Genomic DNA, 55,311 nt, shown 5'->3' with positions numbered 1-55,311 from the left:
ATTGCCTGCACATGCACGCCGCCGACGCCCGCAAGGCGGGCGAGAGGGAGGTGCGCCTGCACCTGCTGGCGGCGTGGCGGGAATCCTCGCTGTTCAGCCCGCGCGAACGCGCCGCCCTGACCTGGGCCGAAAGCCTGACCCGCATCGAACAGACCCAAGCGTCCGATGCGGACTACGCCGTGCTCAAGGCCCAGTTCACTGAAACCGAACAGGTGAACCTGACCTTCGCCATCGGAGCGATCAACGTCTGGAACCGGCTCGCCGTCGGCTTCCGCTCGGCCCATCCGGCAGGCCCGTCGCGTGTCGCGGCCTGATCCCGTCACCGAGACCTTCGAGACGCATCGGCCGCGACTGACGCGCCTGGCCTATCGAATGCTCGGCTCCCTGGCCGAGGCCGAGGACGTGGCGCAGGACGCCTGGCTGCGGTGGAGCCGCATCGACCCGGCCGAAATCCGCGAACCCGGCGCCTGGCTGACGCGCACCGCGACCCGCCTAGCGCTGGACCGGCTGAAGTCCGCCCGGATGCAGCGCGAGACCTATGTCGGCGCCTGGCTGCCCGAGCCCCTGATCACCGAGCCTGCGTCAGGCGTCGAGGGCTTCGCCGATGACCTGACCCTGTCGCTGATGACGGCGATGGAGCGTCTGTCGCCGCTGGAGCGCGCGGCCTTTCTGCTGCACGACGTCTTCGATGTCGGCTTTGACGAGGTGGCGACGACCCTTGAGCGCGACCCTGTTTCCGTCCGGCAGCTGGCCAGCCGCGCACGTCGCCATATCCAGGCCGCCCGCCCCCGCTACGCCGTCGAACCCGAGGAGGGCGAGCGTCTCGCCCGCGCCTTCTTCGAGGCGGCGAAAACCGGCGACACCGCCGCTCTCGGCGCCCTTCTGGCGGACGAGGCGACGCTGAGATCGGACGGCGGCGGCAAGGTCATCGCCTTCCACAACGCCATCCACGGCGCGCCGAAACTGCTGCGCCTCTATGCCGGGCTACATCGCAAATACGGTCACGAGGGCTCTGAAATGGTCCGGCCGCTGTGGATCGACGGCCTGCCGGGCTATGTCAGCCTGGAACGCGGTCGGATTTTGCAAACCACGGCGCTGAACATCGCTCAGGGGCGGATCGTCGAAGTCTTCATCACCCGCAACCCGGACAAGCTGGCGCGCATCGCCGCCCTGTTGGACGCGTCGCCGCTCGCCTCGACCTAGCGGCAGGCGTCGACCCACGCGGCGCCCGTCAGTTCGACCATCCGGTCGGGGCTGATGCGGACGGCCGCGTGGATGTCTCCCGCCGCCGGGATCACCACGTCCCAGGCCTTCAGCGAGACATCGCAATAGACCGGCAAGGACGTCGCCAGGCCGAAGGGGCAGACGCCGCCGACCGGATGGCCGGTCACGCCTTCGACCTCGGCGAGGTCCAGCATTTTCACCTTGCCGCCGAAGGCCGCCTTGGCCTTGGCGTTGTCCAGCCGCGCATCGCCCGCCGTGACCAGAAGGACGGTGCGGTCGCCCGCTTGCAGCGACAGGGTCTTGGCGATCTGGCCGGGTTCGACGCCGTGGGCCGCGGCGGCTTCGGCCACGGTGGCCGTGCTGACGTCTAGTTCGATGACCGCGATGTCCGGCGCCCGCTCCGCGAAGAAGGCCCGGACGCTGGCTAGGCTCACGCCTCGCCCGCCGCTTCCAGCCGCGCGATGCGGCGGTCCATGTCGGCGACCTGATCCTTCAGCCGCTGCGCCTCGGACGCCATGTCGACCGGAGCGCCGTCGTCATAGGTCAGCTTCGCCCCCTTCTCGATCAGGTCGAGGCGGTAGAGGGCGGTGACGCGGGTCGCCTTGAACCGCTCCAGCTCGCTCTGGTTCGAGATGACGCGCGCCATGTCAGCGCGGCCGCCACGACGATGACCTCGACGAGGTAGTCGGACGTCGCCAGCTTGGCCTCGCAGGTGGCGCGGGCGGGCGGGTTCGCCGGATCGACCCAGGCGTCCCAAACGCCGTTCATCGCCTCGAAATCGGCGATGTCGGCCAGCCAGACCTGGGCCGACAGGATCTTCGACTTGTCGCTGCCGCACTCGGCCAAGATCGCCTCGACCTCGGCCAGGGCGGTGCGCGTCTGGGCGGCGACGTCCTCGCCCGGCTCGCCGACCTGTCCGGCCAGGTAGATGGTCTGGCCGTGGATCACGGCCTGGCTCATGCGGCTGTCGGGCTGGATGCGGGTGATCATGACGGCTCCTTGCGCTGAGGCTCGGACTTAACGCGGCGGGACGAAGGCTCCAAGGACAAACGCCGGGCGCCTCTGCGTCTTCCTAAACGCAAAAAGCCGTGTCACAGGAAGCGCCATGGAAACGATCCGCATCGAGAACCGCATCGGCGTGCGCGCCACGGCCGAACGCCTCTGGGAGGTGCTGACGGACTTCGGCGGCTGGAACCGCTGGAATCCGCATGAGATCGAGGTCGAGGGCGCCCTGGGCTTCGGCGCGCCGATCAGCCTGACCGAGCGCCTGCCCGACCTGGGCGAGCGTCAGGTGCAGGCGCAGCTGGGCGAATGGGAGCCCAACGCCCAGCTGGTCTGGATCGAGCGTCGCGGCTTCCTGTTCCGCACCTTGCGCTATTACGAGATCGAGGAGTTGGAGCGCGGGGCCTGCATCGTGTCGCACGGCACGGTCTTCACGGGCCTGCGCGCCGAGCTGTTCCACGACAAGCATCGCGCCCGCATCCGCCCCGCCTATCAGGCCATCAGCGAGGCCCTGAAGCGGACCGCCGAAGAGGCTGAGGCGTCTCAGCCCCTCAGCCGCCCTTCATCATGTCCTGGATGTTGATGATGGCCGGGCCCAGGATGACGACGAAAAGCACCGGCAGGAAGAACAGGATCATCGGCACGGTCAGCTTGGCCGGAAGGGCTGCGGCCTTCTTCTCGGCGGCGGACAGGCGCAGGTCGCGGTTCTCCTTGGCCATGACGCGCAAGGCGGAGCCCAACGGCGTGCCGTAGGTCTCGGCCTGGGTCATGGCCGTAGCCACGGCCTTGATGCCCGGATGCTGCGTCCGCTTGGCCATCCCTTCATAGGCCATGCGCCGGTCCGGCAGATAGCTCAGCTCGGCCGACAGCAGCGACAGCTCCTCGGCCAGTTCGATCGACTGGCCGCCGACCTCCTGGCTGACCTTCTGGATCGCCGCCTCGATCGACATGCCGGACTCCACGCAGATCAGCAGCAGGTCGAGCGAATCCGGGAAGGCCGCCATGATCGAGGCCCGCCGCTTGTCGATCATGTTCTTCAGATAGATGTTCGGCGCATAGAAGCCGACGCCCGCCGCCATCACCACCATGGCGACCTGGGTCATCATCGGCAGGTCCGGCTTGACCACGACAAACAGATAGAAGGCCGTCAGCGCCATCAGGATGAAGGGCGTGGCGAAGCGGAAGAAGTAGAAGGTGTTCAGCGGCCCGGGCCCCCGGAAACCCGCCTGGATCATGTTGTCGGCGACCTTGGGGTCTTCCAGCAGCTTCATCAGGTTCAGGCGCGCGACCACGCGGCTGCGGAAACTGTCGTCGGTCCGGCGCAGGCTGGAGCCTTCGCTCCCCGCCCCGGCGCGCATGGCCTGGCGCGATCTGCGACGCAGTTCCTCGCGGCGTTCGGCCACGGCTTTCATCCGCTTGTCCAGCCGCGCCCCGCCGCCGACGAAGGAGGACAGCAGGGTCAGGACGCTGGCGAAACACCGCCACGCCGACCCCGATGCTCAACAGGTTCTGCGGGTCGGTAATGAAGCGCATGAAGCCGTTCACGTCGTCGCCTCCGCCTCAGAACTTGAAGGAGATCATGCGCTTCATCACGAAGACGCCGGTCGCCATCCACAGGGCCGCACCCATCAGCATGACCTGGCCGCGGATGTCGGTGAACATCAGCATCATGTAGCTGGGGTTGGACAGCATCACGAGGATCATCACCGCCGGCGGCAGGGAGGCGATGATGCCCGCCGAGGCGATGGCCTCGGACGACAGGGCCTTGATCTTCTCGACCATCATCCGTCGGGCGCGCAGCACCGTAGTCAGATTGCCCAACGCCTCGGCCAGGTTGCCGCCCGACTTCTGCTGAATGGCGATGACGATGGCGAAGAATTTCAACTCCGGCGTCGGCATGCGCTCATACATCTTGTCCAAGGCCTGAGCGAGCGTCAGCCCCACCCCCATGCCCTCGACCAGGATGCGGAACTCGCCGGCCAGCGGCTCGGGGCTCTCGCGGGCGATGATCTTGAAACAGTCATGGACCGGCAAGCCGGTCTTGATGCCGCGCACCAGGATGTCGATCGCATCGGCGAAGGCGAGAGAGAATTTCTTCATCCGCGCCTTGGCCTTCATGCCGATGATCCAGCGCGGAAGACCCAGACCCGCCGCCACGCCGACGCCCAGGACGATGATGATGTTCGCCCCCAGGACGAAGGCCAGCAGCGCCCCGACCAGGCCTGCGGCCACGCTGATGATGACGAAAGTCCGCACCGACAGGCTCAGTCCAGCCTGTTTCAGCTTGGCCCCCATGGTCATGCGCGCCTTGCGCTCGCGTCGATCGACCTCCTGAAGCTGCAGCAGGATCTGCTTGCGGCGCGCCTCGGGCGTATTGGCCGCAGCCGCGCGCTTGGCGCTGGCCGCCGCCTCGGCCCGCACCCCGCCCATGGTCTTGGCCCGCTTGACCGCCTGGCTCGAGGAATCGTCGCCGCCGACCAGCACCCAGCCGACGCCGCCGATGGTGATGAAGGCCAGGACCGCCGCCAGGATGGGAAGCAGCATCGTCCCTACTCCGCCGCGTCCAGGGCTTCGGCCAGTTCCCGCTCCAGCCCATAATAGCGGGCGCGATCCCAGAAGCGCGGGCGCGCGATGCCGGTCGAGCGGTGACGGCCGGTGATCTTGCCGTTCGCGTCCTCGCCAGTGATGTCGTAGACGAACAGATCCTGGGTGACGATGACGTCGCCCTCCAGTCCCACCACCTCGGTGATGTGGGTGATGCGGCGAGAGCCGTCGCGCAGGCGCGCGGCCTGGACGATGACGTCGATCGAGCCGACGATCATCTCGCGGATCGTCTTGGACGGCAGGCCGTAACCGCCCATGGTGATCATCGATTCCATCCGGCTGATGGCTTCGCGCGGGGAGTTGGCGTGCAGCGTCCCCATCGAGCCGTCGTGGCCGGTGTTCATGGCCTGCAGCAGGTCGAAGGCCTCGGGTCCGCGGACCTCGCCGACGATGATGCGTTCGGGGCGCATGCGCAGACAGTTCTTCACCAGGTCGCGCATGGTGATCTGGCCCTGGCCCTCCAGGTTCGGCGGCCGGGTCTCCAGACGCACGACGTGCGGCTGCTGCAGCTGCAGTTCGGCGGCGTCCTCGCAGGTGATGACGCGCTCGGTCGGGTCGATGAAGGCCGTCAGGGTGTTGAGCAGGGTCGTCTTGCCCGAGCCCGTACCGCCCGAGATGACCAGATTGCATCGCGATGCGCCGATGACGCCCAGGACGCGCGCGCCCTCGGGACTGATGGAGGCGTACTCCACCAGATTGCGCATTGTCAGCTTGTCCTTCTTGAACTTGCGGATCGTCAGCGTCGGGCCGTCGATGGCCAGGGGCGGGGCGATGACGTTGACCCGGCTGCCGTCGGGCAGGCGGGCGTCGCAGATGGGGCTGGCCTCGTCGACGCGGCGGCCGACCTGGGACACGATCCGCTGACAGATGTTCATCAGCTGGCCGTTGTCGCGGAAGCGGACATTGGTCAGCTGAACCTTGCCGCCGACCTCGATGAAGACCCGACCGGCGCCGTTGACCATGATGTCGGCGATGTCGTCGCGCGCCAGCAGCGGCTCCAGCGGCCCATAGCCCAGCACGTCGTTCAGGATGTCCTGAACCAGGTGCTCCTGCTCGGCCACCGACATGGAGACGTTCTTGATCGCCACCAGTTCGGCGACGATGTCGCGGATCTCCTCGGACGCCGCCTTCTGATCCAGCTGCGCCAGCTGGGCCAGGTCGATGGTGTTCATCAGGGCGTTGAAGATGGTGGTCTTCGTCGCGTGATAATAGTCGCTCTGCTCGCGCACGATCTCGGCGACGGCCTGGGCCTTTTTCAGCTGCTCCAGGCCCGGCGTGGCGCGAGGCCCCGCACTCGGAGAGGCGCTCGACGCAGGCTCGGGCTTGCGGCCGAGCAATCCGTCCAGGGCGTCCAGCCGATCGCTGCGCGGCGCGGCGGCGACGGGCGGCGGCGCCAGAGGATCAAGGTCTTCGACCGAGAAGCCGTCCACCGGCTCGGGCGCGCGACGCGCCGGCGCCTCCGGCGCGGGGGCCGGAGCGGGCCGGGGCGCGGCGGGGGCCAGACCCGGCTGTGCTGTCCGCTTGCCGAACATGGCCTCAGGACTTCTTGCTGAACAGGGAGCCGAGCAGCGAGCCGCCGCCCTTGGCGGCCGGCTTGGCGCGGCCCGGCGCGCGCGTCGTCGCGGCCGGCAGCTCTCGGCGCGAGACGATCTGGGCCAGGATCTCGAAGGCCTCGGCCGCCTTGGTCTTGGCGGCGGCGTCGACGATCATCTGGCCGTTGTTGGCGGCCGCGCCGAACACCTTGGCGTCGAAGGGAATGCTGAGGCTGGGATGGACGCCCAGGGCCGCGCCGAAATCCTTGGCCGGAATCTCGGGCCGCCCCGGTATGCCCACCTGGTTCAGCACCAGGCGCGGCGGGGCGTCGTTGGGGCGCCCCTGCTTGATCAGGTCGATCATGTTCTTGGCGTTGCGCAGCGAGGCCAGGTCCGGCGTCGCCACCACCACCACTTCATCGGCCGCGATCAGCGCCCGGCGCATCCAGCCCGACCACAGGTGCGGCAGGTCCAGCACCACGAAGGGCGCGGTCGCCCGGATGCGGGTGGTGACTTCCTCAAAGGCCTCGGCGCCGATGTCCCAGTCGGTCTCCAGCGTCGCGGGCGCGGCGAACAGGCTCAGCTTGTCGGTGCAGCGGACCATCATCCGGTCCAGCAGGGTGGGGTCCAGGCGATCCGGCTGGTTCAGTGCGTCGGCCACCCCGTTCAGGGGATCCTGGTTGAAGTCCAGCCCCGCCGTACCGAACGGCAGATCATAGTCGACGATGACGGTGTTGACGCCGATCCGCTCGCTCATCGCATAGGCGGTGTTGTGCGCCACGGCCGAGGCCCCCGCCCCGCCGCGCGCGCCGACGAAGGCGATGGTCCGGCCGACGAAGGGTTGAGCCGGGTCGGCGAACAGGCCGCCGATGGCGGCGATCAGTTGCAGCGGCTGCACCGGCGCCACCAGATATTCGCTCACGCCCCGCCGCATCAGCTCGCGGAACAGCAGGATGTCGTTGGTCGCGCCGATGATGACGACCTTGGTGCCCGCGTCGCAGACCTGGGCCAGTTGGTCGATCTCGGCCAGCAGATCTTGCGGCGCCTTCAGGCTCTCGACGATGATCAGGGGCGGCGTCGGCTCGGCCTGATAGGCCTCGATCGCCGCCTGGACGCCGCCGAGGCGGATCTGGGTCGTGGCGCGCGCCATGCGGCGGTCCTGGCCCGCGCGCTCGGCGGCGGCGGCCGTGTCCTGGCGCTCGGCGAAAATGTGCACTCCGATGCGCGGGATCGACACCTCGACCGAGGCCGCCCCGCCCATCGTCAGCGCCGTCGACGTCTCGACCGCGGGCATGGCGGCCACCACGGGCGGCGCGACGGCGGCGGAAGGCGTCGACGTATTCATCGCCGCCTCGGTTTCGGTCCGCATCCGCCCGACCGGATCGAAGGCGTCCGCCGCCTGTCCCATAGCCGAAGGCGCGGGCATCCCGGCGCCGGTCGGATGCAGATCCATGAACTCGTCGTCGAGATCGAAGCCGTCCAGGGCGTCGAAATCCTGAGAAGGAAAGGGCTTGGGCGCCGTCGTCATTGCACAGCCTGTGAAATCTTGGTCTGCGACAACAGGGTCTCGCGCTGGGCGGAGGTCTGTTCGCCCTTACGATAGGCGTCGAACACCACCGAGCGACGACCGGAATCGGCCGGGATCATGGCGCGCGGGGCGACGATGTCGCGCGGATCGGCGATCTGGGCGGCCAGGTTGGCGGTGACGGCGCAGCCGAAGTTGGAAGCCGACTGATTGTCGCCAGTGCGGCCCAGATTGCCCCACTGGGTTCCGCACTGAGGCACCACCGCGCGCATCGTTTCGAAGCCGACCAGCACCGGCGCCCTGGGGTCCGGTGCGGCGTAGCCGACCAGTTGAATGCGCTCGCCGGGCACGCCCGCCGCCTCGAACGCCGCCTTGACGTTCCAGGCCGCCTGGGCCGCCACGGGATCGCCGCCCGCCGGGGCCTCGATCACCAGGACCGGCGCGCCTTCCATGGCGAAGCGCCCGACCAGGGCGTCCAGCGCCGCGCGCTGATTGGCCGACAGGCCCGTCTCGTGCACGGCCAGGGCGATGCGGTCCAGGCCTGGCTCAACCTGCAGGCTGAAGCGCGAGGTGGGGGTCAGCGGCGGCTCCCCGCCCAGGCCGGCCGGGCCGCCGACGCAGGCCGACAACGCCAGGCTCAGGCTCAGAACGGCGGCGGAGATGGAGGCGGTGCGGATCATGGCGCTCACTCGATCACATAGCCGACAGGGCCGCGCCATCCGGCGCCCGGCTGGGCCGCCGGAGCGGGCGAGCCGTAGACCTGGTTCAACTGGCCGAAGAAGATGGTCTGGGCGTCCTGGGCGATGCGCAGGCCGTCAGCGGGCGTCTGCATCCGGTCCGGCGAGGTCGGGTTGACGATGTAGGGTTCGACGATGACCACCAGTTCGGTCTCGCCCATCACATAGTCGCGCGAGCGGAACAGCTGGCCCAGCACCGGCAGATTGGTCATGCCCGGCAGGGCGTCGATCGCCTGACGCGTCGATTCCTGCAGCAAGCCGGCGATCATCATCGACCCGCCCGAGGGCAGTTCAATGGTGTTCTCGCTGCGCCGCACCGTCAGACCCGGCAGGGTGATCGAGGACGGCGTGCCCGCGCCGATGGTCAGGCCGCCGTTGGGCGTCAGCTCCGACACCTCGACCTTGACCTGCAGGCTGATGCGCCCTTCCGACAGGACCACCGGTCGGAACGACAGGCCCACGCCGTAGGGCTTGTACTCGACTGTAATCTGGCCTTCGCGGTCGCGCCCGGCGGGCACGGGGAACTCGCCCCCGGCCAGGAAGCTGGCCGCCTCGCCGTTGACCGACGTCAGATTGGGCTCGGCCAGCGTCCGCACCAGGCCGACGCGCTCAAAGGCCTTGAGCATGGCCTCGCCCTTGTTCAGCCCATCCGAGCCGGGGCCGGTGCCGGGCTTGGCGGTGTCCCAGTTGGAGGGGTCGCCGGGGCTGCCGTCGACCGTGACCGGACACATGGCGCCCTCGGGCCAGCCGGGGCCGACACAGGGCACCTGCATCTGGAAATTCTTGGTGGTGTCGCGCGCGATCCCGCCGGCCAGACCGCCCAGGAACGAGCCGTTCACGCCCCAGGTGGCGCTGTTGCCCAACAGCCATTGAGTGTCGCCGACGCGGCCGATCACCGCCTGGGTGTCGAATCCGAGCTGCTTGATGGCGTTGCGCTGCACCTCGACCACGCGCACCTTCAGCGTCACCTGATCCGATCCGGCGACGGCGATCATGTTCATGACCTTTTCTGGCGCGCTGACAAAGGCGCGGGCCACCTGGGCGGCGCGTTCGGCCTCCAGCGGGCTGGCCGCCACGCCGGTCAGGATGATGCTGTCGTTGACCGCCTCGGCGCGCACGTTCGAGCCCGGCGCCACACGCGCCAGGGTGTCCTGAAGCGCGCTGACGCCCGCGTCCACGCGCACCCGCAGCGCCAGGATGGTGCGCCCGCCCGCATCCAGGAAGACGGCGTCCGTCTCGCCGCCCGCCAGGCCGATCATGGTGATCCGGCGCGGCGAATGCAGCATGGCTTCGGCCACGGCCGGATTGGAGATGATGACGTCGCGCGCATCCGCCGGCAGGTCGACGGCGAAGGAGGTTCCGCGCGGCAGATTGACCATCTGCGGGGCCGAGCCTGCGGTGATGGCGGCGCGCGTCTGGGCGCGGGCGCCGTCCGACGCCGCAGAGCCGCCCAGCGCGATCAGGGCGGCGCAGGCGGCGAAAGCGAAACGATTCATGCCTGATAGTCCCGTCTTCATGGCACCGCCACCGTCTCGGCCTGGCCTTCGCGATAGACGCGCACGACCGAGCCTCCGCCGCTCGTCGCGCGGCCGCGCACAGCCCCCGGCACATGGCCCGACGGTCCGGCCGTATCGGCATAGGAGCGCAGCACCAGCGACAGTTCGCCCTCGGACTTGGCCAGGGCCAGAACCTCGGCGTCGCGACCGGTCAGCTCCAGAGTCGCGGTGGCGCCGACGACCGCCTGTTCGTCCTCAGCGGCGCGGGTGCTCTGGTCGATGGCCAGAACCTTGACGTTGCGCATCACCGTGGCGGCTGAATATTTGGTCCCGCCGTCGTCGCCCGAGCCCTTGACCTCTCGCGTCAGCAGGACGTCCACACGGTCCCCAGGCAGGATGAAGCCGCCCGCCGCCGTCTCGACCGTCACGCGGATCGCCATGGCCCGCATGCCCGGCTCCAGATAGGCGGCCATATAGCCGCTGTCCCCGGCGCGCACGATCTTACGCGCCACCAGAGGCTCTCCGGCCAGAATGGGTTCGCGCACCACGGCGCCGATGTAGTCCGATTTGGCGCCCGGCGTGTTCAACTCGGCGACGGCCTTCATGGCCTTGTCTACCGTTGTGCTTTTGGCGTCGCCCGCGCCCTCGACAGCCGCGTTCTCGGCGGCGGCGCCCTCGGCCTTGGACGGCGGCGGCGGACCGTCGGTGATGAAAAGGGGATTGAGTTCGTCGGCCGGCCAGTCTTTCCAGCTCAGATCCGCATCGACCAGACGACGGCCCGGCTCCAGGTCGCGCGCCGCGACCAGCACCTTGGCCATGGGCCGCGTCTCGACGGCGGCGGTGGCGGTCGCCGTCGGCTGTCCCGACGAGCCCATGGCGCGCACGACCAGCGCCAGACCGATGGCCGCGAGGGCTGCAATACAGATGACGGCGATCTTGGCGGGTTTCATCCAGTGTCTCCGGCAGACGCGATCGCGCGAACCCGGATGATCCGCCCCCTGCCTGTCAGGGATAATGGCTCGTCATGGTTAACGCGCCCCTAAGCTGGACCGCCCTTGGCGAACGACGTCATCAGCCGGCGATGTAAGCCGTCATCAGCGGGCTGGACGGATAGGCCAACAGGGCGCCGATGGCGATGGCGACCCCATAGGGAATGTCGCCCTTGGGCTGCATCAAGCGCATGACCCAGCCTGGGCCGGTCTGGGCGAAAAAGGGCAGATGGCTGCGCGCCGTCATCAGCAGCAGACAGAAGCCGCCGCCGACCAACGCTGTATAAAGAACAAACGGCACGCCGCCCGAGACGCCCATCCACAGCATGGAGGCGGCCAACAGCTTGGCGTCGCCGCCGCCGATCCAGTTCGCCGCGAACATGCCCATGCCGACGACGAGCATAGCGATCGCCAGACCGACCGAAGCGCCCACGACGCCTAGCGGCAACCCCAGGGCGAACGCCGCTGGGAAAAAGGCGACGATCAACACCGCCGAGATCCAGTTCGGGATCTTCATGGTGGTCAGATCATGGAGGGCCGCAATGACCGCCAGAACGGGCAAGATCACCACAACAGCAGAGAATATGACGCTCATGCCCAAACGATACACCCGAGAACTTAAGACGTAGTTTCTTGATCGGCAGCAAACTTCAGCCAAAAGTAAAAACGGCCGGAGCGATCCGCTCCGGCCGTCTTCATCGTTCTTAAGCGTATCAGCCGCCCGTCGGCGGGCTCGCCATGTCGTCCTTCACCTTCTCAAAGGTGCCTTTGAGCTGAGTGCCCAGGGCGGCGACGGCGCCGATGATGACAACCGCGATCAGAGCAGCGATCAGGCCGTATTCGATGGCCGTGGCGCCGGATTCGTCTTTGGCGAAGCGCGTGATGAAGTTACGCATATTGTGTCTTCCTTCTTTCAGTAACGAGCAGATGACCCACTATCAGGGTCGTCGGTTTTGCCCGCTTGACCCCCGTTTGCATGGAGACAATGCGCCGCCGCCCCTTAAGAGCGAGTAAAATCTCGACGCTGCTGTGAAATATTGATGGTTACTTTCTCGTTTACTAGATTTCACGACTGAGCTCGGCCCAAACGGAGAATTTCAGGGTTTCTTGACCTTTGCCCGTCAGGTTCGCGTACGGCGCTCGCGCGCGCCCGTTCTGATCCTCACGGAGGCCCCGCCATGCGCCCAGCTTCTCTTCTCGCCGGCCTGGCCGCGACGCTCGCGCTCGCCATGCCCGCCTTCGCGCAAGAGCGCCCGCTCGACGTCAAGCTGGACCAGGCGACGCAAGTACGGCTTCGCGCTCCGGCCGGGTCGGTGATCGTGGCCAATCCGCGCATCGCCGACGTCACCGTCACCGACGCCCGCACCCTGTTCATCACCGGCAAGAGCTACGGCCTGACCGAGATCATCGCCGTCGACGCCCTGGGCCGCCCCCTGTTCCAACGCCAGGTGGCCGTCAGCCCCGGCGAAACCGGCTCGGTGCGCGTCTGGCGCGGCGGCGAAGCGGTGGAAGTCGCCTGCGGAGCCCGCTGCGCGCCCGTCGCCGCCCGCCCGTCCACGGCCCCCTGATCCCATGCGCCGAGGGCTGGGCCTGATGCATCGTCGGCGTCGTCGCGAGGGCTCCACCGCCGTGGAGTTCGCCCTCGTGGCCTTCCCTTTCTTCATCCTGCTGTTCGGCATATTGGAGATCGGCCTGATGCTGCTGGTCGACGCCCTGGTCGAAACGGCCGTCTCCGACGCCGGGCGCCAGATCCGCACCGGTCTTGCTCAGGAACAGCAATTGGAGATTGGGGACATCAAAGAGCGCCTGTGCGCCAAGATGAGCGTCTTCGCCGCCGACTGCCCCAGCCGCGCCTTCATCGACATCCGCGTGGTCGACGGCTTCTCGACCCCGCCGGACGCCGACCCTTTGAAAACGGGCGTCTTCGACCCCAGCGTCCTGACCTATATGCCGGGCGATCCCGGCGACCGGGTGCTGGTGCGCGTCTGGTATGAACAGCCCATCGCCACACCCTTTATCGCCCAGGCCGTGTCGCGCACCACCGATCATCGTGTGATGCTGACCACCACCCTGGCCTTCCGCAATGAGCCCTACCAATGAGGCGCGCCGCGAACATCCGGCCGCTGCGCCGCCTGTTGCGGGACCGGCGCGGGGTCTCGGCGGTCGAGTTCGCCCTGATCGCGCCCGTGATGATCACCATCTACTTCGGCCTGATCGAATTCTCCCAGGGCTATATGGCTGAGCGCCGCGCCAGCCACGTCGCCTCCATGGTCGCGGATCTGGTGGCCCAGTCCGGCGGCACCAATATCGAGGATCTGAACGGCGTCTTCGCGATCGGCGACATGATCATGCGGCCCTTCTCCGCCGAGACCCTGTCGATCCGCGTCTCAAGCGTCACCGTGGATGCGCGCGGCGTCGCCACGGTCGAATGGAGCCGCGCCAAGAGCGCCAAGGACGCCAAGGGCGCCGACATCCTGCCGGCCCGCGGCCGGGGATCCCCTGTCGCCGACCTCCCGCCGGACCTGATCACCGACGGCCAGACCGTGATCCTGGGCGAGACGAACTACGGCTATGCGTCCGCCTTCGGCCAGATGATTCCGGGCGGCATCGCTTTTCAGCGGAACTACTATCTGCGGCCGCGGACGACGGATCGGATCGCCTGCACCGACTGCTAGTCTACGCCGACCAGGGCCTCCTTCAAGGCGCGGAACTTGGCCTCGGTCTCCAGCCGTTCAGCGCGCGGATCGCTGTCAGCGACGATCCCCGCCCCGGCCAAGGCGCGCCAGCGCCAGCCGTCCGCACCACGTTCGAACGCGGCCGTGCGGATCAGGACCGAGGCCGTCAGCCGCGCCTCCTCGCCCAGCCCCCAGCCGAACAGGGAGCCGCACCACGGCCCGCGCGGCGGCTCATGGCCCGCGATCACCTTCATGGCCTGATGCTTGGGCGCGCCGGTGATGGAGCCGGGCGGGAAGGCGGCCTCCATGACCTCGGCCGGGCCGACGCCCTGCGCCGCCTGGGCGCTCACCGTCGAGACCAGATGATGCACCGTCGGATGGCTCTCCAGCGCGAACAGGCGCTCGGCCTTGACCGAACCGGGCCGCGCCACCCGCGCCACGTCGTTGCGCATCAGATCGACGATCATCAGGTTCTCGGCCCGGTCCTTGGCGCTGTCGACCAACTCCGCCGCCAGGGCCGCGTCGCGCGCGGAGTCAGGGTCTCGCGCGCGGGTGCCCTTGATCGGACGGGTCTCGATACGGCCGCTCTCGTCGTCAAAGGTCAGGAACAGTTCCGGCGAGTTGGACACCAGCACCCGCTCGCCCAGCCGCCAGAAGGCGCCGTAGGCCGCGCCGCGCCCCGCCGACAGCCGCAAGAAGACCTCGAAAGGATCACGCCCCGGCTGCAGCCGCCCGATCCAGGCGCGCGCGATATTGGCCTGGAACAGCTCTCCGGCGCCGATGCGGGCGACCACGTCGGCCACCGCCGCCTCATAGGCTGCGCCCGAGCCCTCTTCGATCACGCTGTCACAGGGCGGCGCGGGCGTGTCCGTCGAGGCCGCCGTCTCTAGCCAGGTCGCCGCGCGCTGCGCCTCAAGGCGCGCCGCATCGACGTCCGCCCCGCGCCCGATCGCCCGCACCTGTCGGTCTTGGTGGTCGAAGGCCAGCAGGGCCGGATAGCGCGCCAGCATCAGGTCCGGCCAGCCGCCCCCCCGCTCGCCGGTTGCAGGTCGCGCCCCGGCGTCATAGCTCATCAGCCCGACGACCCCGCCGTCTGAATAGGCGGGCTCGCGCAGGCGCTGGAACAGCGCCCCATCGTCCGCACGACCGACGAACGTCTGATCCGGCTCGCAGGCCACGAAGGACCAGCGTCCGCCGTGCGCCCGCGCGTCGCCCGCCCCGGCCAGCAGGGCGAGGGCGCCCGCGCGTCGATTCACCCCCGCCGCGACCGCCAGGGGATCGCGCCACGGGCGCGTCTCGACATGGCGAACAGATAAGCCGCTCACGGCGCCAACCGCGCCCGGATGCGGGCGGCCAGCGACGCATCCACGCCCAGAACCCGCTCCAGATAGGCGTCGACCGAGCCGCTGTGCGCGCGCATGGCGCCGAAGGCCTCCTCCAGATAGGCCGCCTCGACCCCCAGAAAGGCGACCACCGCCCCGTGCGACGCCGTGCGGCCGGTAATGGCGGTCAGCTTGCGCGCGACCTCATCGGCCCGACCGTCCAGATCCACAGCCTGATTGGTCGCCAGATAGTCCGCCATCAGATCGTCGTGGGCCACGCCCAGCAGTCTGTGGGTCAGGGCCGCCAGAAGGCCGGTTCGGTCCTTGCCCGCCGCGCAGTGGATCAGCACCGGCCCCTCGACCTCGGCCAGCAGGCGGAAGTAGCGCCCGAACAGGTCGACATGGGCCGCCTCGAACGGCAGGCGGCGATAGGTTTCGGTCATGAAGGCGCGGCCTGACGTCTCGGTCAGGTCGGCGGTCTTCAGAAAGGTCAGGTGCGGCGCCTCGCCGCCGTCGTCATGGTCGCTTTCGATCAGCCTCCCGGCCCAGCCGACCGGACGGCGCGAAGGCTGGGCCCGGCGCTCGCTGGGCCGACGCAGATCGACCACGGCCGACAGTCCCAGCGCCTCCAGCCGCGCCACGTCCGCCGCCGTCGCCCGCGCCTGATGCGCCGCGCGATAGAGCCGCCCGCGCGCCAGCAGACGGTCATCCACGGCGTAGCCGCCATAGTCGCGGAAGTTGTCGATGGCCTCGAACGGCGAAAGGCGGTCGCTCATGACCGCCTTTCTTAGACTGTTCGACGGGAGGCGCCAGTCCGGGCTAACGCCCCGCCACCAGGGCCGACATGGCGTCCAGATAGGCGAGGAAGGCGTCACGCCCTGTCTCCGTCATACTGGCCCGCGTCAGGGGCTTGCGGCCCTGGAAACTCTTGGACACGGCGACGAAGCCCGCCTCCTCCAGCTTGCGCAAATGCACCGACAGATTGCCGTCCGTCGTCTGCAAGCGGGCCTTCAGCTCGCCGAAGTCGGCGCTCTCCACCCCGGACAGATAGGCCATGATCCCCAGGCGCACCCGGCCGTGGATCACCTCGTCGATGCGGCCGATGTCGAAGTCCGAGGTCTCGTCCTCGACGTTCATCTCAGCCCGCCTTCTTCGTTGCGCCGCGCACCAGGATCAATCCGGGCGCGAGGGCGACGGCGATCAGCAGGACCAGATAGACCGGATAGATGAGCAGGGGATCGCCCAGTCCGGCAAGCACCACGGCGCCGGCGTAGGAGATCAGGCCCACGACGTTGAGCCAGGCCTTGCGGCTGATGGCGGCCACTACCATCCAGGCCGAACCGTAGGCGCCCATGACCACCGTCGGCATCAGGGCCATCACGCCCCAGTCGCCGGTGCGCCAGCCGAAGACCATCAGGGCCGTCCAGGTGACGAAGATGCCGTAGCCGATGGCCGACCAGGCCGCGCCGACAGACCGGTTCATGGCGCTGGCGCCGCCGCAGGCGCTTTCGATACGGCGGATGAGGACGACCAGAGCGATCACGAATACTGCGGCTGCGCCCAGCCAAAGCGACAGGCTTTCCCAGCCGCCGTTGGGGATACGGCCCAGCACCATCATCCACTGGCCGACCGTGGCGGCCCCGAAGATTACGGCCGCGGCGACCAGCACCGACCCGCCCAGAAGCGGCGCTCGCCGTCCCTCCTGGGCGAGGGCCTTCATATAGGCGATGTCGTCGTGAACGGATTGAACCTGATCGCGGGTCATGGCGTCTCTCCCTGTCTGTTGAAAGCGAGAGTGTGCTAAGAACTTTATTTTGTAAAGTTCTTTCTTGAAATTGCGCCACACGACCCTTCACCCTGCCTAGCGCCCAAGCAAAAAGGGCGCCGGGGGAGCCCCAGCGCCCTCTTCAGGTCAGCGGGTCGTCTTACCGGAACGGCGGCTCGTCGAAGGCGCGCAGCTTGCGGGAGTGCAAACGGGTGCCTTCGGCGCGCAACAGGTCCACCGCCTGAATGCCGATCTGCAAATGCTCGGAGATCGAACCTTCATAGAAGCGGTTGGCCTGGCCCGGCAGCTTGATCTCACCGTGCAGCGGCTTGTCCGAGACGCACAGCAGCGTCCCGTAGGGCACGCGGAAGCGATAGCCCTGGGCGGCGATGGTGGCGCTTTCCATGTCGATGGCGACGGCGCGGCTCTGGTTGAAACGCAGGGCCGACTTGGAATAACGCAGCTCCCAGTTGCGGTCGTCGGTGGTGACGACGGTGCCGGTGCGCAGCCGCTTCTTCACCTCTTCGCCCGGCGCGCCCGAGACCAGCTTGGTCGCGTCATAGAGGGCGCGCTGCACCTCGGCGATGTTGGGGATCGGAATGTCGGCGGGCAGGACGGCGTCCAGCACATGGTCGTCGCGCAGATAGGCGTGGGCCAGGACGTAGTCGCCTATGGTCTGGCTGCCGCGCAGGCCGCCGCAGTGGCCGATCATCATCCAGGCGTGCGGACGGGTGACGGCCAGGTGGTCGCAGATCGTCTTGGCGTTCGACGGCCCGACGCCGATGTTGACCAGGGTGATGCCCTGACCGTCCGGCCGCGTCAGGTGATAGGCGGGCATCTGATGCTTACGCCAGGCGGCGTCCATGATGGCCGCCTCGGGGTTGTCGGTGGCGCTGGTCACCACCACGCCCCCGGCGCAGGACAGGCTTTCATAGGGGCTGTCGGGGTCGGCGATCTCGGCCGTAGCCCAGCGCACGAACTCGTCGACGTAGCGGTTGTAGTTGGTGAACAGGATGAAGCTCTGCACGTCCTCGACCGGCGTGCCGGTGTAGTGACGCAGGCGGGCCAGCGAGAAGTCGGTGCGCAGGCCGTCGAACTGGGCCAGGGGGAAGTCCTCGCCCGGCTCGAACAGGCCGTCCGAGATTTCATCGCCGATGTGGGCCAGATCCGTGGTCGGGAACCAGCGGGCGATGGCCGCCGTCATGGAGCTGTCCAGCACCACGCCGGAACCGTCCAGCACATAGGGGAAGGGGATTTCCTGTTCCGACGGCTCGACCGTGATCCGGGCGCCGTATTCGTCGGACAGCAGCGTCAGCTGCTCCAGCAGATAGGCGCGGTACAGGTCGGGGCGGGTGACGGTGGTCGTATAGACGCCGGGGCGCGACAGGCGGCCGAAGGCGCGGGTCTCGAGATCCTGCGGGCGGTCGCCGAACCAGCTGATGGTCAGTCGGGGATAGGCGAAGAGGCCGGCGGCCCGGGCTTCGGGATCGGCGCGCTCGCCGGTCTCGAGAAAACGCTTCACTGCGGTGCGCAGGTTGGCGACGGATTGGCTGTAGAGGGTTTCGAGGCGGTCCAGCGCCGCCTGGGGGTCATCTTGTCTGTCATGGCTTCCTCTACCGGAAAACCGTGACCTTGGCGAGACGGGGGAAACACGCCGACACGACAGTTGACCGCAGACGCGCCCGCGCGCTTCCTCATGCCGCTGGAGGATTTCCGATGGTTCGACGCCTGTTTCCGCTCATTGCGGCCGCCGCCCTACTGGCCGTCGCCTCTGCTCCGGCGCCCGCCTGGGCCGAGGTGAAGTCGGCCGCGCCGCATGGGTTCGAGATCGGCGGGACGCTGACCCTGAACGCGCCGCCCGCGCGGGTCTGGGCGCTGTTGACCGCGCCCGACGCCTGGTGGAGCCGCGACCACCGCTGGTTCAGGAACTCCGCCCTGGCGCTGGACCTGTCGCCCGGCGGCTGCTGGTGCGAGCGGGCGGCGGACGGCCGCGTCTCGCGCCATCTGGAGACGGTGCTGGTCGAGCCGGGATCGAAGCTCGTGCTGCAGGGCGGCCTCGGCCGGCTGCAGGGTCAGGGCGCGGCGGGCGGCCTGACGTTCAGCCTGAAGCCGGAAGGCGACGGGACGACCCTGACCTGGGCCTATGTCGTCGGCGGCTACGCCGGCGGCGGGTTGGAAGCCTGGGCCGCACCCGTGGACGGGGTGCTGTCGGCCCAACTGGCCAATCTGAAGACGCAGCTCGAGCGGGCCGACTGACGCCTCAGCCCAGCGCCCCGTGCAGGAAGGCGACGGCGCCCGCCATATCGCCCGTCGCTCCACGCCACACAGGCGCTGAATCAGAGGCGACGCCATAGGCGGACGGATCGGTGAAGGTCGCGTCCGGCCGCTGCGGCGCGCCCAGGGCCGCCGCTGCGCGCACGGCGGCAGGCGCGCCGGCCGCCGCCAGATAGCGTCGATCCAAGACCAGCATCAGGGCCGCCCGGCCGCCCTCGCCCAGTCCCAGAACGCCGATGCGTTCAGCATCGCCGCCGAGATCCTGGACCCGTTTCGCCGCCCAGGCGACAGCCGCCGCCGCGTCGGAAATGAAGGCCGGGTGCGGACTGTCCGGCGCCTCGCGTCGGTCGACCAGGAGCACAATGAAGCCGCCCTCGGCCAGATCGCGCGCCGCGCGTTCATCCGCCGCCTCGGGCGCGCCGTCGGGCAGCAGGACCAGGATCGGCAAGCCGCCCGCCCGCGCCGGGCGATAGAGGCGCAGGCTCTGACGCGGATCGGCGCCATAGGCCGCGCGCGCCGTGCGCCAGCCGGGCGGCCCCAGCGGGGTCGGCAGCGTCGGGCCTTCGCCGACCAACGGCGCGCAGGCGGCCGTCGCCACGGTCGCCAGAAGCGGCGCCAGAAGCCCTCGTCTCGTCATTCCGCCTCCCCGAAAGCCGAAGGGCGCGGCCCTGACGAACCGCGCCCCGAAGTCAGGCCGAGCCCTACTTGGCCAGATGCTTGTCCAGCCAGCCGAACACCTCATTGTGCCATTGCAGGCTGTTGGCCGGCTTCAGCACCCAGTGGTTCTCATCCGGGAAGAAGACGAAGCGGCTCTCGACCCCGCGCCGTTGCAGGGCGGTGAAGGTCGACAGGGCCTGAGACGTCGGGATGCGGAAATCGAGGTCGCCCTGGATCACCAGCATCGGGTCGCGCCAGTTCTGCACGTGGTTGGCCGGATTGAACTTCTGATAGCCTTCCGGATTCTCCCACGGCGTGCCGCCGTATTCCCACTCGGTGAACCACAGCTCCTCGGTGCCGTAGCCCATGCCGAAGGTGTCGAAGACGCCGTCGTGGTTGACCAGGCATTTGAACTCGCCCGGCCAGTTGCCCGCGATCCAGTTGATCATATAGCCGCCATAGGAGGCGCCCAGGGCGCAGGCGTTGTCACCGTCTAGAAAGCCGTACTTCGACTGGGCGAAGGCCCAGCCTTTCTGCAGGTCTTCCAGCGGGCGGTCGCCCCAGTGCTGGCTGATGGCGTCGGTGAACTCCTGCCCGTAGCCGGTCGAGCCGTGGAAATCGATCATCACCACCGCATAGCCCGCGCCCGCATAGGTCTCGGGGTTCCAGCGGTAGGACCAGCCGTTGCCGAACGAGCCCTGCGGCCCGCCGTGGATCAGGAAGGCGACCGGGTATTTCTGGCCCTCGACATAGTTGGCGGGCTTGATGACGTAGCCGTGGACCGTCTCGTCGTTCCAGCCGGGGAAGCTGAACTGCTCGGCCTCGCCGAAGGCCTTGGTCGCCAGCTGCGGATTCACGTTGGTGAGGCGACGCGGCATTTCGCGGCCGCGATAGGTCTTGAAGAACAGGTCGCTGGGCGAGGTCAGGGTGTCGACCGCCATGACGAAGCCCGAGGGCGTCTGCTGAAAGGCGCCGACGTGGCCTTCGCCTGTCAGCGGCGTCACCACCCCGTTGCGCGCGTCGATGGCGAACAGGCGGGTCTGACCGACGTCGCCCGCCGTCGTATAGAGGGTGTTCCCGTCCTTCGACCATTGCAGCGTATCGGCCGAGCGATCCCAGTTGGCCGCGATCTGGCGCGTCTGGCCAGTGGCGACGTCGCGCAGGAAGATCGAATATTTGTCCGCCTCGAAGCCCGGACGGGCCATGGCGCGATAGGCCAGGGTCTGACCGTCCGGCGAGAAGACCGGGCCGGTGTCCCAGGCCGGGTTGGCCTCGGTCAGATTGGTCAGTTGGCCGGGCGCCGAGACAGCGACGCTGTAGAGGTCGAAGTTGGTGCTCCACGGCTCGCTGTTCCCGGCCTTGCGCGCCGAGAAGACCAGCGACCGCCCGTCAGGGGCGAAGGTGAACTCGCTCTCGTCGCCGAACGGCTTGGACGGGGTGTCGCCGTCGAAGCCTTTCGTGACCCAGACCGGCTCGCCGCCCGCCTTGCCGTCGGCGCCGATCGACTGGACGAAGAGGTGGTTCTGGGTGTGGTCGTTCCACGTATCCCAGTGACGCACGAACATGCGATCATAGACCTGGCCGGTCGACTTGCGCTCGGCCTCGGTCTTGCCGCGCGCGACCGAGGCGTTCAGGTCGGCCGCATCCGGGTAGACGGCCAGAGACACGGCCACGGCGTCGCCCGCGCCATTGATGCGATAGGCGTTGACGTCGGTCGGCAGGGCCGTGACCTGCGTCGCCGTCGCGCCCTTGTCGGCCGAGACCCATACCTGGCTCGAGCCCGAACGACTCGACAGGAAATACAGCTTGCCGTCGGCGCCCCAACGGGCGGTGTTGGCGCCGCCTTCGGAAATCGCCAGCTTCTGCGGCTGCGCCTCGCCCTTCAGGCCTAGGATGTAGAGGGCGCTGGAGCGCTTGTTGGCCGCCACGTCCGTCTGGGTCAGGGCATAGACCACCCACTCGCCGTCCGGCGACACCTGAGGATCGCCCAGTCGGTTGGCCGAGATCATGTCCTGATAGGTGAAGGCGGCGCGGGCCTGGGTCGTCGCTGGGGCCGTCGCAGCCGCCGGAACGGCGAGCGCCCCCTCGGCCAGGGCCGGAAGGGCCGTGGCGGTCAGCAGGGCGACGGCGCTGAGGCCGGACAGGAGATGGGGCAGGCGGCGCATTCAGGCGCTCCTCATGCGGATGTGAAGTCTGGCCGAAGGCCTAACACCGCCGCGCGCCGCCCGCAAAGTCTCCTGTTCAGCTCGCGGTTTACTGACCTTCCTTCGTCCAGTCGGCCGTCCAGTCCAGGATCTCCTGCTGCCACTCGACCCAGGTCTGGGGTTTCAGCACCCAGTGGTTCTCGTCCGGCACATGGACGAAGCGGCTGGGTATGTTCAGCCGCTGCAGGGCCGAGAAGGTCGCCAGCCCCTGCTCCATCGGCACGCGGAAGCCCTTAGAGCCGTGCAGCACCAGCATCGGCTTCTTCCAGTCGCCCGCATAGGTCTCGGGGTTGTGGGCGTCATAGACCGCCTTGCGATCCCAGGTCGCGCCGCCGAACTCATGGATGAAGGTCGAGATGTCCATGGCGTTCATCAGTTGGGGCACGTCGAACACGCCCGCGTGGTTGACCAGGCAGCGCCACGGCTCGTTCCACTGGCCCGCGATCATATTGACCATATAGCCGCCGTAGGAGGCGCCCAGCGCGCAGGCCCGTTCGCCGTCGATCCACGGATTGGCCGACAGCGCCGCCTGCCAGCCCTTTTGCAGGTCTTCCAGCGGACGATCGCCCCAGTGGTCGTTGATGGCGTCGGTGAAGGCCTGGCCGTAGCCCGGCGAGCCGTGGAAGTTGACCATCACCACCGCATAGCCCGCCGCCGTATAGACCTGCGGATTCCAGCGGTAGGACCAGCTCTCGGTCCAGGGCGACTTGGGACCGCCGTGGATCAGATAGACGGCCGGATATTTGCGGCCCTCGACGAAGCCTGCGGGCTTGAACACCCAGCCGTGCGCCGTCTCGTCGTTCCAGCCGGGGAAGCGGATCTCCTCGGGACGCGGCAGGTTGATGCGGGCCAGCAGCTCGGCGTTGTGCTGGGTGGCCTGGCGCGCAGCCTGGCCGTTCCGGGCGATGAAGATCTGCGTCGGGGCCGTGAAGGTCTCATGGGCATAGGCCAGAACGCCGCCGACCTCGTCGAAATCGCCGACCGAGCCGATGTCGGTCAGGGCCTTCACCGCGCCGCTGCGGGCGTCGATCTCGAACAGGCGGTTCTGGCCTTCGTCGGCGGCCGTCACATAGAGCGCACGGCCGTCCGAACGCCAGGTCAGGCCGCTGGGACCGCGATCCCAATTGGTCAGGGCGCGAGCGTTCGCGCCGTTCGCATCGGCCACCATGACCACCGGCTGATCGCCGCCGACGTTCTCGCGCGGGGCCGCCAGCCAGGCCAGACGCCGTCCATCGGGCGACAGGGCGGGCGCCCCGTCCGGTCCCGAATGGCCCTCGGTCAGATTGACCGGCGCGCCGCCGTCCAGGCTCAAGCGATACAGGTCGCTGTCGTTGGTGAAGGCGGCGCGGTCCGCCTGCTTGCGCGCCGCATAGATGAAGGCGCGCCCGTCGCGCGCGATCGTCAGCCCGCCTCGCCGACGCTGACGTCGCCGTCCAGTCCAGCGGTCAGGTCGCGCGGCTGACCCTCAGCGAAGCCCGAGCCGTTCAGCGGCTGCAGGAAGATGTGGCTCTGGCGGCCGTCGGCCCAGCGGTCGAACACCCGCAGCGGCATCCGGTCATAGACCTGCTGGGTCGACTTGGCCCGTTCGGCCAGGCGGTCCTTGGTGCAGTCCAGGGTCTCGCAGTCCGTATAGACCGACACGCCCAGCACCAGGGCCTTGCCGTCCGGCGTGAAGCGGAAGCCCGACACGGACACCGGCAGGGTCGTCGCCTGGGCCGCCGCCATGCCCTCGCGGTCGGCGCGCCACACCTGGTTCGACCCGCCGCGCGACGACAGGAAGTAGATCGACTGCCCGTCCGGCGCCCAGCGCGCGCCCGAGACGCCGCCCTCTGAGATCGGCAGGCGACGCGGCGCCGTCGCGCCGTCGACGTCGGCCATCCACAGGCCGGTCAGGTTGCGGTTGCCGTCCCAGTCGGTGCGCGTCACGGCGTAGATGACGCGGCGGCCGTCGGGCGAGACGCGCGGATCGCTGACCCGCTCCATCATCGCCAGATCCTTCAGCCCGAGGCGGTCCGAGGCCTCGGCCTGAGCCGGCGCAACCGCTGCGGCCGGCGCTTCCTGGGCCAAAACCGGCGTCGCGGCCAAGCCGCCCGCCAGCAACAGCATCTGGACGGCCGCAGCCGTCATCCAGTGTGATCGGGTCATTACGCTACACTCCCCCAAAGAATGGTCAGGCTTCCTGCATAGGCGGCGATCCGGTCCTAGCCAAGCTGGATGGCGCTTGCCCGCCGCCGCCGCCTCGGCGACAAGCAGGCGATGAGTCCGGCTCCGCACATTGTCGACGTCCTGATCGCCGAGCGCGCGCCCCGGCTGACGGGATCGGCCGCCTGGCCTTTGGCGCGGCCCGCCCTCTACGGCCTGCTCGACTACGCCAAGGCGCGGCGCATGGCCGACGCCATCGGCCCCATGGCCGGACGACAGGCGCTGGATTACGTCTCCGACCTGCTGGAGCTGACGGTGCGGACGGCGCATCTGGATCGCCTGCCCGCCTCGGGCCGCTGTCTGGTGGTGTGCAACCATCCGACCGGCATCGCCGACGGCCTGGCCGTGCATGACGCCCTGCGCACGGTGCGAAACGACCTGATCTATTTCGCCAACGCCGACGCCCTGCGCGTCTCGCCGCGCCTGTCGGAGACCGTCGTTCCCGTCGAATGGGTCACGGCCAAGCGCACCCGCGAGAAGACCCGCGCCACCCTCCAGGCGGCGAAAGAGGCGTTCGAGGCCGAACGCTGCGTCGTCATGTTCCCGGCCGGACGCCTGGCCCGCGTCGGTGCGGACGGCCTGCTGACCGACCCCGACTGGGCCGCCACCGCCGCTTCGCTGGCCCGCAAATACGAGGCGCCGGTGATCCCGATCCACGTCGCCGGTCCGAGCAGCCGCCTGTTCCACCTGTTCGACAAGGTGTCGCAGGAACTGCGCGACATCACCCTCTTCCACGAACTGCTGAACAAGAAGGGCCGCGCCTTCGACCTGATCGTCGGCCGCCCCATCCCGCCATTGGCTCTGGACGTCGACGCCCAGGCCGCCACCCTGAAACTGAAAACCTTCGTCGAGCGGACCCTGGCCGCCGATCCTGACGCGACCTTCGCCTGATGCCCTCCGCATGATGATTTTCGACCTTCCCGACGCCGACGCCACCACCCGCCTCGGCGAAGCCATCGCCCCCCTGCTGGAACCGGGCGAGGCCGTCCTGCTCTACGGTCCGCTGGGCATGGGCAAGTCGACGCTGGCGCGCGGCCTGATCCGCGCCCTGACGCACCCCGACGAGGACGTGCCGTCGCCGACCTTCACCCTGGTCCAATTCTATGAGAGCGACCCGCCCATCGCCCATTTCGACCTCTATCGCCTGACCCGGCCCGAGGAGGCCTTCGAGGTCGGACTGGACGAGGCGCTGGACGAGGGCTGCGCCCTGATCGAATGGCCCGAACGCCTGGGCGACGATCCCGGCCGGATGCTCGGCCCCGACCGGTTGATCATCGAAATCTCGGAACCAGTCCCTCAAGCAGCCGCCCTCCGCGAGGGCGGCGATAGGGGCCTCTCTGGAAGAGTTGCGACCGTTTCCGGCGCAGGCTCGTGGGAAGCGAAACTGAAGGAACTCCATGTCTGACCGCGAAGCCCTCCGTCTCGATTTTCTGCGCTCGGCCGGGCTGGCCGGGGCCGTGCGCGCGCCCCTGCCCGGCGACGCCTCGACACGCCGATACGAGCGGCTAGCCACGCCGTCCGGCGCCTCCCTGATGCTGATGGATCAGGCCCCCGCCGCCGAGAGCCGCCCCTGCGATCCGTCATGGACGCCGGACCAGCGCCACGCGCACGGCTGGAACGCCGTCGCCCGCCTGTCGGCCGGACGCATCGAGGCCTTCGCCGCCGTCGCCGCCCACCTGAAGTCGCTCGGCCTGTCGGCGCCCGAAATCGTCGCCGTCGACGCCCCGAACGGTCTGGCCGTGATCGAGGATTTCGGCGACGCCCTGTTCGCCCGCGTCATTGAGGACGGCGCCGACCCCACCCCCCTCTATCGCGCCGCCGTCGAAGCTCTGGCCGTCCTGCACGCCGCCCCGACGCCCGATGTCCTGACCGGCCCGGCCGGCGACTGGCCCCTGCTGACCTATGACCAGACGGCGCTGCAGGGCGGCGCCGACCTGTTCGTCGAATGGCTGCCAAAGCTGATCTCCGCCCTCAGCTTCGACGACGCCGCCGTCGCCGAATGGCGCGCGGCCTGGGCGCCGATCACGGCGATGGGCGAGGCGGCCGCGACCGTCATGGCCCACCGCGACTATCACGCGGAGAACCTGATCCGGTTGGACGGCAGGACCGGCGCCGCCTCGGTCGGGATGATCGACTTCCAGGACGCCGTGAAGGCCCACCCGTCGTGGGATCTGCACTCCCTGCTGCAGGACGCCCGCCGCGACGTGGCGCCCGAGTTGGAGGCGCTCGCGCTCGACCACTACTTCACCCTGCGCCCCGAGACCGACCGCGAGGCCTTCATGGCCGCCTACGCCGGTCTGGCCGCCCTGAACGAGGCGCGCATTCTCGGGATCTTCGCCCGCCTGATCGCCCGCGACGGCAAGCCCCGCTACGCCGCCTTCATGCCCCGGATGTGGGCGCACCTGAACGCCAATCTGAAGGCGCCGGGCCTCGAAGCCGTCGCGGCCTGGATGAACCGCCACGTGCCGGAGGATGTGCGCCGATGACGTCTCCCACAACCGCCATGGTCCTGGCCGCCGGGCTCGGCACGCGGATGCGCCCGCTCACCAACGACCGGCCCAAGGCTCTGGTCGAGGTCGGCGGCAAGGCGCTGATCGACCATGTGCTCGACCGGCTGGCCGAGGCGGGCGTGACCGACGTCGTGGTCAACGTCCACTGGTTCGCCGACCGGCTTGAAAGTCACCTGGCCGCCCGCACCCGCCCGAGCATCCGCATCTCCGACGAACGCGCCGAACTACTGGAGACCGGCGGCGGCCTGAAGAAGGCCCGCCCCCTGCTGGGCGACGATCCCGTCTTCGTCGCCAATATCGACAGCGTGTGGATCGACCGCGGCGACGCGCTCGGCGATCTCATCCGCCTGTGGAATCCCGAACGCATGGACGCCGCCCTGCTGCTGGCCCGGCGCGAAGGCTCGATCGGCTTCGAGGGCGGCGGCGACTTCTTCCTGTCCGACGACGGCGCCCTGGCCTTCCGCGGCGAGGCCGCCAGCGCGCCCTACGCCTATATGGGCGTCCACATCACCCGCCCCGATTACGCCGACCACGGCCCCGATGGTCCCTTCTCGCTCAGCCCCCTGTGGCGCGCCTCGGGCGCCGAGGGCCGCCTGTTCGGCTGCGTGCTCGACGGCGACTGGATGCACGTCGGCGACCCGCAGGCGCGCGATGAAGCCGAGGCGCGGCTGAAGGCGGAGATCTGACCATGACGGGGGGGCGCTTCGATCCTTTCTCGGGTGACGGCCCGCGATGGCGCGCCGTGCCCGCCTGGCGCCCCTTCCTCGAAGACCTGGCGGCGGGGGTGCTGGACTGGCTAGGCGACGCCCCGCCCGAGACCCTGACCGACGCCACCATCCTGCTGCCCAACCGCCGCGCCGCCCGCGCCTTCTCCTTCGCCCTGGGCAAGCTGGCGGGCGAGCGCCCCGTCCTGCTGCCTCAGGTCCGCCCGCTCGGCGATCTGGAAGAAGACGAGCCGCCCTTCGCCCCCGGCGAACTGGGTCTGGACCTGCCGCCCGCCATCGCCCCTCTGACGCGCCGCTTCGAGATGGCGCGCATGATCGCCGAGGATTTCGAGCCGGGGATGAAGCCCCTGCGCGCCCTCGAAATGGCCGATGCGCTGGGCGCCTTCCTTGATTCCTGCCAACTCGAGGAAGTCTCAGATCTGTCGCGCGTCGCGACGCTGGCGGAACAGGATCTGGCCGAGCACTGGCGCGAGAGCGCGCGCTTCCTCGGCCTCGCCGTCGAAGCCTGGCCGAAACGGCTGGAGGCGCTGGGCCTGGTCGACCCCGCCTGGCGCCGCGCGACCCTGCTGCGTCGTCTGGCCGAGGCGTGGGACGCCCGCCCGCCTCAGGCCCCGGTCATCGCCGCCGGGTCCACTGGCACCGTCCCCGCCGCCGCCGATGTGCTGAGGGCCGTGGCCAAGGCGCCGCAGGGCGTGGTCGTCCTGCCCGGCCTCGACCTCGATCTGGCCGCCGACGCCTGGGACCGCATCGACGACCAGCACCCGCAGGCCGCGCTGAAGGCGCTGCTGGCCCGCGCCGAAGTCGCACGCGAAGCCGTCCAGCCGTGGCACCAGCCGCCGCTCGATCCCGCCATCGAGGCGCGAGGCCTGGCCCGCCAGCGCCTGATCAACGAAGCCCTGCGCCCGGCCGAGGCCACCGACGACTGGCGCCGCGAGATCAAACGCCTGCGCGCCCGCTCGGCCGAGGCGGGCCGCGCCGCCGACCCCATCGCCGAGGGCCTGTCGGGCCTGACCGTCCTGTCTGTCCGCGCCGAGGAGGAGGCGGCGACCGCCGTCGCCCTGATGATGCGCGAGAGCCTTGAGCACCGCACGCCCGACGGCCGCCCCATCACCTGCGCCCTGGTGACGCCGGACCTGCAGCTGTCGCGTCGGGTCGAGGCGCGGCTGGCGCGTTGGGGCATCGTGGCGGACTCCTCGACCGGCCAGCCGCTGTCGCGGATGACGGCGGGCGTGCTGGTCGACCTTTGCGCCCGCTTCCTGGCCGAACCGCTGAAGCCGCAGACCCTTCTGGCCCTGCTGAAGCACCCGCTGGTCCGCCTCGATCTGGGCGAGATGTCGCTGCACGACGCCGCCGAGGCGCTGGAGGAACACGCCCTGCGCGGCCCGCGCCCGCGCCGCTGGTCCCAGCTTCACGAACGCCTGCTGAAGGCGGCCGAGCCTCGGCGCGGCGGCCTGCCGCTGGCCGACTGGAAGCTGGCCCGGTTGAAAAGCGCGCAGACCCTCGCGGACCGGCTGGAGGCGCTGGCGACCGCGCGCCCCTGTCCGCCGGACGAGGCCGCCCGCACCCTGACCGCTCTGATCGAGGCCCTGGCGGGTCAGAACGCCTGGGCCGGGCCGGACGGCGAGGCGGCGGCGTCCCTGCTGTCGGCCCTGATCGAGGGCGGCGGCCCGCTAGGCGACACCACGCCCGCCGAGTTCGCCGATCTGATGGCCGCCTTGCTGGCCGAGACGACGGTGCGGACCGGCGGCGCCACCCATCCGTCCTTACGCATCCTCGGCGCCATCGAAGCCCGCCTGGCGCGCGCCGACCGCATGATTCTGGCCGGGCTGGAGGAGGGCGTCTGGCCCAACGCCGCCCCGGTCGATCCCTTCCTGTCGCGGCCGATGCGCGCCGCCCTGCCCCTGCCCGCGCCCGAACGGCGCCTGGGTCAGACGGCGCAGGACTTCGTTCAGGCCGCCTGCGCCGACGAGGCGATCCTGGTCCACTGCGAGCGGCGTGGCGGCCAGCCCGCCGTGCGCTCGCGCTGGCTGTGGCGACTGGAGATGCTGACGCGCGGCGCCCATGCCGATGACACGCCGGTCAGGCTCAGCGCCCCCGAGGGCGTCGCCGACTGTACCCGCGCTCTGGACGCCCCGCCGCCCGGCCCGGCCCGGCTGGCCCCGCGCCCCGCGCCCGCGCCCCCGGTCGAGCGCCGTCCGCGCAGCCTCTATGTCACCGGGGTCGAGCGCTGGGTCCGCGACCCTTACGCCCTTTACGCCCGCCGCATCCTCAACCTCGAACCGATGGAGCGCCCCGGCGCCTCGGCCGAGGCCCTGGCGCGCGGCAACGCCGTGCACAAGGCCATCGAGCGCCTGACCGAGGACTGGCCCGACCTGCTGCCCGACGATCTCGACGCGGTGATCGAGCGCCTGCTGCTGGAGGAGCTGGGAGCCCATGGCTTCGAGGACGCCGCCATGGCGCGCGAGGCGCCGCTGGCCCGGAACGCCGCCCGCTGGCTGGCCGGTTTCGAGACGAACCGCCGTGCGCGCGGCGTCCAGCTGCTGATCGAGCAGCAGGGCGCCCTGACCTTCGACGCGCCGGGCGGCCCCTTCACCGTCAAGGCCTACGCCGACCGCATCGAGGTCGGCGCCCTGTCCGCCGCCGTCATGGACTTCAAGACCGGCCAGGTGCCGACCGCCAAACAGATCAAGGCGGGCTTCGCGCCCCAGTTGACCCTGACGGGCGCCGTCCTGGCCGCCGGCGGCTTCAAGGACACGAACGGCCCCGTCCCGCCAGAGGAGCTGACCTACGTCCGCGTCGTCGGCCGCAAGAAGGCGGGCGAGGTCGCCGTGCGCGCGGCCGGGCCGGAAGCGCAAATCCTGTCCGACGCCGCTCTGCAAGGCCTGATGGCGCGCGTCGCCGAGTTCGACCGGCCGGAGACGCCCTACCTCTCGTGGGCCGCGCCTCATCTGATGGGCAGCTACAGCCCCTACAACCTGCTGGCCCGCGTCTGGGAGTGGCACGTCATCGGCGGCGGCGAAGAAGGAGAGACGGAATGAACCTCCACGTCCGCGACGGCCTCAACCCCCAGACCCGCGCCGCCGACCCGACCCGCTCGGTCTTCGTCACCGCCAACGCGGGATCGGGCAAGACCACCACCCTGGTCAGCCGGGTGGCGCGCCTGCTGCTGGGCGGCGCCGCGCCCTCGGCCATCTTGTGCGTGACCTATACCAAGGCCGCCGCCGCCGAGATGCAGGCCCGCCTGTTCGAGACGCTCGGCAAATGGGCCGTCATGGACGACGGCGAACTGTCAGCGGAACTGGCCCGTCTGGACGACAGCGACCCCGCCGCCCTCAACCCCGCCCGCCTGTCCGAGGCGCGTCGCCTGTTCGCCCGCGCCCTGGAGACGCCCGGCGGGCTGAAGATCCAGACCATCCACGCCTTCTGCGAAAAGCTGCTGCGCCGCTTCCCCATCGAGGCGGGCGTCTCGCCGCGTTTCACCGTGCTGGAGAATGAGGCGGCGATCGCCCTCAGCCACGCCGCGCGCGAAGACCTGGCCCGCGCCGCGCTCAGGGACGCCGAAGGACCGGTCGGCGAGGCCTACAGCCATTTCGCGGTCGAGCTGGACTGGGGTCGTTTCCAGGATCTGCTGGCCCTGATCGAGGCCAAGCGCGCCGAACTGACCGACTATGTCGCCCGCGTCGCCGACGGCCGCGCGCCCGGCCCCTACGTCCTGACCGGCGCAGACCCGCAGAAGACGCCCGAAGACATCGAGGCCGGTTTCATGCGCTGGCTGGACCGGGGCGAGGTCCGCCGCATGGCCGAGCTGATGGCCACCGGCTCCAAGACCGACAAGGACCGGGCCGCCGAACTGATCCACGCCCTCGACCACGACTGGAGCTTCCACGGCCTAGGCGTCGTCTTCCTGACCGGCTCCGGCTCGCCCCGCAAGTCGATGGCGACCAGGCAGGCGCCGCCCGACGCGGCCGGCTGGCTGGCCGATCTTCAGGACAAGTTCTTGGCGGCGCGCGACCAACTTCGCGCCGCCAAGGTCGCCGACGACACCATCAGGCTGCTGACCCTCGCCAACGCCCACGCCGCCCTCTACGAGGCGGCCAAGACGGCGCACGGCGCGCTCGACTTCTCGGATCTGGTGGCCCGCACGGTCGAAACTGCTGACCGTCCGCTCGACCGCCGCCTGGGTGCTGTACAAGCTGGACGGCGGCGTCGATCACGTCCTGATCGACGAGGCCCAGGACACCGCCCCCGAACAGTGGGCCATCATGCGCGCCCTAACCGGCGAGTTCTTCACCGTGGAGGGGACCGACCGCACCGTCTTCGCCGTCGGCGACGAGAAGCAGTCGATCTACTCCTTCCAGGGCGCCCGGCCCGAGCGGCTGCGGCAGGAAGCGCAGGTCTACGACGGCCTGATCACCGGCGCGGGCGGCGCCTTCGAGGGCGTGCCGCTGGAGACTTCCTACCGCTCGACCGAGGCGGTGCTGTCGTTCGTGGATGAAGTCTTCGCCACGCCCGAACGCGCCCGAGCGCTGGTCGGGGAGACAGGCGAGATTCCGCACCACACCGCCGCCCGCCAAGGCCAACCCGGCGCGGTCGAACTGTGGCCCCTGTTCGTGGACGAGGCCCCGCCCGAGCGCGACGCCTGGACCGATCCCGTCGATCAGGAAGGAACCGCCAGCGCCCGCAAGCGCATGGCCCAGACCCTGGCGCTGGAGATCAAGCGCCAGGTCGAAAGCGGCGCCGTCGTCTTCGACAAGAGCGGCTCCGCGCGACCGTGCGGCTACGGCGACTTCCTGATCCTGGTCCGCCGCCGCGACGCGACCTTCGAGGAGATCATCCGCGCCCTGAAGGCGGACGGCGCGCCGGTGGCGGGCGCCGACCGGCTGAAGCTGTCGCAGCACATCGTCTTCGACGACCTGAAGGCGCTGGCCCGCTTCGCCCTCTTCCCCGGCGACGACCTGACCGTGGCCGAGGTGCTGCGCGGCCCCTTCTGCGACGTGGACGAGGACAGCCTGTTCGACCTCGCCGGTCTCAAGGATCGCAAGGGCCTGTGGCGCGAGCTGAAGCGCCGGGCGGGCGAGCGGCCGGAGTGGGGCGGGGCGCGGGACCTGCTGCGCGCGGCGCGCGACGCCCGCGATCTCGATCCCTTCGGCTTCTTCTCCCGCCTGCTGAACCGGGTGGACGCGACCGGCCAATCAGGCCGCGCCCGCATCCTGACTCGGCTGGGCCGCGAGGCCGAGGAAGCCATCGACGAGACCCTCAATCAGGTGCTGGCCGCCGAGGGGCGCGGCGGGACCGATCTGGAGACCTGTCTCGCCCTGCTGGAAGCCGCCGATGTCGAGGTGAAGCGCGAACTGGAAGGGCCGCGCGGCGAGGTCCGCGTCATGACCGTTCACGGGGCCAAAGGGCTAGAGGCGCCGGTCGTCATCCTGCCCGACACGACGATGAAGGCGAAGGCGCAGGGGCCATCGTTGATGCCGGTCGCCACCGAGAGCGGCGAAGCCTGGCTGATGTGCCCCGGCTCGTCGAAGGAGGACTGCCCCGCCTCGGCCGACGCCCGCGCGGCGCGCGAGGCGCGGGTCGGCGATGAATCCCTGCGCCTGCTCTACGTCGCCCTGACCCGCGCGCGCGATCGGGTGATCGTCATGGGGCGCGGCTCGAAACGCGCGCCCGAGGCCGGGGACTGGTGGTCGGTGATCGAGGAGACCTTCGACCGACTGGGCGATCAGGTGCGTGAACTGGACGGCGGCGTCCGCCGCTACGGCGCCGATCCCGACAGCCTGCCCGCCGCCGTCGCCGCCGCCCAAATGCGCGCGGAGACCCCCGATTGGGCGCACACAAACCCGCCGCGCGACGCCGCCGCCCGCTTCGCCTCACCCTCGCAGATGCAGGAGCAGAAGCGCATCCCGGCGCCGTCGCCCTTGGCGCGCGGCGAAGGGCCGGGCGCCGGGCTGGGCCGCTTCCGACGCGGGGATCTGATCCACCGCCTGCTGGAGCGCCTGCCCGACCTGCCGTCGCCCGATCGGCCCGACGCCGCGCGACGGATGCTGGCGCGCGAGCGCGACCTGACCGATGACCAGCGCGCCGAGATGATCGCCGCCGCCTTCGGGGTGCTGGACGACGCCCGCTTCGCCCCCGTCTTCGGTCCCGGCAGCCGCGCCGAGGTCGCCCTGACCGGGACCGCGCCCGACCTGCCCAGCGGCGTGTCGATCTCCGGCCGCATCGACCGGCTGGTGGTCACGCCGCAGCGGGTGCTGGTGGTCGACTTCAAGTCCAACCGCCCGGCTCCAGATTGGGCCGAGGACGCCGATCCGGCCTATATTCTGCAAATGGCGATCTACGCCGCCGTCCTGCGCCGCCTCTATCCTGACCGGGCAGTCGAGGCGGCTCTAGTCTGGACCGACGGGCCGAAGCTGATGGCCGTGCCGCAGGACCTGATGGACGCCGCTCTCGAAAATGCGCGTTGATTTGTCGGGGATTCGCACCCACATCTGTGGCCGAACGCTGGCGCTACAGTCAGCGCGCGATTATCAAATGCGCTCAAGCAGCGAGCCGCGGCGCGGCGAGCGATAGCGCTCTTAAGGAGATCATTCATGGCGACTGTGAAAGTCACCGACGACAGCTTCGACGCCGACGTCCTGAAGTCCTCGACCCCCGTACTGGTGGATTTCTGGGCCGAGTGGTGCGGCCCCTGCAAGCAGATCGGCCCGGCGCTGGAGCAGATCGCCGACGAACTGGCCGGCAAGGTCACGGTCGCCAAGGTCAACATCGACGACAGCCCCATGGTCCCGTCCAAGATGGGCGTGAAGGGCATTCCGACCCTGATGCTGTTCAAGGACGGCCAGATGACCTCGATGAAGGTCGGCGCCATGCCCAAGGGCAAGATCGTCGAATGGCTGGCCGAAGCCGGCGTGACGGCGGACTGACACGACATTCTCCCTCCCCTTCATGGGGAGGGCGGCTGAGCCCATAGGGCGAAGTCGGGTGGGGCGGCGTTTCGAAAGAGGCGCCGCCTTTTTCTTTGTTTGCTTTGCTACGCGACCACCCTCCCCAAGCCGGGGAGGGAGAGGCCTGGCGTTTGCTTCAGATCGGCCAGGTCTCGCGGCTGGTGCCCAGCACCTCGCCCGCCAGATACAGCGAGCCGCAAATGACCACCCGTCCGGCGCCCAGGGCCAGGGCGCGGTCCAGCGCAGCGTCCACCGATCCCGCCGCCAGGGCGCCGAAGCCGCGGCCCTGCGCGACGGCGGCCAAGGCCTCCGGCTCGGCGGCCGTTCCGTCGAAAGCGACGGTGAAGACCTGGGCGTCGATCCCCTTCAGCGCCTCGAAGAAGCCGCCGGCGTCCTTGTTGGCCAACATGCCGACGATCAGGGCCGTGGGGCGGGGGGCGCGCACCTGACGGTCGGACAGGGCGCGGGCCAGGGCGCGGGCGGCGTGAGGATTGTGCCCGCCGTCCAGCCACAGTTCAGCGTCGGCCTTCTGGGCCTTGTCGGCATAGGGACCAGCCGTCAGCCGCTGCATCCGCGCGGGCCAGCGCACGGCCTTCAGCCCCTCGGCGATGGCGGCTTCGGGCAGGTCCAGCTCTAGCGCGGCGGCGATGGCCACGCCCGCATTGTCGAACTGGTGCGCACCGGACAGGGCGGGCGCGGGCAGGTCGAGGAACCGCTCATGATCCTGATAGACGAGGCCCCCGCGCTCGGCCCAGGCGTCGAAATCCACGCCCATGACGGTCAGGGGCGAGCCGACCTCGGCCGCGCGACGCTCGATCACCGCCATGGCCGCCTCGGACTGGCGCGCCACGACGCCGCGTGCGCCCGCCTTGAGGATGCCCGCCTTCTCGCCCGCCACGCCTTCGATGGTCGTGCCCAGAAACTCGGCGTGATCCAGATCGACCGGGGTGATGACGCTGAGCAGGGGCCGGGCGATGACGTTGGTGGCGTCCAGCGATCCGCCGAGGCCCACCTCGATGACAGCCAGGTCGGCGGGCGCCTCGCTCATGGCCAGAAGGCCCGCCGCCGTGGTGCTCTCGAACACCGTAGCTTCGCCGCCGGTTTCAGCCATCGCCGCCTCGACCCGGTCGAGGATGGCGTTCAGGGCGTCATCGGTGATCAGCGTCCCGGCCAGGCGAATACGCTCGTTGAAACGCACCAGATGCGGCGAGGTATAGGCATGAACGCGCAGGCCCGCCGCCTCGGCAATGGCGCGGATCAGGGCGACCGTCGAGCCCTTGCCGTTGGTGCCCGCGACATGAACGACCGGCGGCAGTTTGTCCTGCGGATTCCCGAGCGCCGCGCACAAGGCCCGCATCCGATCCAGCGACAGGTCGATGCGCTGGGGATGCCGGGCGCGCAGGCGTTCCGAAATCGGGTCCATGGCAAAAGCCTGCGGTTAGGCAGCCTTCTTCTGGGCCGCGCCGCCCATCAGCATGGACAGGATCAGGCCCAGGGTCGTCGGCAGGTCGCCGCGCGACACCACCTTGTCCACCATGCCCTTGTCCTTGAGGTATTCGGCGCGCTGGAAGCCCGGCGGCAGTTTCTCGCGGATGGTGGTCTCGATCACGCGCGGACCGGCGAAGCCGATCAGGGCGCCCGGCTCGGCCAGGTGGACATCGCCCAGCATGGCGTAGGAGGCCGTGACCCCGCCCGTGGTCGGGTCGGTCAGCACCACGACGTAGGGCAGCTTGGCCGCCTTCACCTCCTGAACGGCCAGGGTGGTGCGGGCCATCTGCATCAGGCTGAGGGCGCCTTCCTGCATCCGCGCCCCGCCGGCGGCGGTGTAGCAGACCAGGGGAACGTTGCGCTTCACCGCTTCACGCGCGGCGGCGATGAAGGCCTCGCCCGCCGCCATGCCCAGCGAGCCGCCCATGAAGGTGAAGTCCTGCACGATGACCACGGCGGGGGCGCCGCCGATGCGGCCGTAGCCGATGGCCATGGTGTCCTTGCGGCCCGCCGCCTTGCGCGCCGCCGACAGACGGTCGCGATAGGGCTTGCCGTCCGAGAACTTCAGCGGGTCTTCCGGCACGTCCGGCGTGTCGATGCTTTCGAACAGGCCGTCGTCGAAGGTGGCCTTCAGGCGCGTCGGCGCATTGATCCGCATGTGACGCCCCGACGGCGTGACCCACAGGGCCGCCTCCAGGTCCGAGCGGAACAGCATCTCGCCCGTATCGGGATCCTTGACCCACAGATTGTCCGGGGTGTCGCGCGGGCTGACGATCTTGCGCACGCCGGGCGCGAAACGCGACAGCCAGCCGCCGCGAGCCTTGTTCTCGGGATTTTTATCGACCATGGGCGGGGCCTTTAAACGGTTTCCGTCACGGAAGCACTAGTTCTCGCCGTCTTCACGGCATCGGCCAGGGCCTTCACCTTGGCCAGAACGCGGGGAACGGCGGGTTCGTTCGCCTCGAGCGCCGCCGCCACCTCGTCGACGAAGACCGAGCCGGCGACCACGGCGTCGGCGACGCGGGCGATCTCGGCGGCGCGTTCCGGCGTCTTCACGCCGAAGCCGACAGCGACAGGCAGGTTCGCCGCGCGGCGCACGCGTTCGACGGCGGGCGCCACATCGGCGGCCACAGCCTCCTTCACCCCCGTCACCCCGGCGACCGAGACGTAGTAGACGAAGCCCGAGGTGCCCTCGGCGATGACCTTCAACCGCTCGTCGTCGGACGTCGGCGTGGCCAGGCGGATCAGCGACAGATCGGCGGCCTTCAGCGCGGCCAGCAGGGGCGCCGCCTCTTCCGGCGGGCAGTCGACGACGATGATTCCGTCCACCCCGGCCTCGGCCGCATCGCGGGCGAAGGCCTCATAGCCGTAGGATTCCACCGGGTTCAGATAGCCCATCAGGATCAACGGCGTGTCCTGATCGCCCTTGCGGAAGTCAGCGACCAGATCGAGCGTGCCGCGCAGGGTCATCCCCGCCTTCAGCCCGCGCAGGGCGGCGCGCTGGATCGGCGGCCCCTCGGCCATGGGGTCGGAGAAGGCCAGACCCAGTTCGATCAGATCGGCGCCGGCGGCGGGCAGGCCTTTCAGAATTTCCAGCGCCTCGTCCCGGCTAGGATCGCCGGTCATGACATAGGGAACGAAGCCGGCCCGGCCCTCGGCCTTCAGCTTGGCGAAGCGGGCGTCGATGCGTGCGGTCGTCACTGCGCCGAACCTCCCGAAGGCGTTGTCGGAGCGGCGGGCGTCGCCGTGCAGACGTCGCCCGGAATGACGGCGAAGCCCAGATAGCCCGGCGCGGTCGCCTCAGCGGGCTTGGTCTCGTCATAGAAGGCGACCATCTGCAGGCCGTCGCAGCCGCCGCCGTCGCGGCGACGCACAAAGATGACGCGGTTGTCGTCGCCGTCGGCCGCCAGCCAGTTCAGCGTGGCCAGATGCTCCGTATAGGCGTCGGCCAGGGCGCCGATCTGATCCAGTTGCGCCGTCACGCAGAAGGCCGGACTACGCAGCAGGCCGCCGCAATCGGCCGCCTCCGTCGCTGGCGGAAGAACCGGCATTCCCGTGGCCGCCGGGCCGGGCGGAATGGTCGGCGCGGTCTGCACGGGCGCCTGGCCAGAAGTCGTCTGGGGCGCCGGCGCCGCCGTGTTCTGCGCCAGGGTCAGGGTCGGTGAAACAGCCGCCGCGAGGGCGGCGATCAGCAGGGTCTTCATCATCACAGCTCCACGCCCAGGTGCTGGGCCACGGTGTTGATATCCTTGTCGCCCCGGCCCGACAGGACGATCACCAGATCGCCGTCCTTGCCGATCTGCTTGGCGACCTCGCCCGCGCGCGCCAGGGCGTGCGAGGCTTCCAGCGCCGGGATGATGCCTTCCAGCTTGCAGAGCTGCTGGAAGGCCTCCAGCGAATGGTCGTCGGTGCTGGACAGATACTCCGCCCGGCCCAGATCGTGCAGCCAGGCGTGCTCCGGCCCGATGCCCGGATAGTCCAGACCGGCCGAGATGGAGTGGCCCTCCAGAATCTGACCGTCGGCATCCTGAAGCAGATAGGTGCGGTTGCCGTGCAGCACGCCCGAGCGCCCGCCCTTCAGGCTGGCGGCGTGGGCGGGGGTGTCCAGGCCGTGACCCGCCGCCTCGACCCCGATCAGACGCACGTCCTCATCAGCGATGAAGGGGTGCATGGCGCCGATGGCGTTCGATCCGCCGCCGATGCAGGCCATGACGGCGTCGGGCAGGCGACCGATCTGGCGCTGGCTCTGGGCTTTGATCTCCTTGCCGATCACCGACTGGAAGTCGCGCACCATGGCCGGATAGGGGGCCGGACCCGCCGCCGTGCCGATGATGTAATAGGTGTCGGCGACATTGGTGACCCAGTCGCGCATCGCCTCGTTCATGGCGTCCTTCAGCGTCGCCGCACCGGCCGTCACCGGGTTCAGCTCGGCCCCCAGCAGCTTCATGCGGAAGACGTTCGGCTGCTGCCGGGCCACGTCGACGGCGCCCATGTAGACGGTGCAGGGCAGGCCGAAGCGGGCGCAGACGGTGGCCGAGGCGACCCCGTGCTGGCCGGCGCCGGTCTCGGCGATGATGCGCGTCTTGCCCATGCGGCGGGCCAGCAGGATCTGGCCCATGCAGTTGTTGATCTTGTGCGCGCCCGTGTGGTTCAGGTCTTCGCGCTTCAGCCAGATCTTGGCGCCGCCGAAATGCTCGGTCAGCCGCTCCGCGAAATAGAGCGGGCTGGCGCGGCCGACGTAATGCTCCAGATAGCCGTCGAGTTCGGCCTGGAAGCTGGGATCCGCCTTGGCCGCCGCATAGGCCGCCTCCAGCTCGTGGATCAGCGGCATCAGGGTCTCGGGCACGAAACGACCGCCATAGGGGCCGAAACGGCCCTCGGCGTCAGGCCAGGCGTAGGAGTTCGACAGGGGGGCGTTCACGATATCCGGCACACGAAAATCTTCAGGGAGGAAGGCGACGAAATCAGGACCGCGATGCGGCGTCCAGAAAAGCTTTGATCAGGGTGCGGTCCTTAACACCCGGCGCGCTTTCGACGCCAGAGGACACATCGACCATCGGCGCCCCTGAAATCCGCACCGCTTCGGAAACATTTTGCGGGTCCAGCCCGCCCGCGAGGAACCAGTTTGCGGGAAGCGCCCGGTTCTGCATCAGCCTCCAGTCGAACGAGGCTCCCATCCCGCCGGGCAGGTCCGCGCCCTTGGGCGGCCTGGCGTCAAACAGCAGATGATCGGCGACGCCGGTCCAGTCGGCGACGCTCGCAAAGTCCGCCTCGTCCCGGATCGACAGGGCCTTGATGATCCCCGCCCCCGTCAGCCGCCGGACTTCGCTCGCGCGCTGCGGCGTTTCATGGCCGTGCAACTGGATGAAGTCGGGCCGCAGGATCAGGGCGACCTCGCTCAGCAGGGCGTCGTCGGGATCGACCAGCACGGTGACCACCTTCGCTTTTCCGCGCGCCCGGTCGAACAGGGTGGCGGCGTGCAGCGGCGGGATGTGGCGCGGGCTCTTGGGAAACACCACCGCCCCGACAAAGGCCGCCCCGCCCTGAAGCGCCGCATCCAGCGTATCCGGCGTCGTCAGGCCGCAGATCTTGGTCAGTGTCATGGCGGTGAGGTGCGCGAGCATGAGGAAGAGGTCAAGCACGCCCTTCTTCTCCCCGCTCACCCCGGCGGACGCCGGGGCCCAGTTCTTTGGCGGCAAACGGGGCGCGTGAGGCTCTCACTGGATACCGGCGTCCGCCGGGATGAGCGGAGTTTAGGAGACGAAGATCGAAGCGATCTCGTCCTCGCTCAGCAGCCGCCATTCGCCCGGCGCCAATTCATCCGGCAGCACCAGCCCGCCCAGCCGCTCGCGGTGCAGGGCCTCGACGTGGTTGCCCGCCGCCGCGAACATCCGACGCACCTGATGATAGCGCCCTTCCGTCACCGTCAGCAGGGCCTCGGTCGGCGACACCACCTCCAGCACGGCAGGCGCCAGCGGCTTGTCCTCGCCCTCCAGCACCAGCTCGCCCGAGGCGAATAGCGCCCCTTCCGTCCCGTTCAGAGGCCGCGCCAGCGTCGCGCGATAGACCTTGGCCACATGACGCTTGGGGCTGATCACCCGGTGCAACAGGTCGCCGTCGTCGGTCAGCAGCAGCAGGCCGCTCGTCTGCTTGTCCAGCCGCCCGATGGTCGAGATCGCCGGATCGCGCCGCCGCCAGCGGTCGGGCAGGACGTCATAGACCAGCGCCCCGTCCTCCTTGTGCGAACAGGTCATGCCCAGCGGCTTGTTCAAAAGAACGACCAGACCGGCCACAGGGTCCAGCGGCTCGCCGTCGATCTCCATGCGACCGGGCAGGTCGGGCGTCACCGGAATGCGCTTCGACACATCGGTCAGATCGGCGCCGTCCAGCACGATGCCCCCCGCCTTGCCTAGCCGCGCCATCTCCGCCCGCGAGCCATAGCCCATCGAGCCCAGCAGCTTGTCCACGCGGGACGTCGGAATCTTCTTGCTCATGCCCTGTCGCCCTTCGGGCTGCTTGAGGGCGGGATCACTTCACCGCCTCAAAAATCTTGTAGCCGCCCTGATCGACCACCATCCGCACCCGCTTGAAGGCGGCGTCCAGCTCGGCCTCATAGGGCAGGTGGCGGTTGGCGACGATCCAGGCGGTTCCGCCCTTCTTCAGCATCTCGGCCGCCTTGCGAATGAAGGCCTGGCCCAGCCGCCGGTCCTCGTCTCCGCCGTCATGGAAGGGCGGGTTGCTGACGATGAAGTTCAGATCGCCTGCCCCCTCCAGCGTCCGCACGTCAGCCCAGTCGAAGCCGGCCCGCGCGTCCTCGACGTTGCGCTTCGCCGCCTCGACCGCGCGCCGGTCGATGTCGATCAGCCGCAGGGCCGTCACGGCGGACGACCGCAGCACCACCGTCGACAGCGCCCCGAAGCCGCAGCCCAGATCGGCGCCCGCCCCCTTCAACGGCGGCAGCACCTGCGCCAGCAGCGCCGTGCCCGGATCAATCCGGTCCCAGGCGAAGACGCCCGGTTGCGACCAGGCCTCCAGCCCCGGAACCACGCGCGGCGCGCCCGCCTCGATCGCCGCGTCCAGCCCCTCGGCCGCCTCGGGCCGAGTGACGATGCAGCGGCGATGGTGGGCCTTGGCTGTCTCGATAACCTCCAGCCCGAAGGCCTTCAGCTCCTTGCCCAGACGCGAGCCGCCCTTGTCCTTCGGCGCCATGACGTCCAGCCGACCGCCGGGTTTCAGCGCCTTCAGCGCCAACGCCAGCGTATAGCGACGCTCCACAGCGCCGGGCGGGGCGTACAGCATCACCCCGTCAGCCGATCCGGGCGCAACCGTCTCCAACGCCGTCGAGCCGGGGATCAGGGGCGAGGTCTGCGTCGCCGTCGAGGGCGGATCGAACACCGCGGGCGGGCGGCCGTAGAGAAGCATGGTCATGCGCTGCCTATAGTCCTTTCTCCACAAACGGTGAAGGGTTCGCGGGTGACACCCCCGGCCGAATACGGCACAACGGCCGCCATGTTGGACTTCCCCCCGCCCGCTGACTTCTCGCCCACCCTGGACGAGGCGCGGACCCTGCTGGAGCGGGTGTGGGGCCATGCCGATTTTCGCGGTCTTCAGGCCTCGGTGATCGAGGAAGTCCTGGCAGGGCGCGACGTGCTGGCCGTGCTGCCGACCGGCGGGGGCAAGAGCGTCTGCTATCAGGTGCCCGCCATCCTGCGCGAGGGCGTGGGGCTGGTCGTCTCGCCGCTGATCGCCCTGATGACCGATCAGGTCGAGGCGCTGAAACAACAGGGCGTGGCCGCCGCCCGGCTGGATTCCGGCCTGACCATGGACGAGCGTTCGGCCGTCTGGCGCGCGGCGCGGTCGGGCGAACTGGACCTGCTGTATGTTTCACCCGAAGGGCTGGCGTCGGGGTCCATGCTGGAGCGTCTGGCCGAACTGCCCATCAGCCTGATCGCCATCGACGAGGCGCACTGCGTCAGTCAGTGGGGCCACGATTTCCGCCCTGACTATCGCACCCTGGGCCGTCTGGCCGAGATCTTCCCGCGCACGCCCCGCATCGCGGTTACGGCCACCGCCGACGCCCGCACGCGCGACGACATCCTGGCCTCGCTGAAGCTGGGCGAGGCCCGCGTCTTCGTCGACAGTTTCGCCCGCCCCAACCTGCAGCTGACCGCCGAGCGCAAGGTCAACGGCTCGCGCGCCCGCACCGACGCGCGCGTGGTCGAACTGGTGCGCGAGCGGCGTGGGCGCTCGGGCGTGGTCTATTGCGGCAGCCGCGACGGATGCGAGCGGGTGGCCGACGCACTGAGGGACGCCGGGACCAACGCCATCGCCTATCACGCCGGCTTCGACGCCCGCGAGCGCGACCGGCGGCTGGAGCGCTTTCTGGCCGAGGACGGGACCGTGATGGTGGCCACCATCGGCCTTCGGCATGGGGGTGGACAAGCCGGACGTGCGCTTCGTCATCCACGCCGATCCGCCCGGGAGCCTTGAGGCCTACTGGCAGGAGATCGGCCGCGCCGGGCGCGACGGCGAGCCGGCCGAAGGGATCACCCTTTACGGCCCGTCGGACATCGCCTGGTCCCTGCGCCGCCTCGACAGCCGCCCGATGGCCGATGAGGTCAAGCAGGTCCAGACCCGCAAGGTGCGCCAGCTGTTCGCCATGCTGGACGGCGCGACCTGCCGTCCGCAATCCGTGCGTCGCTATTTCGGCGAGCAGGACGCCGAGCCGTGCGGCGTCTGCGACGTCTGCGGCGATCCCCCCGCCACCTTCGACGCCCTGGTCCCGGCGCAGAAGGCCCTGGCGGCGGTGCAGCGGCTGGGCGAACGCTTCGGCCGCACGCGCGTCATCGACCACCTGACCGGCCGGACCAAGGACGTTCAGCCGTGGGAGGCGGGACTGTCCACCTGGGGCGTCGGGGGCCGATCTGTCGCTGATCGGCTGGCGCGACGTCATCGACCATCTGATGTTCGAGGGCCTGCTGGTCGAGGATCCCAACGACGGCAAGCCCCTGATCCGCCTGGGCGACCCGCAGGCCGTGCGCGCCGTCTATCGCGGCGAGCGGGTGGTGCGGGTCAAGGAGCCGCCGACGCGCGCCGTCGCCGAGGACCGGCCGCGCCGCAACGCCGGGCGCAACCTGGCGGTCGAGGGCTGGACGCCGACGTGCGCGCCCGCTTCGAGGCCCTGCGCGCCTGGCGCCGCGAGCGCGCCGTCGAACAGCGCGTGCCGCCCTACGTCATCTTCCAGGACAAGACCCTGGTCGAGATCGCGCTTCAGGAGCCGCGCGGGCTGGATCAGTTGGCCGTCATTCCCGGCGTCGGGGCGGGCAAGCTGGACCGTTACGGCCCGGCTGTGCTGGAGGCGCTGGAAGCCGTCGCCTGACGGTTTCCATGACCAAAGCGTAACTGGCGCATCGCCGTCTCGCCTGTCACCCCTTTCGCCGAGAGCGAGGAGAGGGGATGCTCATGAAGCGGATGTTGGCGGCGGGCGTCGCCTGCCTGGCGATGGCGGGCGCGGTTCAGGCGCAGGAGACCCCGAACGCGGCGCCCGGACCGATGGACCAGCCGCGCGACTGGTCCCGCGACCCTGATTCAGGACGCCACCGGCCTGCACGCTGTCATGATCGACAGCCATCCGGGCGTGCATGATCCGCTCAATCCCGGCTTCCGCGCCCGCCTGGATCAGGGCTTGGCGACCGCGCTGGAGCGGGCGAAGACCACTACGGATCGGGGCGGCTGGTGGTGGGCGATGCGCGCCTATGTCGCCAGCTTCGAGGACGGCCACGTCCAGATCGGCCTGACCCAGAGGGATTTCGGCTTCCCGACCCGGTGGCCCGGCTTCCTGACCGTCTATCGCGGCGCCGATCAGGTGGTGGCCGACCGCGATGAGAGCGACGCCGCCGCCCCGCCGCTGGGCGCCCGGCTGATCGACTGCGACGGTGTGGACGCCGCGACCCTGGCCGAACAGCGCATCGGCCAGTTCCGGGGCCGCTGGTTCCTGGAGGCGATCAAGACCCGCTTCGGCGACTGGATGTTCCTGAGCGCGGAAAATCCGTGGCAGACCGAGATGAAGACCTGCCGGTTCGAAACGGGCGGCGCGCCCCGAACCTACGCACTCGACTGGCGCGCGACGCCCGATGATCTGAGCGATCGCCGCGCCCGGCTGTCGTCAGGCGCCCGGCCCGACTTCGCCCTGAAGCATTTCGACGACGGCGGCTTCTGGATATCGACCCCCACCTTCAACGGCGATCCCGCCAGCGAGGCCCACGCCGAACTGACCGCCCTGATCGCCGACATGAAGGCCAAGCAGGACGCCCTGCGCGCCGCCCCCTATGTGGTGCTGGACCTGCGCGGCAACGGCGGCGGCTCCTCGCACTGGAGCCAGCTGATGGCCCAGGTTCTGTGGGGCGACGACTGGATGGCCGCCCATCCCGAACCGGCGATCGAGGGCGTCGACTGGCGCGCCTCGGACGGCAACATCGCCGAAATCTCCGCCTTCCTCGACAAGCTGCGCGCCACGAACGGCCAGGCCGAGCTGATCGCCTGGGCCGAGGACGCCATCACCGGCATGACGGCGGCGAAGGCCGCCGGCCAGGTCTATTGGCGCAGCGCCGATGACGACGCGCCGAAGGACGCCGCCCCGCCGCCGCCCGCGCCGCAACTGATGGCGGGCCGTGTCTATGTCCTGACCGATTCCAGCTGCGGTTCCGCCTGCCTGGACGCCGTCGATCTGTGGAAGACCGTCGGCGCCGTTCAGGTCGGGCGCGAGACCTCGGCCGACACCGTCTACATGGAGATCCGCGAGCCGACCCTGCCCAGCGGCCTGGCCGAGATCGCCGTGCCGATGAAGGTCTATCGCGGCCGCGCGCGCGGCAACAACGAGCCGCAGCGGCCCCAGTACGTCATCGAGGGCGACATGGGCGACGACGCGGCTCTGCTGACGGCGATCCGTCGGCTTCAGCCGGACTGACGCCTCAGCGCAGGAAGCGTTCGACCGCCTGCTGGAACTGACGGGGGCGGTCGATCATGACCATGTGCTCGGCCCCCTCGATCCGTTCGAAGGCGGCCGGTCGCGGCAGGGAGCGGTAGCCGGCGCGGAACAGGCCGTCGACATGGCTGCGCGGGCTGCGGTCGTCGGGACTCCAGCCGTAGACGACGGTGACCGGCGCCTCGATCAGCGGCAGGCGCGCGCGCAGGTCGGTGGTCATTACCTCATACAAGCCCTGGGCCAGAACCCGGCGGTCCCCGCCCTGCCAGCCTAGGCCGCCCAGAACATTGTCGGCCGCGCCGCCCAGCTCCAGCCCCATGGAAGAGGCCTGGGTCCGCAGGGCCTGATCCCCCAGCAGCATCAGCCCCTGATAGGCGATGCGGGCCAGCGGCTCGACGTCGGCGGCGGTCGAGCCGGGGCTGATCAGCGACGGAAAGAAGGGCGAGGCGTCCACCACCATGACCTTGCTGATGCGGTCGCCCGCGTCGGCCGCGACCCGCAGCGCCACCTGGCCGCCCATGGAGTGGCCGATCAGAGCCGGTCGTCGCAGCCCCTGTTCCTCGATGTAGCGGCGGATCTCGGCGGACGTCGGCGCGCCGACCAGCCCCTCGGCGTTGCCGCCGGGCGCCGTCTCGCCGAAGCCGCGCACCGTCACCAGATGCACGCGGTAACGCCCTTCCAGCGCCGCCGCCGTGCGCGCCCAGACCGCCGAGGTCGAGGCCAGGCCGGGGATCAGCACCACGTCCGGCCCGTGGCCCTTCGTCTCGACCAGGATGCGCGACGACTGGAACGGCGCCGCGGCGGGCGCAGCCGCCGGGCTCGCGGCCTGTACGGAGGCGGCCCCGACCGAGACGCTCATCAGGGCGCCGGCCGCAACAGCGGGAACAAGGGCGAAACGGAGCGAATGGCGCATCACGTCAGCCTGCCCCGCGATAACGGCGAAACCTCGACCAGAGCGGGCGCACGGCTGGGCCATTGTGTTTTTTCTCCAACAGGAGTGAACTCGGTTCCTTCCTGGGGAGGATGCTATGAAACCAATCGTCATCGCCATAGCCGCCGTCGCCGCTCTGGCCGCTTCACCCGCCCTGGCCGAAAGCTGGCACGTCGTCTCGCGCAGTTCGGCCACGGTCTTCATGCTGGACGTGGATTCCATCACCGAGGGGGACGGCGCACGCACGGCCCTGCTGGCGCGCGTGCCGGCGTCGGGCGCGACCGACGACCTGTCCTATTCCGCCGGCCAGATCAGCATCCGCTGCAGCGCCAACCAGTCCAAGCCGGGCGTGGAGGTTCTCTACGGCCCCGACGGCGCGGAGCAGGAGCGCATCGACGACGGCTACGACTTCGACGCCATCGCCAAGAACTCGCTGGATTCCTACATCAAGGACATGCTCTGCGACGGCCAGCGCAGCACGACCATCTACCCGTCCATCCGCGCCTTCATCGAGGCGGGACGGCCGCGCTAAAGCGGCGACGCAAGGCGCCCCGCCCCTTGCCGGAGCGGGGTGCGGCGTCTATCGGCTCGCCTAGGGGCGCACGCCCCTGGTTCGGGCGGCTCTTGTTCACCCTCAGCGCCTGAGGCGACGCCCAGGCGGCCGAACCTGTAGTGTAAACAGTCAGAGTCGCCGCCTTGCCCAACCCGACGTCCGCCGTGGCCGCCCCGTCCTGCGTTCCCGAACCCTCACTCGATCCGCAGAGCCTGGAGCGTCTGCGCGCGCTGTTGAACGCCAACGCCGACGCCATGGTGGCCGCCTTCTATCAGGTGCTGCTCAACGACCCGGACGCCCAGACCTTCCTGCATCACTCCATCGTCCAGGAACGCCTCAGCCCGTCCCTGCGTCGATGGCTGATCGACCTGTTCGCCCCGGATCTGGACACGCGCGACGCCGCCTTCATCGCCCGCCAGACCAAGATCGGCGAGGTCCACGCCCGCATCAAGATTCCGATGCACCTGGTCATGGCCGGCGCCGCCGTGCTGAAGGCCCGGCTGGCCGACGACCTGGCCGGCGACGCGGCGGCCTTCGGCCTGCTGCGGCTGGCCGGCCAGCGCATCGACCACGCCCTGCGCCTGATGAGCCAGTCCTATGAGAAGGGCGCCAGCAACCGCGCGCGTCTGGACGAAGCCTACCGTCTCTTCTCCCTGGATCAGGACATCCATTTCGAGCGCGAAAGCCAACGCGCGAGCCTGATGGAGTGGAGCCAGAAGACCCTGTTCCGCATCCTGGCTTCGGGCGGCGTCGACGGGGCGGGCGCCCTGGGCGCCTCGCCGTTCGGCCTGTGGATTCGGCACCGGGCCGACTTCCTGTTCGACGGCTCGCCCCATCTGACGCGGCTGAACGCGACCATGGAGCGGATCGACACGGAGCTGTTGCCGCGCTTCACCCCCGACGCGATCCCGGCCGACCTGGCCGCGCCGCTGAAGGCGCTGGAGGCCGCCGTCGAGGAAGTCGCCTTCCTGCTGAACGAGATGTTCCAGGGCCTGGCGGGCATGGAGGGCGGCCGCGACCCGTTGACCCGCGCCCTGAACCGGCGCTTCCTGTCGTCGATCCTGAGCCGCGAGATCGGCTTCGCCAACGCCAACCACACCCCCCTGTCGGTGCTGCTGCTGGACGTGGACCACTTCAAGCGGATCAACGACACGCACGGCCATCCGGTCGGCGACGAGGTGCTGCGCCAGGTGGCCGAGGCCGTGACCGAGAACGTGCGGCCCAGCGACTTCGTCTTCCGCTACGGCGGCGAGGAATTCCTGGTGGTCCTGGTCGAAACCAGCCTGCACCAGGCCGCGACCATCGCCGAACGGATGCGCCTGGCCCTGGCGGCCAAGCCGATCGCGGCGGCGGGCCTGCCCCCCTTCAGTATCACGGCCTCGATCGGCGTCGCCGCCCACCGGGGCCACCCGGACGAGAACTATCTGATCAAGGCGGCCGACGACGCCCTCTACCGCGCCAAGCAGAACGGCCGAAACCGGGTCGAGCAAGACCGCCGCGGCGCCTGACGGCGCCGCGCGCAGTCCCCGCGATCAGGCGTCGACAGCGGCGTCCAAGGCGTTGTCCTGGATGAACTCGCGGCGCGGCTCGACCACGTCGCCCATCAGCTTGGCGAACAGGTCGTCGGCGTCGTCGCCATGCTCGACCTTCACCTGCAGCAGGGTGCGGGCGTTGGCGTCCAGGGTGGTCTCCCACAGCTGTTCCGGGTTCATCTCGCCCAGGCCCTTGTAGCGCTGGATGGCGATGCCCTTCTTGCCTGCGTCCAGCACGGCCGCCAGCAGGTCCAGCGGACCGCGGATGGTCGTGGTCTTGTCCTTACGGCGATAGACGGCCGGGGCCGAGAACAGGCCGTCGAAGGCGACGGCGCGTTCGGCCAGACGGCGGGCGTCCAGCGAGCGGCCCAGCACCTCGTCCAGCACGATGGTCTCGCTGACGGCGCGGCGTACGCGGTTGAACGCCACCCCGCCCTGGGCGGCCAGTTCGCAGCTCCACGGGCCGTCGCCTTCCTCGGCGTAGAGGTTCAGCCGTTCGGCCGCACGCGCGGCGCGGTCGGCCAGCTCGCCGGCGTTCTCGCTGAACAGACCGGCCAGGGCGCCCTGTTCGATGGCGAAAGCCGGAGCCCGCGTCGCCAGGCGATCGACCAGCGCCTTGAAGCCCTTGGCCTCGCGCACCAGCTCCTGCAGGTCTCGTCCGGCGCGCACCTCGCCCGAGGCCAGCTCCAGCGCGGCCTCGGCGCTGCCTTCCTCGATCAGATAGGCGTCCATCTCCGCCTGATCCTTGACGTAGCGGTGCTGCTTGCCCTTGGAGACCTTATAGAGCGGCGGCTGGGCGATGTAGACGTGGCCGCGTTCGATCAGTTCCGGCATCTGACGATAGAAGAAAGTCAGCAGCAGGGTGCGGATGTGGGCGCCGTCGACGTCGGCGTCGGCCATCAGGATGATCTTGTGATAGCGCAGCTTGTCGGCGTTGAAGTCGTCGCGGCCGATGCCGGTGCCCAGCGCCAGGATCAGGGTGCCGATCAGGTCCGACGACAGCATCCGGTCAAAGCGCGCGCGCTCGACGTTCAGGATCTTGCCGCGCAGGGGCAGGACGGCCTGGTTCTCGCGGTTGCGCGCCTGCTTGGCCGAGCCGCCGGCGGAATCGCCCTCGACGATGAACAGTTCGGACTTGGCCGGATCGCGTTCCTGACAGTCGGCCAGCTTGCCGGGCAGGCTCGAGATTTCCAGCGCCGACTTGCGCCGCGTCAGGTCGCGCGCCTTGCGGGCGGCTTCGCGAGCGGACGCCGCCTCGATGATCTTGGATACGATCATCTTGGCTTCGACCGGGTGTTCCTCAAACCAGGTCGCCAGACCTTCCGAGCACAGGCTTTCGACCGCCGGGCGCACCTCGGACGAGACCAGCTTGTCCTTGGTCTGGGAGCTGAACTTGGGGTCCGGCACCTTGACCGATAGGACGCAGGTCAGGCCTTCGCGGGCGTCCTCGCCGGTCGGCGCGACCTTCTCCTTCTTGGCCAGGCCCGAGCTCTCGATATAGCTGCCCATGACGCGGGTCAGCGAGGCGCGGAAGGCCGACAGGTGGGTGCCCCCATCCCGCTGCGGGATGTTGTTGGTGAAGCACAGCATGGTCTCGTGGTAGCTGTCGTTCCACCACAGGGCCAGGTCCAGCTCGATGCCGTCCTTCTGGCCGCGAATGACGATGACGTCCTTCAGGATCGGGGTCTTGGACTTGTCGAGGTGGCGCACGAAGGCTTCGACGCCGCCCTCATAGTGCAGCATGATCTCGATCGGCTCGGCGCCGCGATGATCCGACAGCTTGATGACTACGCCCGAGTTCAGGAAGGCCAGCTCGCGCAGGCGGTGCTCCAGCGTCTTCAGGTCGAAATCGATGTGGCTGAAGGTCGTGACCGAGGGGAAGAAGGTGACCTCGGTGCCGGTCAGCAGACGGCCCTTGTCCTCGCGCATCGGCGCGTCGCCGACGACGGCCAGCGAGCGCACGGTCTCGCCGCGCTCGAAGCGGACGCTGTGCTTCTTGCCGTCGCGGTAGATGACCAGCTCCAGCCAGTCCGACAGGGCGTTGACCACGGACACGCCCACGCCGTGCAGGCCGCCGGACACCTTGTAGGAGTTCTGATCGAACTTACCGCCGGCGTGCAGCTGGGTCATGATGACCTCGGCGGCGGAAATGCCTTCCTCGGCGTGAATGGCGGTCGGGATGCCGCGCCCGTTGTCGGTCACGGTGACCGAGCCGTCCTCGTTGAGGGTGACCGTCACCAGATCAGCGTGGCCGGCCAGGGCCTCGTCGATGGCGTTATCCACCACCTCATAGACCATGTGGTGCAGGCCCGAGCCGTCGTCCGTGTCGCCGATATACATGCCGGGGCGCTTGCGCACCGCGTCCAGGCCTTTGAGAACCTTGATGGAATCGGCGCCGTACTCAGGCGAGGGAGCAGTCTGTTCGGTCATGAAAACGTCGGCTCAGGGTCCGTGGACGGACAGGGAAGAGGCGGCCCTTCGACCGCCCGTCTCAGGGGCGCAAATCAGCGCGCCCCGAAGTCCTCGATATATAGGAAATTCGACGGGAAAAGCGAGCCTTTAAGCCCTAGACGGACAGGCCGCCGCCTTCCACCGCCACGAACTGCGCGCGTCCCTCCAGCGCCGCGAACAGCGGGCGCTCGGTGCCCGTCATGAAGGCCTGCAGCTTCAGCGCCTCGATCTCGTCGAACAGGGCGGCGCGGCGGGCTTCGTCCAGATGGGCGGGCGCCTCGTCCAGCAGCAGAACGGGCTGCGCGGGCTGATCCGCCAGACGCGCCACCTGGGCCAGGATCAGGTTCAGCACCAGGGCCTTCTGCTCGCCGGACGACCCCTCGGCGGCGGGCCGGTTCTTCTCGCGGTGCAGGGCCGTCAGGTCCGAGCGGTGCGGCCCGAACAGGCTGCGTCCCGCCGCCGCGTCTCGGGCGCGGGCGCGCATCAGGCCCTCGCCCAGCGCCTCGACGATGTCGGCCTCGTCCGCGCCCGCCGCCGCCATCTCCTCGGCCGGACCGGCCAGGCCCAGATCGGCCTGCGGGAAGGGACGGTCGGCGCGAGCGTCGATCCCGGCCTGAAGCGCCTTCAGCGCCCCAGCGCGCGCCATAGCCGCCCGCGCCCCGCTCTCGGCCAACCGGGCCTCCAGCGCGTCCAGCCACAGGGGATCGGCCGGGCGCGTCTCATCAGTCAGCAGCCGCAACCGCTCGCGCAGGGCCTTTTCATAGGTGGAGACGACAGCCGCATGGTCGGGATGGGCGGCGAAAACCAACCGGTCGAAGAACCGCAGCCGCTCGGCCCGCGCGTCCGAGAACAGCCGGTCCTGCTCGGGCGTGGCCCAGACCGGGCGCAGATGATCCAGCAGCCGTCCCGGCGGCGCCGTCTCGCCGTCGATGCGCACGATGCGCCGCGCCGACGGCCCCATGGTCTGGACGCCGGTGCCGAGGCGGACCTCGTCGCCGTCCGAGGCTCGCAGCGTCGCCGCCACGGCCCACGGCCGCCCGACCGCCTCGCCCGGTTCGCGCCGCCCCATCTCGGCCGCCGTCGCCCCGCGCAACCCCTTGCCGGGGGTCAGCAGGCTGACGGCTTCCAGAAGGTTGGTCTTGCCCGCCCCGTTCGGCCCATGCAGCACCACCGTCCCGCCGGAGACCGGCAGGGTCGCGCTCGCATAGGAGCGGAAGTCGGTGAGGGCGAGGGAGGCGATCATCGAGCAGGCAAAGCTTTCGGGGAACTAAGCCAGGCCTGCAGATCTGCCAGCCAAAACGGGCCAAAGAGGGAATCTCGATAGATCAGCACCAGACGCTCAAAGCGCCAATCAGGCGCTCGTCGCGTTCGACACACGACAAGGACAAAAGGCGAGAACAGCCAATTTTCCTCAAAAGCGAGAACTTCTGATCGCGGGATGCGTCGCGCGCGACCCAGCACAGGCCGAAAAACAAGCCCGTCAGAACCAAGACAAATGCGCTTGGGCCTCACCAACCCCATGACGTTGAAGACGCCGACTAGTCCGAGACCGACAGAACTCAGCAGCCCGATCGCCAGCGAGGTTGACGCCAAGAACCACGCGAGGACGAAGCTGCCGATCAGGCACAAGAACGCGCCGAGCGCATAGCTGACCCGAGAGACCTCAAGCGCCGAAGGACTGACTTCGCCCTCTGGTATCGTGATCAAACCCGCAGCGGCATCAGCACGTACTGGACGCCCACGTCGGCCGGGTCGAGGACCAGGGTCGGGCTGGCCGGGTCGGCGAATTTGAAGTGGGCCGTCTCGCCGGTGATCTGGCCGGCGACGTCCAGCAGGTAGCGGGCGTTGAAGCCGATCTCGAACGGTTCGTCGGAATAGCCGATCTCGACCTCTTCCTCAGCCTGACCGGCCTCCATGTTGCGGACGGTCAGCTTCACGCGGTCGTTGTCGAAGGCCAGCTTCACCGAGCGGCTCTTTTCGGCCGAGATGGTGGCCACCCGGTCGACGGCCTTGGCGAACAGGCTGTTGTCGATGTCGGCCTGCTTGTCGTTGCCCTTGGGAATGACGCGCAGATAGTCGGGGAAGGCGCCGTCGATGACCTTGGAAGTCAGGCTGGCCTCGCCGAACTCAAAGCGGATCTTCTGGGCCGAGACCTGAACCTCGACCGGGCCGGCGCCGTCGTCCAGCAGGCGGCGGACCTGATCCACCGTCTTGCGCGGCACGATGACGCCGGGGCCGCCCGCCGCGCCCTCCGGCGCCGGGGTCTCGGCCAGGGCCAGGCGGTGGCCGTCGGTCGCCACGGCGCGCAGCAGCGGGATGCCGCCGTCGGCCACGGTGTGCAGATACAGGCCGTTCAGATAGTAGCGCGTCTCTTCGGTCGAGACGGCGAAGCGCGTCTTGTCGATCAGGCGGGCCAAGTCTTCCTTGGGCAGGGTGTAGCGCGCGCCCGAAGCCTCGGTCGACATGACCGGGAAGTCGCCCGCCGGCAGCACCGGCAGGTTGAAGCGCGACCGCCCCGCCGCCACCACCAGACGCGGATCATCGCCCGAATAGGTCAGCGACACCTCGGCGCCGTCCGGCAGCTTGCGCACGATTTCATACAGGGTGTGGGCCGGGGCCGTGATCTGGCCCTCGACGTTCACCTGGGCCTCGGCCTCGTCGACCATCTCCATGTCCAGGTCGGTGGCGGCGAACGACAGGCGGTCGCGCCCGGCGCTCAGCAGCACATTGGACAGGATCGGAATGGTGTTGCGACGCTCGACCACGCTCTGGACGTGCCCCAGGGCCCGAAGAAGCGCGGATCGTTCGATGGTCAGCTGCATTTGGTCTCGCCCGGTCGCGACCCCCGCCGAAGCAGCGTCGCCGTAAATATGGGCAGGAACACTAGCGCATTGAGCGCGGGGGGCAACGGGCAGAGGCGCTTGCCCCGATTTCCACAGGCTGGGCGCCCCTGAAATCCGCTCATCCCAGTCTTCGCCGGGATGAGCGGAGGGGAGAGTTTACCCGCGCAGTTTGCGCGCCGCTTTCCTTTTACCCGCGCAGTTTGCGCGTCAGGGCCTCGACGTCGCGGGCGATCTGGTCGTCCTTGGGCATCAGCTCCTCGATCTTGCGGACCCCGTGCAGGACGGTGGTGTGGTCGCGCCCGCCGAAGCGGCGGCCGATGTCGGGATAGGAGCGGGTCGTGTGCTGCTTGCACAGATACATGGCGACCTGACGCGGGCGGGCGATGGCGCGGGTGCGGCGCTCGCTCAGCAGGTCGGCCTGCTTGAGGTTGAAGTGCTCGGCCACCGTCTTCTGGATCTCGTCCACGGTGATGCGGCGCTCGGGGCCCGTGCGCAGGGCGGCGCCCAGCAGGGACTGGACCTCGTCCACCGTCAGAGCCGACAGACGGCTCCCGGCGACAGCGGCCAGGGTGTTCACGGCGCCTTCCAGCTCGCGCATCGAGCCGGGAGTGCGGTCGATCAGATGCTCCAGCACGTCGGCGCGGGCCTCGCCCGTGACGACGCCCAGCTGGGCCAGGGCGTTCAGGCGCGACTGGGCCACGGCGACCTTGAGGTCGCGGTCCGCCGCCTCGACCGGGCAGGTCAGGCCAGCGGCCAGGTGGCTGCGCAGGCGCGGCTCGACGTCGGTCAGGGCCATGGGCGCGCGGTCGGCCGACAGGACGATGCGCTTGCCGTCCTCGATCAGGGCCGTGAGGGTGTTCAGCAGCTCTTCCTGGGTGCTCGTCTTGCCGCCGACGAACTGGACGTCGTCCAGCAGCAGCATGTCGGCCGAGCGCAGGCTTTCCTTGAAGGCGGCGGTCGAGCGGTCCTGCATGGCGCGCACGAAGGTCGACAGGAAGCGCTCGGCGGTCAGATAGACCACCTTGGCGTCCGGGCGCAGGCGCTGGGCCTCCCAGGCGATGGCGTTCAGCAGGTGCGTCTTGCCGTAGCCGTAGGGGCCGCAGAAGAAGACGGGGTTGAAGTGGCCGTCGGCCCAGGTCGCCACCTGCTTGGCGATGGCCAGGGCGAAGGCGTTGCCGTGGCCCTCGACGAAGCTGTCGAAGGTCAGACGCTCCTGCAGGCCCGCGGCGCGCACGGCGCGGGCGCCGTCGGTCGCGGCGGCGAAGGCGGGCGCGGGGGCGGTGGGAGCGGCCGGGGCGGGGCTGATCGAGGCCAGGCGCGGGGCGTCGCGCAGGCCCGACGGCGGCGCCGACCCCATCTCGGCGCGGCAGCGCACCTCCAGACGACGCGACAGGCCGTCCAGGCCCAGCCACAGCTCGTTCATGCGACGCAGGGCGTTCTTGCGCACCCAGTCCCGCGCATAGGCGGTCGGCGTCACCAGGATCAGATTGCCCTGGGAGTCCACGCGCACCGCGGAGGGCGCGATATAGCTGCTGAAGGGTCCGTCCCCGATCTCAGCCTTCAGGCGGTCCGCCGCCTCGGTCCAGATACGGTTGGGATCCGTCATTCCCGCCATCACCGCGCCCCCGATCATTCAGAACAC

The 55,311-nt window shown here is 69.6% G+C and carries 52 protein-coding genes and 2 pseudogenes (1 of these 54 only partly in view); 20 read left to right on the top strand and 34 right to left on the bottom strand.

Translation table 11 applies throughout. The features are described from left to right. Positions 1–314, top strand: partial view of a carboxymuconolactone decarboxylase family protein gene (locus tag FGL25_RS00255; RefSeq protein ID WP_138140609.1) — the 3' portion only. Its footprint begins 151 nt before the window's first position; the window shows 314 of its 465 coding nt (coding positions 152–465); its start codon lies beyond the left edge, outside the window; the stop codon is at positions 312–314. After that, positions 301–1,203 carry a sigma-70 family RNA polymerase sigma factor gene (locus FGL25_RS00250; RefSeq protein WP_138140608.1) on the top strand — a complete coding sequence of 301 codons (903 nt, stop codon included), beginning with the start codon at positions 301–303 and terminating at the stop codon, positions 1,201–1,203. The genes FGL25_RS00255 and FGL25_RS00250 overlap by 14 nt, the downstream gene beginning before the upstream one ends. Here FGL25_RS00250 and FGL25_RS00245 read toward each other — a convergent pair. The 3 genes from FGL25_RS00245 to FGL25_RS00235 are packed head-to-tail and all read right to left on the bottom strand — an operon-like array spanning position 1,200 to position 2,214. Next, positions 1,200–1,658 carry a YbaK/EbsC family protein gene (locus FGL25_RS00245; RefSeq protein ID WP_138140607.1) on the bottom strand — a complete coding sequence of 153 codons (459 nt, stop codon included), beginning with the start codon at positions 1,656–1,658 and terminating at the stop codon, positions 1,200–1,202. The genes FGL25_RS00250 and FGL25_RS00245 overlap by 4 nt on opposite strands. Further along, positions 1,655–1,870: a hypothetical protein gene (locus FGL25_RS00240; RefSeq protein ID WP_138140606.1), complete on the bottom strand. Its 216-nt coding sequence runs from the start codon at positions 1,868–1,870 to the stop codon at positions 1,655–1,657. The genes FGL25_RS00245 and FGL25_RS00240 overlap by 4 nt, the downstream gene beginning before the upstream one ends. Next, entirely contained in the window at positions 1,789–2,214 is a 426-nt protein-coding gene (locus tag FGL25_RS00235) for a RidA family protein (protein WP_252969928.1), read from the bottom strand. Before FGL25_RS00235 ends, FGL25_RS00240 begins: the two co-directional genes overlap by 82 nt. A gap of 115 nt (positions 2,215–2,329) precedes the next feature. Between FGL25_RS00235 and FGL25_RS00230 the strand changes: the two genes are divergently transcribed. Beyond that, positions 2,330–2,809, top strand: coding sequence for an SRPBCC domain-containing protein (locus FGL25_RS00230; protein WP_138140605.1), 480 nt, complete (start codon positions 2,330–2,332; stop codon positions 2,807–2,809). Here the strand turns inward: FGL25_RS00230 and FGL25_RS00225 are convergent. From FGL25_RS00225 to FGL25_RS00185, 9 genes and pseudogenes are all read right to left on the bottom strand, one after another. Beyond that, a pseudogene (locus FGL25_RS00225) lies at positions 2,778–3,771 on the bottom strand (type II secretion system F family protein). The gene FGL25_RS00230 and the pseudogene FGL25_RS00225 overlap by 32 nt on opposite strands. A 15-nt stretch (positions 3,772–3,786) precedes the next feature. Next, entirely contained in the window at positions 3,787–4,770 is a 984-nt protein-coding gene (locus FGL25_RS00220; RefSeq protein ID WP_138140604.1) for a type II secretion system F family protein, read from the bottom strand. A gap of 5 nt (positions 4,771–4,775) precedes the next feature. Continuing rightward, positions 4,776–6,362 (bottom strand): CpaF family protein, encoded by a 1,587-nt coding sequence (locus FGL25_RS00215; protein WP_128719067.1) that lies wholly within the window; start codon positions 6,360–6,362, stop codon positions 4,776–4,778. Between the two features lie 4 nt (positions 6,363–6,366). Continuing rightward, entirely contained in the window at positions 6,367–7,890 is a 1,524-nt protein-coding gene (locus FGL25_RS00210; protein WP_138140603.1) for an AAA family ATPase, read from the bottom strand. Then, on the bottom strand, positions 7,887–8,567 hold the full coding sequence (locus FGL25_RS00205; RefSeq protein WP_138140602.1) for a CpaD family pilus assembly protein: 681 nt from the start codon (positions 8,565–8,567) through the stop codon (positions 7,887–7,889). Before FGL25_RS00205 ends, FGL25_RS00210 begins: the two co-directional genes overlap by 4 nt. A gap of 5 nt (positions 8,568–8,572) precedes the next feature. Continuing rightward, a complete protein-coding gene (locus FGL25_RS00200) occupies positions 8,573–10,120 on the bottom strand; it encodes a type II and III secretion system protein family protein (RefSeq protein ID WP_232464096.1) in 1,548 nt (515 codons plus the stop codon). Positions 10,121–10,137: 17 nt separating this feature from the next. Continuing rightward, entirely contained in the window at positions 10,138–11,070 is a 933-nt protein-coding gene (gene cpaB, locus FGL25_RS00195) for a Flp pilus assembly protein CpaB (protein ID WP_138140601.1), read from the bottom strand. A gap of 121 nt (positions 11,071–11,191) precedes the next feature. After that, positions 11,192–11,704, bottom strand: coding sequence for an A24 family peptidase (locus tag FGL25_RS00190; protein ID WP_112999618.1), 513 nt, complete (start codon positions 11,702–11,704; stop codon positions 11,192–11,194). Between the two features lie 118 nt (positions 11,705–11,822). Next, positions 11,823–12,005, bottom strand: coding sequence for a Flp family type IVb pilin (locus FGL25_RS00185; protein ID WP_046652529.1), 183 nt, complete (start codon positions 12,003–12,005; stop codon positions 11,823–11,825). 282 nt (positions 12,006–12,287) lie between these two features. On the opposite strand from FGL25_RS00185, the gene FGL25_RS00180 reads away from it, so the two are divergent. The 3 genes from FGL25_RS00180 to FGL25_RS00170 are packed head-to-tail and all read left to right on the top strand — an operon-like array spanning position 12,288 to position 13,784. Next, the gene (locus tag FGL25_RS00180) at positions 12,288–12,677 is read left to right on the top strand and encodes a pilus assembly protein N-terminal domain-containing protein (RefSeq protein ID WP_138140600.1); all 390 of its coding nucleotides are present in this window, start codon (positions 12,288–12,290) and stop codon (positions 12,675–12,677) included. Between the two features lie 4 nt (positions 12,678–12,681). Beyond that, positions 12,682–13,209 (top strand): TadE/TadG family type IV pilus assembly protein, encoded by a 528-nt coding sequence (locus tag FGL25_RS00175; protein ID WP_138140599.1) that lies wholly within the window; start codon positions 12,682–12,684, stop codon positions 13,207–13,209. Next, entirely contained in the window at positions 13,206–13,784 is a 579-nt protein-coding gene (locus FGL25_RS00170) for a TadE/TadG family type IV pilus assembly protein (protein ID WP_138140598.1), read from the top strand. Before FGL25_RS00175 ends, FGL25_RS00170 begins: the two co-directional genes overlap by 4 nt. Here FGL25_RS00170 and FGL25_RS00165 read toward each other — a convergent pair. From FGL25_RS00165 to FGL25_RS00145, 5 genes are all read right to left on the bottom strand, one after another. Then, positions 13,781–14,857, bottom strand: coding sequence for an anthranilate synthase component I family protein (locus FGL25_RS00165; RefSeq protein WP_167493369.1), 1,077 nt, complete (start codon positions 14,855–14,857; stop codon positions 13,781–13,783). The genes FGL25_RS00170 and FGL25_RS00165 overlap by 4 nt on opposite strands. Positions 14,858–15,105: 248 nt before the next feature. Then, positions 15,106–15,882, bottom strand: coding sequence for a tyrosine-protein phosphatase (locus tag FGL25_RS00160; protein WP_138140596.1), 777 nt, complete (start codon positions 15,880–15,882; stop codon positions 15,106–15,108). A 43-nt stretch (positions 15,883–15,925) separates the two neighbouring features. Next, positions 15,926–16,243, bottom strand: a complete 318-nt coding sequence (locus FGL25_RS00155; RefSeq protein ID WP_003166373.1) for a winged helix-turn-helix domain-containing protein — start codon at positions 16,241–16,243, stop codon at positions 15,926–15,928. Between the two features lies 1 nt (position 16,244). Beyond that, a complete protein-coding gene (locus tag FGL25_RS00150; RefSeq protein ID WP_003166374.1) occupies positions 16,245–16,871 on the bottom strand; it encodes a hypothetical protein in 627 nt (208 codons plus the stop codon). 160 nt (positions 16,872–17,031) lie between these two features. Continuing rightward, positions 17,032–18,447 carry an AMP nucleosidase gene (locus tag FGL25_RS00145; protein ID WP_138140595.1) on the bottom strand — a complete coding sequence of 472 codons (1,416 nt, stop codon included), beginning with the start codon at positions 18,445–18,447 and terminating at the stop codon, positions 17,032–17,034. A 140-nt stretch (positions 18,448–18,587) separates the two neighbouring features. Between FGL25_RS00145 and FGL25_RS00140 the strand changes: the two genes are divergently transcribed. Further along, positions 18,588–19,127 carry an SRPBCC family protein gene (locus FGL25_RS00140; RefSeq protein ID WP_138140594.1) on the top strand — a complete coding sequence of 180 codons (540 nt, stop codon included), beginning with the start codon at positions 18,588–18,590 and terminating at the stop codon, positions 19,125–19,127. A 4-nt stretch (positions 19,128–19,131) separates the two neighbouring features. Here FGL25_RS00140 and FGL25_RS00135 read toward each other — a convergent pair whose 3' ends face one another. The 4 genes from FGL25_RS00135 to FGL25_RS17050 form a co-directional block, all read right to left on the bottom strand. Continuing rightward, positions 19,132–19,782: an alpha/beta hydrolase fold domain-containing protein gene (locus tag FGL25_RS00135; protein WP_167493259.1), complete on the bottom strand. Its 651-nt coding sequence runs from the start codon at positions 19,780–19,782 to the stop codon at positions 19,132–19,134. Between the two features lie 64 nt (positions 19,783–19,846). Beyond that, positions 19,847–21,967, bottom strand: a complete 2,121-nt coding sequence (locus FGL25_RS00130; protein ID WP_138140592.1) for a S9 family peptidase — start codon at positions 21,965–21,967, stop codon at positions 19,847–19,849. Between the two features lie 88 nt (positions 21,968–22,055). Further along, positions 22,056–23,318: a dipeptidyl-peptidase 5 gene (locus FGL25_RS17055; RefSeq protein WP_252969927.1), complete on the bottom strand. Its 1,263-nt coding sequence runs from the start codon at positions 23,316–23,318 to the stop codon at positions 22,056–22,058. Positions 23,319–23,407: 89 nt separating this feature from the next. Continuing rightward, on the bottom strand, positions 23,408–24,151 hold the full coding sequence (locus tag FGL25_RS17050) for a TolB family protein (protein ID WP_252969926.1): 744 nt from the start codon (positions 24,149–24,151) through the stop codon (positions 23,408–23,410). A gap of 69 nt (positions 24,152–24,220) precedes the next feature. Between FGL25_RS17050 and FGL25_RS00120 the strand changes: the two genes are divergently transcribed. The 8 genes and pseudogenes from FGL25_RS00120 to trxA all read left to right on the top strand — a co-directional run bounded on the left by FGL25_RS00120 (position 24,221) and on the right by trxA (position 34,366). After that, entirely contained in the window at positions 24,221–25,099 is an 879-nt protein-coding gene (locus tag FGL25_RS00120; RefSeq protein WP_138140591.1) for a GNAT family N-acetyltransferase, read from the top strand. Between the two features lie 10 nt (positions 25,100–25,109). Beyond that, complete coding sequence (tsaE, locus tag FGL25_RS00115; RefSeq protein WP_138140590.1) at positions 25,110–25,613, top strand: tRNA (adenosine(37)-N6)-threonylcarbamoyltransferase complex ATPase subunit type 1 TsaE; 504 nt, start codon at positions 25,110–25,112, stop codon at positions 25,611–25,613. Continuing rightward, positions 25,606–26,694 (top strand): N-acetylmuramate/N-acetylglucosamine kinase AmgK, encoded by a 1,089-nt coding sequence (gene amgK, locus FGL25_RS00110; RefSeq protein ID WP_138140589.1) that lies wholly within the window; start codon positions 25,606–25,608, stop codon positions 26,692–26,694. Before tsaE ends, amgK begins: the two co-directional genes overlap by 8 nt. Continuing rightward, a complete protein-coding gene (gene murU / locus FGL25_RS00105; RefSeq protein WP_167493258.1) occupies positions 26,691–27,404 on the top strand; it encodes an N-acetylmuramate alpha-1-phosphate uridylyltransferase MurU in 714 nt (237 codons plus the stop codon). The genes amgK and murU overlap by 4 nt, the downstream gene beginning before the upstream one ends. A 2-nt stretch (positions 27,405–27,406) precedes the next feature. Continuing rightward, positions 27,407–30,481: a double-strand break repair protein AddB gene (gene addB / locus FGL25_RS00100; protein WP_138140588.1), complete on the top strand. Its 3,075-nt coding sequence runs from the start codon at positions 27,407–27,409 to the stop codon at positions 30,479–30,481. Beyond that, a pseudogene (locus FGL25_RS17845) lies at positions 30,478–31,539 on the top strand (UvrD-helicase domain-containing protein); the annotation flags it as partial. The gene addB and the pseudogene FGL25_RS17845, both read left to right, overlap by 4 nt. Positions 31,540–31,624: 85 nt before the next feature. Beyond that, the gene (locus FGL25_RS00095) at positions 31,625–33,907 is read left to right on the top strand and encodes a UvrD-helicase domain-containing protein (protein WP_354702780.1); all 2,283 of its coding nucleotides are present in this window, start codon (positions 31,625–31,627) and stop codon (positions 33,905–33,907) included. A 126-nt stretch (positions 33,908–34,033) separates the two neighbouring features. Next, entirely contained in the window at positions 34,034–34,366 is a 333-nt protein-coding gene (gene trxA / locus FGL25_RS00090; RefSeq protein WP_003166386.1) for a thioredoxin, read from the top strand. A 157-nt stretch (positions 34,367–34,523) separates the two neighbouring features. Here trxA and FGL25_RS00085 read toward each other — a convergent pair whose 3' ends face one another. The 8 genes from FGL25_RS00085 to FGL25_RS00050 all read right to left on the bottom strand — a co-directional run bounded on the left by FGL25_RS00085 (position 34,524) and on the right by FGL25_RS00050 (position 41,803). Then, positions 34,524–35,810, bottom strand: coding sequence for a bifunctional folylpolyglutamate synthase/dihydrofolate synthase (locus FGL25_RS00085; protein WP_138140587.1), 1,287 nt, complete (start codon positions 35,808–35,810; stop codon positions 34,524–34,526). Positions 35,811–35,825: 15 nt separating this feature from the next. Then, positions 35,826–36,722, bottom strand: coding sequence for an acetyl-CoA carboxylase carboxyltransferase subunit beta (locus FGL25_RS00080; RefSeq protein ID WP_003166388.1), 897 nt, complete (start codon positions 36,720–36,722; stop codon positions 35,826–35,828). A gap of 11 nt (positions 36,723–36,733) precedes the next feature. Continuing rightward, complete coding sequence (gene trpA, locus FGL25_RS00075) at positions 36,734–37,576, bottom strand: tryptophan synthase subunit alpha (protein ID WP_138140586.1); 843 nt, start codon at positions 37,574–37,576, stop codon at positions 36,734–36,736. Beyond that, on the bottom strand, positions 37,573–38,082 hold the full coding sequence (locus tag FGL25_RS00070) for a hypothetical protein (RefSeq protein WP_040346344.1): 510 nt from the start codon (positions 38,080–38,082) through the stop codon (positions 37,573–37,575). The genes trpA and FGL25_RS00070 overlap by 4 nt, the downstream gene beginning before the upstream one ends. Then, entirely contained in the window at positions 38,082–39,296 is a 1,215-nt protein-coding gene (gene trpB, locus FGL25_RS00065) for a tryptophan synthase subunit beta (RefSeq protein WP_167493367.1), read from the bottom strand. Before trpB ends, FGL25_RS00070 begins: the two co-directional genes overlap by 1 nt. Before the next feature lie 43 nt (positions 39,297–39,339). Then, positions 39,340–39,978, bottom strand: a complete 639-nt coding sequence (locus FGL25_RS00060) for a phosphoribosylanthranilate isomerase (protein ID WP_138142321.1) — start codon at positions 39,976–39,978, stop codon at positions 39,340–39,342. 150 nt (positions 39,979–40,128) lie between these two features. Continuing rightward, positions 40,129–40,869 (bottom strand): pseudouridine synthase, encoded by a 741-nt coding sequence (locus FGL25_RS00055; protein ID WP_138140584.1) that lies wholly within the window; start codon positions 40,867–40,869, stop codon positions 40,129–40,131. A gap of 34 nt (positions 40,870–40,903) precedes the next feature. Beyond that, positions 40,904–41,803, bottom strand: coding sequence for a class I SAM-dependent methyltransferase (locus FGL25_RS00050; protein ID WP_138140583.1), 900 nt, complete (start codon positions 41,801–41,803; stop codon positions 40,904–40,906). A 45-nt stretch (positions 41,804–41,848) separates the two neighbouring features. Here FGL25_RS00050 and FGL25_RS17045 point away from each other — a divergent pair, with 45 nt between their 5' ends. The 3 genes from FGL25_RS17045 (at position 41,849) to FGL25_RS00040 (ending at position 45,341) form a co-directional block, all read left to right on the top strand. Further along, positions 41,849–42,865 (top strand): RecQ family ATP-dependent DNA helicase, encoded by a 1,017-nt coding sequence (locus FGL25_RS17045; protein WP_252969925.1) that lies wholly within the window; start codon positions 41,849–41,851, stop codon positions 42,863–42,865. After that, the gene (locus FGL25_RS17040; RefSeq protein ID WP_252969924.1) at positions 42,804–43,754 is read left to right on the top strand and encodes a RecQ family ATP-dependent DNA helicase; all 951 of its coding nucleotides are present in this window, start codon (positions 42,804–42,806) and stop codon (positions 43,752–43,754) included. Before FGL25_RS17045 ends, FGL25_RS17040 begins: the two co-directional genes overlap by 62 nt. A 237-nt stretch (positions 43,755–43,991) precedes the next feature. Beyond that, a complete protein-coding gene (locus tag FGL25_RS00040; protein WP_138140582.1) occupies positions 43,992–45,341 on the top strand; it encodes a S41 family peptidase in 1,350 nt (449 codons plus the stop codon). Between the two features lie 4 nt (positions 45,342–45,345). Here the strand turns inward: FGL25_RS00040 and FGL25_RS00035 are convergent, their stop codons facing one another. Further along, positions 45,346–46,272 carry an alpha/beta fold hydrolase gene (locus FGL25_RS00035; protein WP_138140581.1) on the bottom strand — a complete coding sequence of 309 codons (927 nt, stop codon included), beginning with the start codon at positions 46,270–46,272 and terminating at the stop codon, positions 45,346–45,348. A 115-nt stretch (positions 46,273–46,387) separates the two neighbouring features. On the opposite strand from FGL25_RS00035, the gene FGL25_RS00030 reads away from it, so the two are divergent. Beyond that, positions 46,388–46,822 (top strand): hypothetical protein, encoded by a 435-nt coding sequence (locus FGL25_RS00030; protein ID WP_003166397.1) that lies wholly within the window; start codon positions 46,388–46,390, stop codon positions 46,820–46,822. Positions 46,823–46,986: 164 nt separating this feature from the next. Further along, a complete protein-coding gene (locus FGL25_RS00025; protein WP_138140580.1) occupies positions 46,987–48,351 on the top strand; it encodes a diguanylate cyclase in 1,365 nt (454 codons plus the stop codon). A gap of 24 nt (positions 48,352–48,375) precedes the next feature. Here FGL25_RS00025 and gyrB read toward each other — a convergent pair whose 3' ends face one another. From gyrB to dnaA, 4 genes are all read right to left on the bottom strand, one after another. Continuing rightward, positions 48,376–50,805 carry a DNA topoisomerase (ATP-hydrolyzing) subunit B gene (gene gyrB / locus FGL25_RS00020; protein WP_138140579.1) on the bottom strand — a complete coding sequence of 810 codons (2,430 nt, stop codon included), beginning with the start codon at positions 50,803–50,805 and terminating at the stop codon, positions 48,376–48,378. 136 nt (positions 50,806–50,941) lie between these two features. Continuing rightward, on the bottom strand, positions 50,942–52,069 hold the full coding sequence (gene recF, locus FGL25_RS00015; protein ID WP_138140578.1) for a DNA replication/repair protein RecF: 1,128 nt from the start codon (positions 52,067–52,069) through the stop codon (positions 50,942–50,944). Positions 52,070–52,529: 460 nt separating this feature from the next. Next, positions 52,530–53,648 carry a DNA polymerase III subunit beta gene (gene dnaN, locus FGL25_RS00010; protein WP_003166402.1) on the bottom strand — a complete coding sequence of 373 codons (1,119 nt, stop codon included), beginning with the start codon at positions 53,646–53,648 and terminating at the stop codon, positions 52,530–52,532. Between the two features lie 208 nt (positions 53,649–53,856). Next, a complete protein-coding gene (dnaA, locus tag FGL25_RS00005) occupies positions 53,857–55,275 on the bottom strand; it encodes a chromosomal replication initiator protein DnaA (RefSeq protein WP_252969923.1) in 1,419 nt (472 codons plus the stop codon). Positions 55,276–55,311: the final 36 nt, after the last annotated feature.

The sequence above is a fragment of the Brevundimonas vancanneytii genome, from assembly GCF_901421975.1.
Lineage (GTDB): Bacteria > Pseudomonadota > Alphaproteobacteria > Caulobacterales > Caulobacteraceae > Brevundimonas > Brevundimonas diminuta.
This window is presented reverse-complemented; position numbering and strand designations above follow the sequence as displayed.

What these genes read in the sequence shown, in the direction of transcription:
- FGL25_RS00140 (WP_138140594.1), top strand. Translation starts at nt 18,588, where the DNA reads ATGGTTCGACGCCTGTTTCCGCTCATTGCGGCCGCCGCCCTACTGGCC.
- gyrB (WP_138140579.1), bottom strand. Translation starts at nt 50,805, where the DNA reads ATGACCGAACAGACTGCTCCCTCGCCTGAGTACGGCGCCGATTCCATC.
- FGL25_RS00085 (WP_138140587.1), bottom strand. Translation starts at nt 35,810, where the DNA reads ATGGACCCGATTTCGGAACGCCTGCGCGCCCGGCATCCCCAGCGCATC.
- FGL25_RS00130 (WP_138140592.1), bottom strand. Translation starts at nt 21,967, where the DNA reads ATGCGCCGCCTGCCCCATCTCCTGTCCGGCCTCAGCGCCGTCGCCCTG.
- dnaA (WP_252969923.1), bottom strand. Translation starts at nt 55,275, where the DNA reads ATGACGGATCCCAACCGTATCTGGACCGAGGCGGCGGACCGCCTGAAG.
- murU (WP_167493258.1), top strand. Translation starts at nt 26,691, where the DNA reads ATGACGTCTCCCACAACCGCCATGGTCCTGGCCGCCGGGCTCGGCACG.
- FGL25_RS00180 (WP_138140600.1), top strand. Translation starts at nt 12,288, where the DNA reads ATGCGCCCAGCTTCTCTTCTCGCCGGCCTGGCCGCGACGCTCGCGCTC.
- trxA (WP_003166386.1), top strand. Translation starts at nt 34,034, where the DNA reads ATGGCGACTGTGAAAGTCACCGACGACAGCTTCGACGCCGACGTCCTG.
- FGL25_RS00080 (WP_003166388.1), bottom strand. Translation starts at nt 36,722, where the DNA reads ATGGTCGATAAAAATCCCGAGAACAAGGCTCGCGGCGGCTGGCTGTCG.
- FGL25_RS17050 (WP_252969926.1), bottom strand. Translation starts at nt 24,151, where the DNA reads ATGACCCGATCACACTGGATGACGGCTGCGGCCGTCCAGATGCTGTTG.
- FGL25_RS00200 (WP_232464096.1), bottom strand. Translation starts at nt 10,120, where the DNA reads ATGAATCGTTTCGCTTTCGCCGCCTGCGCCGCCCTGATCGCGCTGGGC.
- recF (WP_138140578.1), bottom strand. Translation starts at nt 52,069, where the DNA reads ATGATCGCCTCCCTCGCCCTCACCGACTTCCGCTCCTATGCGAGCGCG.
- FGL25_RS00235 (WP_252969928.1), bottom strand. Translation starts at nt 2,214, where the DNA reads ATGATCACCCGCATCCAGCCCGACAGCCGCATGAGCCAGGCCGTGATC.
- FGL25_RS00165 (WP_167493369.1), bottom strand. Translation starts at nt 14,857, where the DNA reads ATGAGCTATGACGCCGGGGCGCGACCTGCAACCGGCGAGCGGGGGGGC.
- tsaE (WP_138140590.1), top strand. Translation starts at nt 25,110, where the DNA reads ATGATGATTTTCGACCTTCCCGACGCCGACGCCACCACCCGCCTCGGC.
- FGL25_RS00240 (WP_138140606.1), bottom strand. Translation starts at nt 1,870, where the DNA reads ATGGCGCGCGTCATCTCGAACCAGAGCGAGCTGGAGCGGTTCAAGGCG.
- FGL25_RS00205 (WP_138140602.1), bottom strand. Translation starts at nt 8,567, where the DNA reads ATGATCCGCACCGCCTCCATCTCCGCCGCCGTTCTGAGCCTGAGCCTG.
- FGL25_RS00120 (WP_138140591.1), top strand. Translation starts at nt 24,221, where the DNA reads ATGGCGCTTGCCCGCCGCCGCCGCCTCGGCGACAAGCAGGCGATGAGT.
- FGL25_RS00150 (WP_003166374.1), bottom strand. Translation starts at nt 16,871, where the DNA reads ATGACCCGCGATCAGGTTCAATCCGTTCACGACGACATCGCCTATATG.
- cpaB (WP_138140601.1), bottom strand. Translation starts at nt 11,070, where the DNA reads ATGAAACCCGCCAAGATCGCCGTCATCTGTATTGCAGCCCTCGCGGCC.
- FGL25_RS00215 (WP_128719067.1), bottom strand. Translation starts at nt 6,362, where the DNA reads ATGTTCGGCAAGCGGACAGCACAGCCGGGTCTGGCCCCCGCCGCGCCC.
- addB (WP_138140588.1), top strand. Translation starts at nt 27,407, where the DNA reads ATGACGGGGGGGCGCTTCGATCCTTTCTCGGGTGACGGCCCGCGATGG.
- FGL25_RS00040 (WP_138140582.1), top strand. Translation starts at nt 43,992, where the DNA reads ATGATCGACAGCCATCCGGGCGTGCATGATCCGCTCAATCCCGGCTTC.
- FGL25_RS00050 (WP_138140583.1), bottom strand. Translation starts at nt 41,803, where the DNA reads ATGACCATGCTTCTCTACGGCCGCCCGCCCGCGGTGTTCGATCCGCCC.
- FGL25_RS00070 (WP_040346344.1), bottom strand. Translation starts at nt 38,082, where the DNA reads ATGATGAAGACCCTGCTGATCGCCGCCCTCGCGGCGGCTGTTTCACCG.
- FGL25_RS00155 (WP_003166373.1), bottom strand. Translation starts at nt 16,243, where the DNA reads ATGAACGTCGAGGACGAGACCTCGGACTTCGACATCGGCCGCATCGAC.
- amgK (WP_138140589.1), top strand. Translation starts at nt 25,606, where the DNA reads ATGTCTGACCGCGAAGCCCTCCGTCTCGATTTTCTGCGCTCGGCCGGG.
- FGL25_RS00190 (WP_112999618.1), bottom strand. Translation starts at nt 11,704, where the DNA reads ATGAGCGTCATATTCTCTGCTGTTGTGGTGATCTTGCCCGTTCTGGCG.
- FGL25_RS17040 (WP_252969924.1), top strand. Translation starts at nt 42,804, where the DNA reads ATGGGGGTGGACAAGCCGGACGTGCGCTTCGTCATCCACGCCGATCCG.
- dnaN (WP_003166402.1), bottom strand. Translation starts at nt 53,648, where the DNA reads ATGCAGCTGACCATCGAACGATCCGCGCTTCTTCGGGCCCTGGGGCAC.
- FGL25_RS00060 (WP_138142321.1), bottom strand. Translation starts at nt 39,978, where the DNA reads ATGACACTGACCAAGATCTGCGGCCTGACGACGCCGGATACGCTGGAT.
- FGL25_RS00170 (WP_138140598.1), top strand. Translation starts at nt 13,206, where the DNA reads ATGAGGCGCGCCGCGAACATCCGGCCGCTGCGCCGCCTGTTGCGGGAC.
- FGL25_RS00210 (WP_138140603.1), bottom strand. Translation starts at nt 7,890, where the DNA reads ATGACGACGGCGCCCAAGCCCTTTCCTTCTCAGGATTTCGACGCCCTG.
- FGL25_RS00230 (WP_138140605.1), top strand. Translation starts at nt 2,330, where the DNA reads ATGGAAACGATCCGCATCGAGAACCGCATCGGCGTGCGCGCCACGGCC.
- FGL25_RS00185 (WP_046652529.1), bottom strand. Translation starts at nt 12,005, where the DNA reads ATGCGTAACTTCATCACGCGCTTCGCCAAAGACGAATCCGGCGCCACG.
- FGL25_RS00030 (WP_003166397.1), top strand. Translation starts at nt 46,388, where the DNA reads ATGAAACCAATCGTCATCGCCATAGCCGCCGTCGCCGCTCTGGCCGCT.
- FGL25_RS00135 (WP_167493259.1), bottom strand. Translation starts at nt 19,782, where the DNA reads ATGACGAGACGAGGGCTTCTGGCGCCGCTTCTGGCGACCGTGGCGACG.
- FGL25_RS00035 (WP_138140581.1), bottom strand. Translation starts at nt 46,272, where the DNA reads ATGCGCCATTCGCTCCGTTTCGCCCTTGTTCCCGCTGTTGCGGCCGGC.
- FGL25_RS00175 (WP_138140599.1), top strand. Translation starts at nt 12,682, where the DNA reads ATGCGCCGAGGGCTGGGCCTGATGCATCGTCGGCGTCGTCGCGAGGGC.
- FGL25_RS00160 (WP_138140596.1), bottom strand. Translation starts at nt 15,882, where the DNA reads ATGAGCGACCGCCTTTCGCCGTTCGAGGCCATCGACAACTTCCGCGAC.
- FGL25_RS00055 (WP_138140584.1), bottom strand. Translation starts at nt 40,869, where the DNA reads ATGAGCAAGAAGATTCCGACGTCCCGCGTGGACAAGCTGCTGGGCTCG.
- FGL25_RS00220 (WP_138140604.1), bottom strand. Translation starts at nt 4,770, where the DNA reads ATGCTGCTTCCCATCCTGGCGGCGGTCCTGGCCTTCATCACCATCGGC.